This window comes from Roseobacter sp. (assembly GCF_045106495.1).
In the GTDB taxonomy this organism is placed as follows: domain Bacteria; phylum Pseudomonadota; class Alphaproteobacteria; order Rhodobacterales; family Rhodobacteraceae; genus Roseobacter.
The window spans coordinates 171437-228495 of sequence record NZ_JBGCEQ010000002.1 but is presented as its reverse complement, the minus strand read 5'-3'; the positions used below and the strand labels follow the sequence as shown (position 1 = coordinate 228495).

The following is a 57059-nucleotide window of genomic DNA, read 5'->3' as shown; positions in this document are numbered from 1 at the left end:
CCAACGCACCCACTCAAGCCACCGATCTCACCGGTGTGTCCTGGGTTGAATAAACAAAATAGCGGTGGAACCGATCTGGGCACGGGCCAGGGTGTTTTGTCATCAGGCCCGCGCTGCGTCTAAAAGGCCCGGCAGCTCTGGATGCTTGGGCATATCGGTTGAAAATGAACGCGACTTTGAACAATGATAAGCGAACGATTGACGGGTTTTGTGTCAGTTCATGGCAATTTCGCTTCAAATCGATACAGATCTGACCGGAAAAGGGATCGTTACAAATCAAATACTATTTGTGTAATCTCACTTCGAACACTCGGTAAATCCACAGTTGCAAGACCCTGGGAGCTTTGAGCGGGGCTGAGGGATACGTCCCGACGCCCCCCTCGAACAAACGTGCCAAACTGCTGAGCAAAACTCCTTGCAAATTTTCTACCCGTACGTGTACCCTATACAGACTAAAGTCTAAGACCAAACAGTTGCCGCACCTTTTCCCACCCCTGTTTTGCCCGAAAGGAGCTCGCCTTGACCGACCTTGCAGAACGCGCCGCAGAATTGGAAAAGCAGATCGAAAATGCGTCGCACAAGGAGAGATTGGCCTTGCTGCCCGCATTTGATCGCGTAATCGCGACACTTACCGCACACGGCGAGGTGGTTCCAAAACGCCTGCATCGGCTCAATACAGCACTCAAAGAAGAAGCCATCGAAGATCTGTTCGACAACATGCCGGTTTAAAAACAACGGACAGGCTTGGCACGAGAATACCAAAAACCACGCTATTCGGTTACAAAGCCTTCCAAATCCGCAGAATGCTGACACTCTTGCAGCGTTGGCAATTTTTGTACCCGTCAATTCCTGTTTCGGCGGTGCGTCAAAAATCTGACGCGGTCCTTGACTGTATCCCTGATCGGGCCTTCTCTCGGGGCGTCGCGCAACGTTGTAAACCAATGCTCAGGCGGGTTTTTGCCGCGCCGGTTCCCTTCAAATGTCAGGCTGCGGAGAACAGCTTCGGCATCAGAGGGCAACCGTTCCGGCACAGTGTGACCATTCAATGTGGCCCACACGCCCGTCCAAAGTCGCCCAACCGACCATGGGTTATACCCGCCGCCACCCAGAACAAGAAACCGCGGCGCCATACCCATCAAGGCCCGCACAACTGCCCAATGTGCGTTGTTGGAAAGTTTCAAATGCGCCAGCGGATCTTCTTCGACACCATCGGCACCGCAAAGCAAGACGATCGCATCAGGGCGGAATGCTGTCACTTGAGGCACAATCAGAGCCTCGCGAATGAAAGCCATTTCGCTATCGTTCAACCCGCGTGGCACAGGTAGGTTGAGTGCAGAACTCCCCGCCGTATCCTCCAATTTGCCAGTGCGGGGCCACAGCCCTTCTTCATGAACAGATATCATCAGGCACTCAGGATCGCCCTGAAACCCGACCGCCACGCCATCGCAGTGATGTGCGTCGATATCAACATAGGCGAGCCGCCGCACACCATTGCGGCGCAAACTTAGCATCGCCAAAACCGGGTCATTGAGATAGCAAAACCCGTTTGCGCGATCCGGCATACCATGATGCGTACCGCCGGGTGGGTTGTAAATCACGCCGCCGTCCCGCAGCAGTTCGCCCGCCAGTAAAGAACCGCCTGCCGCAGTGGCAGGGCGTCGAAAAATCTCCGGGTACACAGGGTTGGTGACAGACCCCAGGTTGTGACGTTCGGTATCGTGCAGGGTCGCTGTCTGATCCGCTTCCACCCGTTTCAAGGCGCTGATGTAGTCGGTGGTGTGCCAAGCGGTCAAAGCCTTGGCCTTGGCACGCGGCGCGGTGATGAACTGATCCCTTGGTAACCAGCCCAAGGCGCGAGACAGATCCATCACAGTACTAACCCGAGGCACCCGAAGCGGATGCCAGCGGCCATAACTGGAATGGCGGAAAATCTCTGCTCCGATAAAACGCGGTTGATCCATGCTGCCAGAGGTAAACCATTGTCGCGGCTCAACAACCCCTCTGGACCCGGCGCAAGTCACCGCCTAAAGTCGGAACATGTTGCACTATGTGCTCAAACGCTTGCTTTCGCTTGTTCTCAGCCTCGCGGTTGCGTCGCTGATCATTTTTGTGGTGATCGAAATTGCACCGGGCGATCCAGCCTCCTTTATGTTGGGGATCAATGCACAGCCAGAAACCCTTGCAGCCCTGCGCAGCGAGCTGGGACTGGATGTACCAAAAGTGCAACGATATTTTGCTTGGGTCGGTGGCATGATGTCGGGTGATTTCGGTACTTCCTACACATACCGTACCCCCGTGACGGAAATGGTTGCGACCCGCGTGGGCGTGTCGATCCCTTTGGCGCTCTATGCGCTGATCTTGTCGGTTGTCATCGCTTTTCCGGCCGGTCTCTTTGCCGCCGCCCGGCGGGGCCGCACCGGCGATCTGGGTGTCATGGGCGCCACGCAACTCGGTGTCGCCGTGCCCAATTTCTGGTTTGCTATGATGTTGGTTCTGATCTTCGCAATACATCTGCGCTGGTTCTCAGCAGGGGGATTCCCAGGTTGGGACGAAGGCGCATTCTTGGCCCTCAAATCACTGACCTTGCCCGCCATTGCCCTCGCTCTGCCCCAGGCGGCCATCCTCACCCGCGTCATGCGTTCCGCTTTGATTGATGTTCAAGATCAGGATTTCATGCGCACGGCCCGCGCCAAGGGCTTGAACGCGCGCCAAACACTTTGGCGACACGGGTTGCGCAACGCATTGATTCCGGTGCTCACCATCATCGGACTGCAGTTTTCTTTCCTCTTTGCGGGCACCATTATCATAGAACAGGTGTTTTACCTGCCCGGACTGGGGCGCCTCATCTTCCAATCCATTTCCGCGCGTGATCTGATTGTTGTGGAATCTGTGGTGATGCTGGTGGTTTTTGGTGTCATCTTGATCAACTTCTTTGTCGATCTCGCTTATGCAGCCGTGGATCCACGGCTTCGGACGCGCCAATGAACAAAACACTTTTGATTGGTGCCGTACTGTCTGGCAGTTTCATTTTGCTGGCGTTGCTGTCTCTTTTGTGGACCCCTTTTGATCACACGGCCCTGAACATTCCTGACAAATTGCAAACACCAGGCGGTGCGCACTTTCTCGGCACCGATCATCTGGGTCGCGACATTTTCAGCATGATCATGGTTGGCGCACGCACCTCCATCGGCGTTGCTCTTTTGGCTCTGGCAATAGGGCTGACCTTTGGTATTCCGCTGGGTCTGGTAGCGGCGATGAACAAGGGCGCATGGCTGGATGAAGCCATCATGCGGGGCAACGATATTGTCTTTGCTTTTCCGCTGCTGGTGATGGCCATTCTGATCACCGCCGTGTTCGGTCCTTCTGCCACCAACGCCATTGTCGCCTTCGGGATCTTCAACATCCCCGTTTTTGCACGTGTCACGCGGGCCGGGGCACTGCCGCTTTGGGAACATGAATTCATATTGGCCGCGCGGGTCGCGGGTAAAAGCCGCTCCCACATCTCCGTCGAACACATTCTGCCGAATGTGCTCAACCTCTTGATCGTGCAAGCCACAATTCAGTTTGCGTTGGGGATTCAGGTCGAAGCCGCGCTGTCCTTTGTCGGACTTGGTGTGCAGCCGCCGACGCCGTCACTGGGGCGCATGTTGGCAGATGCCCAAACAATGGTGGGGTTTGCTCCGCATCTTGCGATCGTTCCCGGCGTCGCAATCATTCTTATTGTGTTGGGTTTGAATTTGTTGGGAGACGGGTTGCGGGACGCTTTGGATCCGCGGTTGCAGCGGGTACGAACATGACCCTGTTGAACATCGATGCCCTCTCGATTGATATTCAAGGCGCGCGCATTCTCAAAAACGTCTCACTTGACGTGGCGCCCAGTGAGATATTGGCCATCACAGGCGAAAGCGGGTCTGGGAAATCGATGACGGCGCTGGCGATCATGCAATTGCTGCCCAAAGGAGCGCACACATCTGGGCAAATCCATCTTAATGAAACAGAATTGACGACGCTCTCTGAACGAGAAATGTGCGCGCAGCGTGGCAGAAACATCGGGATGGTGTTTCAAGAACCCATGACCGCACTGAACCCGGTTCAGAATATTGGGCGTCAGGTGGCCGAAACCATCAAGATCCACACAGATGCCTCTCACTCCGAAGCGGCGGCACGCGCTGCTGAGGTTCTGATGCGCGTCGGTTTACCTCAGGAACGGTTTCCGCTGAGCCGTTACCCGCACGAACTTTCCGGTGGTCAACGCCAGCGCGTGGTGATTGCAATGGCCATCGCATTGCGCCCCAAACTGCTGATCGCGGATGAGCCAACCACGGCCTTGGATGTGACCACCCAGGCACAAATTCTTGACTTGCTTAAAACACTGGTTGCCGAAGATGGCATGGGGATGATCATAATAACCCACGATCTGGCCGTGGTTGCGGATATGGCGGACCACATTGCTGTCATGCGTCAGGGTGAAATCGTAGAAAGCGCGCCGACACAGGACCTGCTGCGCAATATGCGGCACCCCTATACACAAATGCTATTTGAAACATCGGCGCATGTGGTCAATCTTCCCAAAGCGCCACCACCAGAACCCTTACTGGAGGTGTCAAACCTAAGACGCAGCTACCGGTTACCCAGACGCAACCTATTTGCGACACCCGGTCAATTTAACGCTGTGAAGAGCGTCAGTTTTAACCTGATGCGCGGTGAAAGGCTGGGTCTTGTGGGGGAAAGCGGATGCGGCAAATCCACATTGACGCGCGCTATTCTTGGGCTGGAAGAACCCCAATCGGGAAGCATCAAATTGGGCGGTGCTCCGGTAACGACCCAGGGCAAACCAAACCTGGACGTGCGCCGCCGCATGCAAGTCGTGTTTCAGGACCCGTTCGGCAGTTTCAACCCGCGCCACCGGGTGGCGCGGCTGATTTCTGAGCCGTTTCATTTGCTGCCGGACCCGCCATCGGGTCAAGCTCGTCACGACGCTATTGCCACGGCTTTGACAGCCGTTGGGTTGCAGCCCCAAGATGCACGCAGATACATTCACGAATTCTCCGGTGGACAACGTCAGCGGATCGCAATTGCTCGAGCACTGATCATTCGCCCTGATCTGATCCTTTTTGATGAAGCAGTTTCTGCACTGGATGTGTCCATACGCGCTCAAATTCTCGATCTGATTGCCGATCTCTGTCGCTCTTATGGCTTGACCTATCTGTTTGTGTCACATGACCTCAGCGTCGTGCGAACCGTGACGGATCGGGTCATGGTCATGCAGGCCGGCGAGATCGTGGAGCAAGGGATGACTCACCAAGTATTTACCAAGCCTCAACATCCTTACACCAAAAAGCTTATTGCGGCAGCGCCAACACTGCCGGATGTATCGCGCTGGCAAGGGAATAGTGCGGATGGCTAAGATCATACTTGAACCGATCAACAAACAAGAGCATGCCGAGGATGCTTTGGACCTTGCCGAACGTGCTGCGGATTACGTCACACTGGAAATCGGTCGGGCGCCGGATATGGATTTTGTGGTGGATTTCTTTGAGGCCGTGCCCCCGGGTTTGACTACAAAAAACCTCCTTACATTCTCCGTGATGCAAGAGAGGGCCATGCTTGGCATGCTCTGTATTGCCGAAGGGTACGAGTTACCCGATGATTGGTGGATTGGATTGGTGTTGCTCGACCCAGCATTTCGCGGGCGCGGTATCGGGCATTCTGTGCTAGAGTTGGTCAAGAAGAAAGCCCGTAGCGCCAAGATGACCATGTTGAAACTCGCGGTGCTCGAGGCCAACCCACGCGCGCTGCATTTCTGGACTCAAGAAGGCTTCGTACCGCATCGGTTTGCGCCGGCGACGCCTGAAAGTGACGGGCACAATCGCTGGGTTCTGAAACTGGAACTGTAGGGGGGACAAAAAGATGCGTCTGACAGGGAAGACAGCAATCATTACGGGAGGCGCGTCAGGTTTTGGCGCCGGTATTGTGCGCAAATTCACCGCCGAGGGTGCCAAAGTGATGATTGCAGACATTGACCCGTTTGGCGCGCGCGATCTTGCGGACCAAATGGGCGATCATGCCATTGCATGCGAGGTGGATGTCTCGGATGAAGCATCGGTTGCTTCTATGGCTCGCGCCGCGTTGGATACATGGGGCCACGTGGACGTTCTGGTCAACAACGCCGGTGTCACGCATTTACCAACCCCATTGGAAGACGTCAGCGAAGCAGATTTTGACCGTGTCGTCGCGGTCAACATGAAGTCCGTCTATCTTACTGCACGCGCTCTGGTGCCGCATATGAAAGACAACAAAAGTGGGTGTATTTTGAACATTGCCTCCACAGCAGGCATTTCACCGCGTCCGAGGCTCAGTTGGTACAACGCCTCCAAGGGTTGGATGATCACAGCCAGCAAGGCGATGGCCGTTGAACTGGCCGCGGATGGTGTGCGCGTCAACGCCTTATGCCCCGTTGCGGGGGAAACGCCTTTGCTAAAGTCGTTCATGGGCGAAGACACACCGGAAATGCGCGCTAAGTTTCTCGCTACCATTCCTATAGGGCGGTTTTCGACGCCGCAGGATATGGGCAATGCTGCTTGCTATTTATGCTCCGATGAGGCCTCAATGATCACCGGAACGGCTTTGGAGGTTGATGGAGGGCGCTGCATATGAAACCGGTCAATCTATCGGAAAAGCTGGACCAGTTCACCAGCCACTGGGATCCACATGTCATTGCGGATTACAACGACAACGACGTCATGGTGGTGCGGTTTCAGGGCGAATTCCCCTTTCATAAGCACGCAGATACCGACGATTTCTTTCTGGTTCTCGAAGGCGAAATGATCATGGATATCGAAGGCGGTTCGCATTACGTCAAAGAAGGTGAATTGTTTGTCGTGCCCAAGGGCGTTACCCACCGTCCGCGCGCAGATAAAGAGTGTAAGGTCCTGCTTATCGAACCCAAGGGCGAGCCCAACACCGGCGATACCGCGACCGCAGCGCCTAAGCCGCGTCTGTAACGGCACAGGTTCGGGTTTGAGAGTATTCTGCAAATGATGACACCTGGGCCGCTCAATCTGATCACGGATATTCATGGGATTGCCGTCGGCAATGCCCAGGACATGCGCCTTAACTCAGGCTGCACCGTGTTGACCGCAGACGCCCCTTTTGTCGCTTCGGTGCATGTGATGGGCGGGGCGCCGGGTACGCGGGAGACCGATCTTCTGGCGCCAGACAAAACCGTTGAGCATATTGATGCTTTGGTCCTTTCGGGTGGCTCGGCCTATGGCCTGGATGCCTGTTCGGGCGTCGTTGACGGTTTGCGCGCACAGCGGCGCGGGTACCGAGTGGGGCCTGCGATTGTGCCCATTGTGCCGGGTGCGATCCTCTTTGATTTGCTGAGCGGCGGTGACAAAGACTGGCAAGAAAACCCCTATGCGGCGCTTGGGCGCGCGGCCTTTGAAGACGCGGGTATCCGGTTTGACCTCGGCACCGCAGGCGCAGGGACCGGTGCGCTAACGGCAATGCTCAAGGGTGGCCTTGGCTCTGCCTCATTGCAACTTGAAGATGGCACCTTGGTGGGCGCCTTGGTGGCTGCCAATCCAATGGGGTCCGTCACTACGCCAGGTGACCGCCATTTCCATGCGGCCCCATTCGAAATCAATAGTGAATTTGGAGGACTGGGTGCAGATCCAGCCAGCGGCCAAGGGCGCGATCTGACCAGCCGCAAACGGGCTTTGGTCTCTGACAGGTCCAACACGACCATTGCAATTGTCGCAACTGATGCTGCGCTGAGCAAAGCCCAGTGCCACCGCATTGCTGTTGCGGCGCATGACGGTATTGCACGGGCATGTGTTCCTGCGCATTCACCAGGCGACGGCGATCTTGTCTTTGCGCTTTCCACTGCGACCAAGCCTGAAAGCAATCCGGGTCTGATCGGTCATGCGGCTGCTTTATGCCTGAGCCGCGCCATAGCGCGCGCGGTCTATGAAGCCAAGCCGCACCCAAGCGATCTGCTTCCGGCATGGCGCAGCCAGAACCTCTAACGGCCTGATTGAACCCTAACGTTCGGCGTGCAAATCAACCACTTTGCGATCCCGTTCCAAGGCCAGAAGCACAGTCTCGACCATGCCATCTGCATCGACGCCCGCATTGCGGTACATCTCGACGGGTGACGCCTGATCAATGAACCGATCCGGCAAGCAAAGCGACCTCACCCGGCACCCGTGATCCAGCAAACCGTGGCCCGCCATTTCCTGCAGCACCATCGCTCCAAACCCGCCCTTGGCGCCTTGCTCGACGGTGATCAACGCGGTGTGGTTCCGGGCAAGCTGTGCGATCAGATCCATGTCCAATGGTTTGGCAAACCGCGCATCCGCAATTGTGGCACTGATCCCTTCGGCAGCCAACATGGTCGCTGCAGCCTCGCATTCCTCCAACAGGGTGCCAAGTGACAGCAATGCCACGTCGCCATTGCCCTCCCGGATCATCCGGCCTTTGCCGATTTCCAAGACAGTGCCTCGTTCGGGCAGAGCCACCCCTGTACCGTTGCCACGCGGGTAGCGGAACGCAATCGGTCCGCTGTCATGCGCCGCAGCTGTTGCCACCATATGGACCAATTCCGCCTCGTCTGCAGCGGCCATGACCACCATACCCGGCAACGCCCCGAGATAACCGATGTCGAATGCACCAGCATGGGTCGCTCCGTCGGCACCGACCAATCCAGCCCGGTCAATGGCAAAGCGCACAGGCAAGCCTTGCAAGGCGACGTCATGCACAACCTGATCGTAACCACGCTGCAAAAAGGTCGAATAGATGGCACAGAATGGTTTCAAGCCGCTGGCCGCCATTCCAGCTGCAAAGGTCACACCATGCTGCTCTGCAATGCCGACATCAAACACACGTGCCGGAAACCGCTTGGCCATGCGGTCAACGCCAGTGCCCCCTGGCATGGCAGCGGTGATGGCCACAATGGTTGGGTCTTGTGCCGCTTCGGCCGTCAGCGCGTCCCCAAAAACACCGGTGTAGGAAGGCGCATTTGCCTTGGCCTTGGCCTGAACGCCTGTGCCCACATCGAACTTGCTGACACCGTGGTACTTATCGGTAGATCCTTCGGCAGGCGCATAGCCCTTGCCTTTTACGGTGCAACAATGGATCAAAACCGGGCCGGTGGCACGCGCCCGCGCACTGCGCAAAACACTCAACAATTGACCCATGTCGTGACCGTCAATCGGACCGATGTAGTCAAATCCCAATTCTTCAAAGAACGTCCCCTTGCTCTCCAAGCCGGTGACCATTTCGCGGGCACGCCTTGCGCCTTCTCGAACAGGCTTGGGCGCCAGTTGCTCCATGCCTTCGGCCACGGCGACCAAACCGCCAAAAGGTCCGATGCGTGACAGATCGGCAAGGTTGGACAAATAGGAAGACATCGCCCCCACGGGCGGGGCAATCGACATCTCGTTGTCATTGAGGATCACAAAAAGGCGGCGGCCCTCGGCACCGGCGTTGTTCAAAGCTTCATAGGCCATCCCCGCGGAAATGGAACCATCCCCGATCACGGCCACCGCGTCGCCGGTTGGTTGTCCCATGTCCCGACCAATGGTGAACCCAAGTGCCGCTGAGATTGATGTGCTGGAATGGGCTGCGCCAAAAGGGTCGTATTCTGACTCCGCGCGTTTGGTGAAACCGCTGAGCCCTCCACCCTGCCGCAACGAATGCATCCGGTCCCGCCGCCCGGTCAGGATCTTATGCGGATAACACTGATGCCCGACATCCCAGATCAGTTTGTCGCGCGGAGTGTCAAAGGCCGCGTGCAAAGCAACGGACAGCTCCACCACACCCAGCGACGATCCAAGGTGCCCACCGGTCTGGCTTACCGCTTCGATCACTTCGGCTCGCAACTCATCAGCCACCGCACGCAAGGTGTGATCAGTCATCTGTCGAAGGTCCGCTGGTCCCGCCACGCGGTCAAGATTTGGTGTTTTCAGATTGGTCATGGCGCACATCTCCGTTGTTTCAGGACGCATGGAAGGCTCTTGCCAAAGCCCCGTAACCGGCGTCCTTAGATGAGTGACGTCGCATCCGGCCGAAACCGGGTGCGACGTCAATTTCCTGTAGCCAACAGGAAGGGAACCGGGGTGCCTAAGACCCCGTAGCCCGGATCAAGGAAGCCAATGATCCGTGCACGGCGGGGTTTGGGGCGGTGCCATCACCGCCCCAAACCTCATTCGTAGACCGGTGCCTCAGTCGTCGCGAGCTCAGGCCAGTCGGCGATCACATTGGTGCCCTGCATGGGTTGCTGGTATCCTTTGTGACAGGTTTTGCAGGCTGCTTTGGGCGCGTCCGCATAGATCGGACCGAGCCGTTCGGCAGGGTAGGTATCTTTCAACGGTACGAGGTACTCGTTGTTCAACTCTTGCACCATCAAAATGCCAAGGCTGGCCGTGCTCCATTGCGGCGTCACCTGCGCGCCGTCATAGAAAGCACGCGAGTTATGGCAAAACACACAGTTCACACCGAGGCTGTTGGCGAAGTAATTCATCAGCGAATAGGTGCGTTCCGTATCCTGAATGGATGCATATCCATCGACACCCGCCACACCCGCTTCGCGGCTTTCCAACGAATGCACCGCTATGGTTTCTTCTTCCAGAAGGTATTTTTCCAACGCATCAGATGGCAAGGAAGTCGACTGGCTGATCGGTGTCGCGCGGTTCTGGTTCGCAGACCACCCCTGCACGCGTTCGTTCACCGGACTAATCTTGAACCACACCTCTGAGGGGACATGCTCGCCGCGATGGCAGGTATAGCAATTGACGCCGACCTGTTTGTTTGCATTGACGTGGCCGTCCCAGTTCTCATTGATGTTCTGGGTCATCTGCACCATGCGGCGCGCGACAACTTTGGTGTAAAGCGTGTCCTCGCCATAAGTCTCCAGATCACCATCACCATGGCAATAGGCACAGCCTTCTTCGGGCGACACCCACTGGGTCATGGCGTTCATGACGCGGTTAAAGTTGTCTTCGGTCAGATCGCCCAGTACCTGGACATTTTCATAGATGTCCTTGGCCAGGTCTTCTCCGCCTTCGGGAATGTAAGGCTCCTCCGTATAGTAATCCTCGATCGTAGGATCGGGCACGGCGCGCACCACATTGAATTCTGGTACCGACATGCCGGTCCCGCGCGGGCCGGTTTGCAAGCTGGCCGTTTGCGCCGGATTACCCCAGGTGACCACCAGCGCAGCAGCAAAGACCGCCCCGCCGATGACACCAACCAAGATGGCCGGACCGAATATATTGGTCGGGTTATCTGCGTTCCATTTATCAAACCACTTGGGAAACATCCGTTATTCTCCCTTCCCAATAAAGGTCTCATAGGAGCCATAATCGGCGTAGCCATAAGAGCCGTCATACATCGGTGCGAAATTGTGCTCTTGCGCCCAGATGAACCAATTATCGACAACCGTGCCGGTCAACAGGATCCCGATGCCGCCCGTGATTGGGGTCAGAACGGCGAACCACCAGGCCCAGCGGTGAATGCCCTCCATGGTGGCGTTGAACCCCATTGTCCAGCGCCAGAAAAGCGCCGCGCGTTCGGTGGCTGTGCCGCGGTCGTAGATTTGCTCTAGCTCACGGTCGCCGCCGTAACGGGTCACGGCCAGAATGGTACCGCCATGCATCGCAAAAAGCAGAACAGAGCCATAAAGGAACAGGATCGAAAGGCAGTGGAACGGGTTGTAGTATAGGTTGCCGTAGCGGATGGAGAACGCTGTGGTCCAATCCAGATGCGGGAAGATGCCGTATGGAACAGCTTCAGACCAGCTGCCCATCAGGATCGGGCGGAAGAGTCCCAGCACCAGAATGAGCCAAAGCAGTGCAGCAAAGGCCCAAGCGAGGTGTTTGCCCATTTTATGCTGCTGCGCCAATTGATAGGTGCGCAGCCACCAAGTGACACAGCCTACTAGGAAGAACATGCCTGCGATGATGAATGCTCCGCCATCGTTGAGAGGCGGCATGCTCAAGCCGTATTCCGGACCGGGTGGTTCCAGCGCCAGCCAGAACAATTGCCGAATAAATTCCGGCACCGACCAACCGACCTGTGCCAACATGGAAAAACCGACAATGTTGAACCAGATCATGAAACAGATACAGGAAACGATGCCATAGAGACCCATATTGATAGGGCCGATCTGACCATTGCCGATCAAGCCCATCAAGGTTGAGAAGAATGGCTTACCTGCCCGCTGCTGGGACATTTCACCACTATCGTCCATACCCCATTCGGGCGTGCCTTGAACTTGCACCTGGGTGAATATGTTTTGATACTCGGGTAACCGCATGATCACATTCCTCCCACTTGCATCGGGTCGCTGCCCCAGATGGGCATATCAAGCCACCAGTTCCACCATTCGGGCCAGCCTGCAGTCCAGACGGGACCTGAAATGATGATACAGACCGCCGAGAAGAACACGGCATTCAGCGCCAGCAAGTAACCTACTCGGTGGATTCCAAGCGTGCCGACCGAGTAGCCGATGTAGTCACGAAAGAACGTATCTTCGTGGTCGGGAGTCAGGGCTTCTTCACCCGCTTCGGGATTGGCCGCAGAAAGGATCAAACCCCCATGCAATGCCAGCGCGATGGTCGTGGTGAAAAAGAGCGTCACCGCCAGCATATGGGCCGGGTTGTAGTGGAAATGCAGATACGCATAGCCCGTGTTGCTCACCCAATCGAGGTGGCTGAAAATCCCGTAGGGAAATCCGTGACCCCAGGCGCCCATCAAAAGTGGGCGGAAAATGACCAGTGTGACATAAGCCAGGATGGCAAAGGCGAACCCGACGGGGACATGATAGCCCATGCCCAATTTGCGGCAAATCTCTACTTCGCGCAGCGCCCAACTGATAAAAGCTCCTGTAGCGCAGAATGTGATGATCTGCCAAAGCCCACCCTCGAGAAGCGGTGCCAACCCAAGTCCGTAACTCAGATCGGGCGGCGCTATGTTGATCAACCAGGGATTAAACGTCCCCTGCTGGCTCGCACCCCAGAAAATCAGAATTGTCCCCAAGAGGGCAAAGAATGCGGTCGTCACGCCGAAGAAGCCTACATAGAAAGGCCCCACCCAGAAGTCGAACAAATCGCCCCCAACAAGCGTCCCTCCGCGGACGCGATACTTTCTTTCGAAGCTGAGCAAAGCCATCTTCATTCTCCGCGTGTGTGCGGCACGCCCTATCCCAAGCGCGAGGCCGACATGTTATCATTGTGTTTGTGTTTGCCGCGGGCGGGCGGCGCACATCATGCCCGCCCACAGCTGATCTTGGTGCCTCAACACCGGGTCGCGAAAAGGTCCTTGCCAGACCCTTCCTTTACTGGGCAGATTGCGCCGCCAGTTCGAACCAGTTGAAGTGTTCTGTGCTCAACAGGACGAGGTGAATCATCGCTGCCAGCAAAAAGAGGAACACGCCTTGTGCAACAAACACACGACGAGGATCGAAGATAAGCCAGATCTTGTAGAACTTTGCCATTCTCTAATTCCTCTTCAGAACCACGGGCGCCAGATGAATGTCGCCAAATGAGCAACTACGGCCACTGCTGAAAACAGCCAAAGCCCGCTCATATAGACAGCATGCAATTCTTGCGCCTGCTCGTCGGTTAGACCTGTAAAAGACAGGTTATTATCAGCCATAAATATTCCTCCGGAACGTTATGCTGACGCCGCGCACCCCGCGGCCGGGTCCTTTGGGGACGGATCCCCTCGGGGTCTCTGAATACCCGTTACCGGGTTTCCAGTGCTTGGACCTGGCAGGCGCACACAAGCCAAGAATTCGGGCGCGCACCGGCGATCTTGCCACCGACGGTACGCGAGGTCGTTGGTCAATAGGCCGAGAAGATCATCGGCGTAATGATATGGGTTTGCGTCCAGGCACGCGAAATCGGACCTTTGTCCGGCAGGCTGCGGCTACGGATTGCCGACAGTGCCCAGGTCAGCGTTGCCAAGGGCAAGGTCGCCAGAAAGATGATCGCGAAATAGACCAGAAACTCGGTCTTCTCGGCCTTCCGGCTCGGCGCACCGTGTAACGTCTCGACTGTGTTTTCAATCATGTCGCTTGTCATGTCACTCATGTTTGATCCTCTCGATCAGATTGGGCTATCGCCGGGTCAAGCGCGCGTATGGTCTCCAGAACCACCCGCTCATCGCCTGCGGCGAGTGCCGCTTTCTCCGCTGCGTCACGCAGTGTTTTCGCAGCGGAAATTCGTGTCAGGATTGGATGTGTTTCAACGATTTTATCGAGCATCGCCTGTGCATCCGCATCCCATGGAAAGTCACGCCGCAGGGGCGTGAGTGTTGCATCTGTCGCGTCCATATCCGACGCCAAAGGCAGGATATGAAACAGCGCATCAAACAGTCCGTTACAGACTTCTTGGACCAGATAGGTCGCGCCCGCGTAACCCATGAAAGGGGTGCCGGTGGCACGTCGGATCGCGGCGCCCGGAAAACTCGCTGGAATGAACGCGGGGCTGGGTCCGTGCCCGCCTTTGAGCTCGGCGAGGTACATCTTTTCGTTGATAGACCCCATCACTACCAAAGGGCGTTTTTGCCCCATCATTGCGCGCACTTCTTCGTTGTTGGTTTTCTTTCCTGCCACCCGCGCCACGGCAAAAGCACAGGGCAAGCCTAGGTCTTCTTCCAGAAACAGACGGATGCCCCGGGCGTAGGTCTCGTTCGCTACAATCGCAAAACTCGCTGTTGCAAAGAAATCCTGGGTCACGGAACGCCAAAGATCCCAGACCGGTTTGATTGTCGAATGTTTCTCTTGGCGGATAAAGGGTTCGGGATCGAGGCCCACCAAGTTCCCCAGTGCGCGCAGGAATTTGGTCGTGCTCTCGATCCCTATCGGGGCTTGTAGATACGGCTTGGCAAGAAGCTCGCTCAACCCGCGCCCGAACTCGCGGTACATGCAGATGTTTACATCCGCATTTACCAAATCTCTCATTTCAGCCACATGCGCGCCCAAAGGCAGCACCATGTTGACCTCGCAGCCGATCCCTTCGACCAACCTGCGGATTTCGGCCAGATCAGATGGCATATTGAAGGTGCCATACATCGGACCGAGGATGTTAACGCGAGGGCGCGCACCTTCCTCGCGTTTCTTTTCGGGCGGCATCCGACCTTTGGTCATACCAAACTCGGTAAAGATCCAGGTCATCGCCCGATCCGCCGCTTCCCACTGATCTTCATCAATGGTGCGCGGCAGGAATCTCTGAATGTTCGTGCCTTGTGGGGTCACCCCTCCACCAATCATCTCTGCAATCGATCCGGTAACCACGACCGCCGGCAAAGCCGGGTCCAGCGTTTCCCAGGCACGCTTCATCGACTCTTCGGTGCCCGACCCCATTTCACCTTCGCCCAAACCGGTCACCACAATGGGCAGCTCATGGGGCGGCAAAGCGTCAGTATAGTGCAATACGCTTGTCACCGGCAGGTTCTCGCAGCCCACCGGGCCGTCGATCACGACTTGTAATCCTTTGACGGCGCAAAATGCGTAGACAGCGCCCCAATAGCCGCCCGCACGATCATGATCGGTGACTAGCATAGCGCGCCTCCGATCCGGGATTCGACGGTATCGATTGGCGATTTGTTCCGCACAGTTTTGAGCGCGGCACGAACGCAGTTGGCTGCGCCAACCGCTGCCTCGCGCTGTGCGCATTTATGGACATAAATGCGCACTAAACCATCTGCGCAGCTTTCGCTGCCCTCGCCTGTTTGTCCAATTTCTTTTGGTGTTGCGCGCGGAAGTCCGGGCGCAGGTTTGGTCCACCTTCCCAAACGCCAGCCGTGTCGCCTGTGCCCACGTCCTCGAAGAACGCCTTCATGCGGTCCATACGGTTTTTGTTGCCCATCGCCGCATTGATCACCTCGGCCAGCGATCCTGCCCCTGCCGGACCCATCAAGGGCCGAGCGGAAATCAGGTTGGTAAAATAGAGGGCAGGAATACCTTTTTCCTTAGCCTTCTGCACAACGGGCGTCGTGCCTATGGCCAAATCCGGCTGGATCGCATCTACAGCAGAGCAATCATCTTCAAGGCTTGCCCGGAATTTGACTGTGACACCTTTAGCAGCCAACCACTCGGCATCCGCCGCGGACCAAGGGGATTTGGCGCAAGCCGTGCCGACATAGGGCACATCAGCGCCGCTTTCGATCAACAAACGGGCCACCAGCAATTCGGATCCTTCATACCCCGAGAGCGTGATCGTGCCTTTGATCGGTGCGCCAGCCAGTGCGCTCTTGACTGCGGGCAGGAATGCATTTTGCGCCGCACCAATCTGGGCTGCAGGCACATTATAGGCGTCCCCAATAGCGGCCATCCAGGCTGCTGTTCCGTCGTGACCGACAGGCGCTGACCCGACAACGGTCCGACCAGCGGCTTGAAACTGGCGTACGGCATCGGTGTAAAACGGGTGGATCGCCGCAACAACACCGCAATCCAGTGCGGCGTATAGCTCTCGCCATTCCCGGCATGGCACTACGGGACCAGCAGCCAAGCCCATCGGGCCAAGCATCGCTCCGATCATCATCGGATCCGCGGGGAACATTTCACCCAGCAGCGCGACGGTCGGACGGTCATGCTTGCCACCCACGGGTTTCGCGACAGGGCCCGCCTTGATCTCGCGATGCGCGTATTCCAGCATCGCTCCGGCCAGCACATCCTTGGCCTCAGCATGGGTCGGCACGCCGAAACCTGGCACGTCGATGCCTACAATGCGCACGCCGTTAATCTCGTCGGGTAGCAACCGTAGAGGTACACCGCTTGCCGTTGGCACACACAGGTTGGTCACAATGATCGCGTCATACCGATCAGGATCTGCAAGATCATGCACACCCTCGCGGATGTCTTCAAAGAGCTTTCCGGTCACCAGTGTTTCGGAGTTGAACGGCACATAACCCACTGACCGGCGCGCGCCGTAGAAATGTGACACAAAGGTCAGCCCGTAAACGCAGCAAGCCGAGCCAGACAGTACTGTCGCCACTCGTTTCATTCTCAGACCGACGCGCAGAGAACCAAACGCGGGGCACATCGATTGCGGCTTGTCGTGTGGGCCCATCGGATAGTCGGCTTTGAATTTATCAAGTAGTTCGGACTGCCCGGCGGTCCGAGCCGCCTGCGCCATGTCTTTTCCAGAATGACATCCCATGCCATCTTGCGGTTCTTCGAATCCGTCGCCGGTCACTCGTGACACATCGCCATGCGGATGACCCTTGATCACTTCAACTTCGGCAGCGCCGTCATATGTGACTTCTTTTTTCACTGTGACCAACCTCGCGCAGCATCAGGCAGTTCATTGAAACCCACATTCCACAGATGGCTGTTTGCGACTGCGGAAAGGCTGTTCTCATAGATCTCAATCGACCGGTCGTCTCTGACGTCATCGCGCAGCACAGCGCACCAAGTGTCTTGGATAAGATCAGACCTTGTCATCCGAGCCACCCTTGATGTCGGCATCCAGATGGCGCGGCAGAAAACCAATGTCCTGCAACACCCGCATGATCTGATCTTCTCTTGGTTGATTCACTTTGTTCTGCGGGTCGGTCTCTGCGAAATGGTCTGGCTGCTCATGCTTCATCGTACACGACCTCCAGCGATGGTTTCGGCTCCGCGTTCTTACCGCGCATATCCGTGTCCGTGGCAGGCACCAGCACGTAGTCACCGCCTGTCTCGGATGCGTCGAATAGGCCCAAAAGCCCGTCCTGGTCCAAAGGAGCGGGACGCACTGGCGGAGCAACAGCCACATTGTCGCCAAGTTCGGCAAAGAGTTGGCCCCATTGCGATTGCGCTGTCCCGACGATCTGGTAGTTCGCCGATTTCTTGCGCAGGTCGTCGTCTTGTGGAATGGACGCAAGGATCGGAATATCGACCGCCTCTGCAAATGCCGCCGCCTCTCCGGAGCCGTCGTCTTTGTTGATGACCAATCCGGCTACACCGACGTTCCCACCTAATTTGCGGAAATATTCCACCGCCGAACAAACGTTGTTAGCCACATAAAGCGACTGCAAATCGTTGGACGCCACCAAAATAACCTTTTGCGCCATGTCCCTGGCAATTGGCAGGCCAAAGCCGCCGCAAACCACATCGCCCAAGAAATCGAGCAAAACATAGTCGAAATCCCAATCATGGAATCCGAGCTTTTCGAGAAGTTCAAACCCGTGGATGATGCCACGACCGCCGCACCCGCGTCCGACCTCGGGGCCGCCAAGCTCCATGGCAAAGACGCCGCCGCGCTTAAAGCAGACGTCGCCGATCTTCACCTCTTCGCCCGCGAGCTTCTTGCGGGTCGAGGTTTCGATAATCGTGGGGCACGCCTTGCCACCGAAGAGCAGCGAAGTGGTGTCAGATTTGGGATCGCATCCGATGAGCAATACGCGCTTTCCCTGCTCGGCCATCATATGGCTGAGGTTCGCCAGCGTGAATGATTTGCCAATACCGCCCTTGCCGTAGATCGCGATGATCTGCGTTTTCGATGTGGGCTCACCTTGTGGAACCTCGAGCGTCGGCTCGGAGGCTTCATCGCGCAAACGCTGGTCGAATTCTTTCAGATTTGGTACGTCGCCGGCAATTGGGCGCTTGTCATCCACATTATCTTTCACGCCGTCATCTCCCAGTTCAAAATCATTTTCAGGCAAGTTGAATCATCAAATGCCCGCCGGTATGCGGTGGACGCTTCAGACGCCGGCACCGTGTGTGTAATCAGACCATCCAAGCTCAAAGTGCCACTTTCCACCAAAGCGCGCGTCGCCGCGAGATCGTCATGAGTCCATTCTGCGGCCACGCGGATCCGCGCCTCTTTCATAAAGGCCGGTGGAAAGGCAAAGCTAATTGGGTCTTTGTAGAACCCCGCCAGTACGATCTCCCCGCCCTTGCCGAGAGACTTCATTAGTCTGTTGAGAATGTCCGCGCTTCCCGATGCATCGTAGACCGACATATAGTCGGACCGGGTGTCATCTTCTGGGGCCATCACCTGATACCCTTGCGCGCCATCTCTGCGCGACGGGTCAATTTCCCAAACCATGGGAGCAGGTGCGCCAGCGGCAATAGTCAACCGCGCCAGCAACCGGCCCAGAACGCCGTGGCCAATGATCAGCTCCGGCATGGATTTGTTCAACCCTGCCATCGTGTGCCGCGCAGTAGCCGCCAGCGCCAGAAGTGCGCCTTGCGCTCCATGTCCCGCGTCGATTCGTGTGACGCGATCAGGTGCAGTGACAAGACGTGACGCGGCCCCGCCGAAAAGCCCGAACGCGCCCTCAAAACAATTGGCACCGGGCACAAAGACGTGATCACCTGGCCTGTAGCCGGTTTCAGGGGCGGCTTCGACAACCTCGCCGACCGCCTCATAGCCTGGCACAAGCGGGTATCCCATTCCTGGGAATGGCGGCATTTCACCGGTCCAAAAGAGTTTTTCTGTCCCGGTGGAAATACCCGAGTGCATAATATCAACCACCAGATCGCCCTGCTCGGGCGTCTTCAGCACAAGCTGATCCACGTCCAAATCACGGGGGCCATTCAGAAGAACTGCACTGGTTTCCAAGTTATCCTCCTTGTCTGCATTCGCCGCCCTGTTCTTTGTCAGAGACTCATAACGCAGATTCCTGTCTGTCAGTCTAAACTGACATCAATTTGTGTCAACTATAATTGACACTATCCGATTTGGTTAGTTGGGTTTCTCAGCCGTCAGTACCCGCGTGACGAAGTTCCGTGCTGGTCGCGGACTGTGGATTTTTTCAAATCCGGCGGCAGCGCACAAAGCACTGATTTCTTCCGGAGACCGCGCGCGCCCGGTTTTCATAGCCATTGTGTAAAAGGCGAAATAGACATCCCCTGATACATCCGGGGAAGACCCGCCGCTCATGGGCTCTGAAATGATCAATCGGCCCCCGGCTGGCAAGGCTATCCAAACAGCGCGCAGCAGATCTGCAACAGTTTCGTCCGCGTGGTCATATAGCACCCGGATCAGCGAAATCGCATCCGCACCGCGTGGTAGAGCATCTTCACGAAATGATCCGGGATGAATGCGGGTGCGGGTGCTCAACCCCGCGGCATCAAAACGTGCGCGTGCGGCAGGCGCGACCTGCGGCAAATCAAAAAGCGTCATTTGGACCGCAGGGGCATCAGCGCCGACCGCTTCCAGAAAAGCGCCTGTACCACCGCCAATGTCTAGAAGATGTTTGACACCTTTCAAAGAAATCGCGCGTAGCGTGTCTTCTGCGACCAATTTCTGGCTCTGCGCCATCAGGTCGGAGTAGGTTTCCGCAACAGTCGGATCTATATTCCCGTGAGCGCCAAATACATAAGGCCAGAATTCGGACAATTCTGTCTTTTCAGGCCCACGCAGCAATGCCACCGGATCTGCAAGATCCGCATAAAACGCCCTGTGATGGCGGATCATTGCATCCAATCCGGGCACCCCCATCACGGCAGCGCCCTTACGTGCTAAGGAAAAATACCCGTTGCGACTCCGTTTCAACAAGTTGAGCGCTGCAGCGGCCTGCAACAAAATCTGCATCCGTTCCGGCTGAACATTGGTCGCGCGCCCCAGAGTTTCGGCTGTCTGCGGTCCGGATCTCAAGCGCCTGAAAATATCCAATTCCACTAACGCCATAAGCACTTGGCTCTGCACAAACCCCTGAACGACATCAAAGAGCGCCGCGCCATCTTTGCGAGCCTGGCGACGAGTTAGTGGAAATCTACTGGCCCAGCTTTGAAAACCCGGGCGGGCGACCAAACGGTTCAGCCATCCTCCGCGCCATGCGGAAAGATCGCCGGATGCGTCAGACATTGCTGCGCGTGGTGCTGATGTTGGGTGTGACGGGCGTTAGGCGTTCGGCGTATTTGCGCACCATCTCCGCCAGCTGCGCCTCGCCAGGACACGAGGGGATTGAAGCGATCGCGCCACCCAGAATATCCTTGAGACGGGAGATCGCGCCCTGAACGCCAAGCAACGCCACGGCATTTGGGCGCCCGTGCAAATCGTCCTGCCCGACGGGTTTGCCCAGTGTTTTTACGTCATAGAGCGCATCGCGCAGATCATCCGCGACCTGAAAAGCCTCTCCAATACGCGCGCCAAGTTCAAACCAAGGTTCCGCTTCCTGACCTGCCGAGACGGCCCCCATCTGTGTGGCAGCAATAAAGAGCGCACCGGTTTTAGCCTGATGATATGCTGACAGATCAATCTCCGCCTCGCTTTCCCAGCCCTGCCCCGCGCAAATGCCACCCGGCATCCCGGTACGTTGCGCCAGGATCATGATCATCTGCGCCACCCGTTCCGGGGCCAGCGCGGATTGTCGGGCCAATGTTTCAAAGGCGAGAACGATCAGGCTATCACCTGTCAACACTGCCAGCGGTTCCGAATAGGCGCGATGCACGGAAGGTTTTCCACGCCGGATTTCAGCATCGTCAAAGCACGGCAAATCATCGTGTACCAGGCTCGCGCAATGGATCATCTCCAAGGCCGATGCTGCCGCATCAGAAAGCTTGGGTTGATCATCACCGCAGGCCATGGCCACGGACATTGAAATGGTTGGGCGGATGCGCGCACCGCCAGGTGCGGTTGCATAACCCAACGCCGAGGCCAGTCGCGGCGGCACTGCACCGCGTCCCTGCCCGACGGCCACAGCCGATGAAATTGCAGTCTCAATTCGGGTATTCATGCCCATGCAAGGTTCCTTTCACCGGCGAAGTGTCACAAAATTCCGACACAATAGTGTAAATCATACTGGACACATTGCTGTTGTGAGTCAACAATCCCATATGGTTATTCAGACCCCTGCCCTTTCGCCTCAGCGACCTACTGCCATCGTCATCGGCGCTGGCATTGCCGGCTTGGCTGCGGCATTGCGGCTTTCGGTCGGCGGCATGTCAGTCACGTTGCTGGAGAGGCACGCCCACACAGGCGGTAAGATCAGAACGGTGGCGAGCCCCGCTGGACCGGTTGACGCCGGCCCGACCGTTCTGACACTTCGCCACGTCTTTGACGACCTATTTAAGCAAGCGGGTGCACGTTTGGAGGACCATGTCACTCTGATCCCGCAGGACATTCTGGCCCGTCACTTCTGGTCAGATGGCACTCAATTGGATCTGCATGCAAATGCCGAAACCAGCGCAGCCAAAATTGCAGAATTTGCGGGCAACAAGGCAGCAGACGAGTTTCGCCGCTTCAACGCACGTACTGCATTGCTTTTTGAGGCTTTCGACGCGCCTATGATGCAAGCGGCTAGCCCGAAGTTTTCTGGGCTTGTCGCACGCGTTCTGCGCCAACCCAGCCTGATCCCGGCCATGGCCCCCTTGTCTAACCTGGCGCAGATGTTGAAGGGCCAGTTCAGCGATCCACGGCTCACGCAACTCTTTGGACGCTATGCCACTTATGTGGGCGGAGCACCGCATTTGAGCCCCGCGATTTTATCGCTGATCTGGCAAGCGGAAGCCGCAGGAGTTTGGGTGGTCCAAGGCGGCATGCACCAACTAACCCAAGCGCTAACAAAACTGGCCGTTTCAAACGGGGTCACGCTACGGTCCCAGACCCATGTGAACCGGATCATTCTGGACAAGGGTCAGGCCATCGGCGTCGAGTTTGACCGCTCTGAAAAGCTGAAAGCGGATGTAATTTTATACGCTGGCGATCCTCGTGCGCTGGCCACGGGAAGCATGGGTGAAGACCTGAAATCTGTTGCACCTCAAACCGCCACTTTCCCGAGGTCCTTCTCTGCGCGCGTGCATAGTTTTGCCGCCCGACCCGCAGGTCCTGAGCTGGCGCACCACAACGTACTGTTTGCAGACAACCCCGAATCGGAATTCCTCGATTTGACAAATGACCGTCTTCCGCGCGCGCCAAGCCTTTACATATGTGCAGAAGATCGTGGTCAAAACCAACCCACACCGGCCCTTGAAAAATTCGAAATCATTTCGAACGCACCGGCCACCTCCACACTCAGGCCCCCAACGGACTTAGATTTATGGCATCATCAGATCATGCAGAGGATAGCGGACTTCGGGATCACTATGTCGCCGATACCGACGTCCTCGACGATAACGACACCTCAACACTTCGCCGAGATGTTCCCCGAAACAATGGGCGCGCTCTACGGGCAAAGCCCACACGGGCTCACCGCATCCCTGCAACGCCCGACGGCACGCACTCCGATCAAGGGACTTTGGCTGGCCGGGGGCGGGACGCATCCGGGCGCGGGGGTGCCGATGGCGACGCTCTCCGCCCGGCACGCGGCCGAGGCGATCTTGAGCGCCCAAACTTCAACGTCACGGTCCAGCCAAACGGCTATGCATGGTGGTATGTCGACGGCTTGAGCGATTGCGGCACGCGCGCGGTCTCCGTGATTGGTTTCATTGGATCGGTGTTTTCGCCCTGGTACCGCTGGTCTGGTCGAAAGAACCCGCAAAACCACGTCTGCATCAATGTCGCAACCTATGGCCCCGGCGGGCGGTTCACCATGACAGATCGGGGCGTACAAGCGTTGCGTCAAACCAATGCGCGGCTCGAAGTTGGGCCCTCTATGATGCGGTGGCACGACAACCAACTGATCATCGACATCGACGAGGTTTCCAGCCCACCACTGATCAACCGCATCCGTGGCCAAATCCGCGTGACCCCCTCTGCGCTGACACAGACAGAGTTGCCGCTGACACCCGATGGCGCGCATATCTGGCGGCCATTCGCGCCATCCTCTCGTATCTCGGTCGACATAGACCGACCGGGTTGGCAGTGGGAAGGCGAAGGGTATTTCGATGCCAACTTTGGCACCCGCGCCCTGGAGGAAGATTTCAGCTATTGGACATGGGGGCGCTTCCCAAGCGCAACTGGCGCCACTTGCTTCTATGATGCGACGCGGTTGGACGGAACCAAGCTGGCGGCCGCCTTCAAATTCGACGAAGCCGGTGTGGGCACGTCAATCCCGCTTCCCCCCCGCGCAAGCTTTCGCCGGAGTCTTTGGGCAGTTAAACGGGAAACCCGTGCAGATGCAGGTTTTACGCCGCGCCAAACACTTAACATGCTGGATGCGCCCTTCTATTCGCGCGCGGCGGTCGAGACAAAGATTGACGGTGAAAGAGTCACAGGCGTTTTCGAGGCTTTGGACCTGCGCCGGTTTCGCTCGCCATTTTTAAAACCGATGCTGGCTTTGCGCGTACCCCGTCGAAAAAATTGGCGCTTTGACTAGTTTCAAGAAGGGGCCGGTGGTGGGTTGCGTGCGACCTCAGGGTTCAACCGCCAGACTTCTGCGTTCAGGGCCGCGGCAATTGTGACCCACACAAGATAAGGCAAGAAAAGCAATCCGGCGATCGCATCGATCCGCCACATCGAGATCATGCCGCATAAAACGGACAACCAGAGCACAGACACAACCGCCATACCTAACCGTATGTTTTTGAGACCGAAAAACACTGGAGTCCACAGCCCATTCATTGCGATCTGAAACGCCCAAAAAGCCATTGCGATGCCGTTGTCAGCCAACATTGCTACCCGGGCGCCTGCAATTGCCATACAGAAATAGAGCACCATCCAGGTCACCGGAAACACCCAGTCGGGTGGTGTAAACCAAGGCTTATTGAGGGCGCGATACCAAGGGCCGGGCGCGAAGAGACCTCCCGTCACCCCCGCCCCTAAGCAAGCCGCAAAGAAGATGCAAAAAAGCAACCAGAAACTGACCATCAGACCACGCCTGCTCCATGGCCTGCCAAGTGGCTGCGTTGGTCGCGCCGATGCCGTTCCAGTGTTGTCAGCACCGAAATCAATGCGTCGCTGCGTGACGATCCGACAGACCCGATGGAAGCCGCCTCCACCAGAAACTGCACCTCTTCAAGCGGTTTGGCGTAAAGGACGGCGGATCTCGGCATCAGCATGCTTGCTGTACTCAGCATCGTCGATTGTCCCAACCAGCCCATCTTTTGCAACTTTGTGGTGCGGGCGCGGGACGAAATTGAATCGTAACCCATTGTCGTCAATTGGCCGCCAATACCGGCATAGATGAAGCGCGCCGCATATATACCTGGACGACAACTGCGTGGCAGAGCTGCGACGCCGGCCTCGGATCGCATATAGAGCCGGTTGGCTTCCATCACCAATTTCTTGACCATGTGACGAATGGCCTTTGTTGGCTTGGGGTCCGCGAGAAACCTGTCACGGTCCACACCGGTTTCATCGAGCCAATCCAACGGCAGATAGATGCGGTTTTCCAAGGCATCTTCGCCAACATCACGTGCGATATTGGTGAGTTGCATGGCGACACCAAGATCACAGGCACGCGCCAAGGCGTCTGCATCCCGCACACCCATCAACACACACATCATGGCGCCCACGGCAGACGCCACTCGGGCCGAATAATCCTTAACGCCGGAGAGGGTTTGATACTGTCGACCTTCTGCATCCCATGCCAGCCCTTCGAGCAATGCATCTGGTAACGCGCGCGGCATGTCGAAGTCTTCAACAATGGCCGCAAAAGCACGGTCCGGGGCCGCATTCTGCGGTCGCCCGGCATATACAGCATCAAGCCGATCGCGCAACCGCAGCACGGCTTCGGCTTTTTCGGCCTTCAGATCAACCTCGTCATCGGCCAGCCGACAAAACGCGTAGAGCGCCAGAGCGGGATCCCGTACCCGCGCAGGCAGCAGTTTCGACGCGGCATGAAACGACAACGATCCATGCCGGATGGCCTCATGACAGTGTTCAAGATCTTTTGGTGCAATCATTTCACACTCTCCACATCGGGTACTAAAGTGCTCAGAACCTCCGCTGTTGAGATCACGCCAGGCACCCCGGCCCCCGGATGGGTGCCCGCGCCCACAAGATAGAGACCGCGGGCTTCTTCCGAGACATTATGCGGGCGAAACCAAGCGCTTTGTAAAATGCGGGGCTCGATGGAGAAACCGGAGCCAAAGGGGCTCAAATAACGATCGCGAAAAGTTTCTGGTGTAAAGACCACCTCGGTGGAAATTTTTTCCCGCAGGCCTGGCAACAACTGGTCTTCGAGCACGGCGAGCATCTTTTCCTTGTAGATCGGCTCTTCCTGCGCCCAGTCAATGCCATTGTCGTGGCCCAGATGTGGTACCGGGCTCAACACGTAAAAGCTATCGTCCCCTTCGGGCGCAACTGATGGGTCCGTGACGGAAGGCCGATGCACGTAAAGGCTCATGTCGTCACATAGTTTGCCTTTGATAAAGATGTCTTTCAGCAGCCCGGTATACCGCGGCCCATTCAGAATGGTATGGTGGTCCACATCCGACCACGCCTCCGCGGTGCCCTTGGTGCCGAAATACCAAACAAAGAGGCTCATTGAATAGCGCGTGCGTGCAAGCCGTTTTGAAGTCCAGCGCCGCCTGTCGTGATTGCGCAGCAATGTATCGTAAGTATGGCCGGAATCGGCATTAGATACGACAATATCCGCGCCCATTTCCAAACCCGACGCCAATCGCACGCCGGTGACCGCGCCCTTATGAACAACGATCTCATCGACTTCGGTGTCCATCAGCATTGCGCCGCTCTGGTCTTCGATCACATGCGCCATTGCCTGCGCCATACCCGCCAAACCGCCCATGGCATAATGCACGCCGAATTCCTTTTCGAGATAAGCGACCAAGATGTACATTGAGGTTACATGGCACGGATCACCGCCGATAAAGAGCGGATGAAAGCTCAGCGCCATGCGCAGCTTTTCATTTTTCACGCGCCGCGCCGCATGTGCATAAACAGACCTGTCCGCGCGCAGTTTCGCGAAAGTGGGCAGAACCTTGATCAGCTCCCACAACTTGTGCATGGATCGGCGGCCCAGGTCCTCGAACCCGAACCAATATCGTTTTGCGCTGTCTTCCAGAAACTTGTCGAAACCGGCCAGATCATCGGGAGAGAGTTTTGCTACTTCCGCCCGCAGTTTGTCGGTGTCTTGCTGGGCGACAAATTTGGTGCCGTCAGGCCATCGAATTTCATAAAAAGGATCGAGCGCTTTCAGCGTCACGTCTTTGTCAAAATCACGCCCGCAGGCGGCCCACAGCTCGCGATAGAGCTGCGGTACGGTCACAATTGTCGGCCCCAGATCAAAACGGTGGCCATCTTGCCAAATGGCAGACCCGCGCCCGCCTGGGACATCAAGTTTGTCAATCACAGTGACGCGGTAACCCTTGGCTCCCAGCCGCATGGCAGCTGCCAAACCACCAAGGCCAGCGCCAATAACGATCGCCCGGTCGCCGGATCCACCGCCGGCATTTACAGATTCGATTGCATCGATACGTGTCATCACAACCTTACATTAGATGTGTCTAGTTAACTTGACAATTGTGTTCTTCCCATTCGCGTCTTTGCGTGTCAAACTTGGTTGACACTCAGGACCAAAACGGCGCGCAATGACCAAAACACCCATTGTATCTTTGAGCTTTTTTCGCTTTGCCAGCCCCGCTGCTTGTGTTTGGGCCCTGGCGATGATGGGCGCGGCCCGGTTTGCCTTGCCCAAAGTCTCTGGCATCGGTTTTTGGAAGCTCTGCGGTTCTGGCACCGGCGAAGGATTCACACCGCTGCCCAACACCGCCGTCTATGCTATTCTTGCCAGTTGGGAAGACGAAGAAACGGCGCGCAAACAAACCGCGCAAACAGAAATCTACAACCGCTATCGCCGTCGCGCGTCTGAAGACTGGACCATATTTTTGGAAACAACTTCGTCGCGTGGCCAGTGGTCCGGGAAAACGCCGTTTGACGCCACCGGGAATACACAGACAGGTGCTTTGGCAGCCCTGACACGGGCCACCATCAAACCGGTTACCGCCATAAAGTTCTGGCGGCGGGTTCCGGACATCAGCCGCATGATCGGTTCAGACCAAAATGTCGTGTTCAAAATCGGAATCGGCGAAATGCCTTTGTTGCACCAGATAACTTTTTCTGTTTGGCCAAATGCCAGTTCCATGGCCGCTTTTGCGCGTACCAACGGACCACATGCAGCCGCAATCCAAGCTGTGCGAGAAGGCAATTGGTTCTCCGAAGAGCTCTACGCGCGCTTCGCGATTTTGGGCGATTCAGGATCATGGGACGGCAAAAGCCCTCTCGACACACTGGAATATGCTGCATGAAGATCCCCTTCCCGTTTTCCGCCATCGTTGGTCAAAAAGCGATGAAACAAGCAATGGTCCTGACAGCGGTGGACCCCGGCATAGGCGGAGTTTTTGTGTTTGGCGACCGGGGGACGGGCAAATCAACTGCAGTACGCGCCTTGGCGGCGTTGCTACCGCCGATAGTGGCGGTCGAAAGCTGCCCTGTTAACTCAGCCCAGAGCGCGGATTGTCCCGATTGGGCAGAATTGGGCTCGAAAAGGCGCGTCTCGCGCCCGACCCCCGTGATCGATCTGCCGCTGGGTGCAACCGAAGACCGTGTGGTTGGAGCGCTTGACATAGAACGGGCGCTGACCCGAGGGGAAAAGGCCTTTGAACCCGGACTACTGGCCCGTGCCAACAGGGGTTATCTGTACATCGACGAAGTAAATCTGCTCGAAGATCACATCGTTGACTTGTTGCTGGACGTCGCGCAGTCGGGCGAAAATGTCGTTGAACGCGAAGGTCTCTCCATCCGTCATGCCGCACGATTTGTCTTGGTTGGGTCGGGCAACCCCGAAGAGGGCGAATTGCGCCCGCAATTACTCGACCGTTTCGGGTTGTCCGTCGAGGTGCGCTCGCCCAATGATGTTTCAGAACGCGTGGAAGTGATCAAGCGCAGAGATGCATTTGAGACCAACCACGACAGCTTCATGGCGCATTATTCAGCCGAAGACGCAAAGATACGTGACACCATCCTGAAGGCCCGCAAGCGGCTGTCTCGGGTCAAAACCCCTGACGATATTTTACAGGATTGTGCGGCACTTTGCATTGCACTTGGCTCCGATGGTTTGCGTGGTGAATTGACCTTGCTCAGAGCAGCCCGTGCATGGGCCGCGTATCAAGGCGACAAGACACTCACCCGCGATCATTTGCGCGACATCGCGCCCTCCGCCCTTTCACACCGTCTTCGGCGCGATCCCCTGGACGAAGCGGGTTCGGGTACACGCGTGATGCGAACCGTGGAGGAAGTGTTAGGGTGAGCACAGACGACGAGAGTTGGGACCGTGCTGCGCTTGCCATTGCGCTTTTGCGATATGCCCCCAGCTACTTAGGTGGTGCGGTAATCCGAATGCGTGCCAGTCCACAAAGGGAAATGGTCCTGCAGGAGTTGGCTCCACTGAATTTGAAACGTCTGCACCCGTCCATATCCGACACACAGCTGTTTGGCGGGATTGACCTCGCCGCCACGTTGAAATCAAATCACCTTGTTGATAGCACAGGTTTTTTTGAAAACACCTGCGCCACTTTATTGGTCATGGCCGAACGGTGCACCGCGAGTCTTGCGGCCAAACTCGCGCAACAGATTGATCGGGATACTGGGCAGTGTCTGATTGCGCTTGATGAGGGTGCGAACGGCGACGAGGAGGTTCCTTCAGCTCTCGCCGAGCGCCTGCCCTTTCACATTTCGCCAACAGTCAGAATGCCGTCGCTTTGGGCATCTGTCCCAGAGGGAACGGGGCGTCACGCGCCAGCCGGTGTTGCATGTCAGCCAGAAGATCTGATCATGCTTGCGCATCTCGCAGCGCAGTGCGGAATTGACAGTCTACGCGCACCGTTGATGGCCTTGCGTGTGGCGCGCACTCATGCCGCATTCGAAGGCCGCGATGCTTTGGAAACGAGCGACCTGGAAGTTGCAGTCAGCCTGGTTTATCCCCACCGAGCGACGCGCATTCCTCAAGAGCCGGAGATTGAGGAAGAACCATCGCAGCAGGAATCTCAGACGGAAGACCAGGGTGACACGCAGGATTCTTTCGAATTGCCGGAAGGCGAGATGTTGGTAGAGGCCATTAAAGCGTGCCTTCCACCAGATCTGCTGGCGGGACTGGTGCCCGCGGGAACAATGCGGCAATCAGGCGGTGATGGTGCCGGCCAAAAGCGAAGCGGCAACAGGCGTGGACGCCCTTTGCCCTCACGACCAGGACGCCCCGATGGCCGCAGCCGGATAGATCTGGTGGCCACCCTTCGCGCAGCAGCGCCCTGGCAACCGATGCGCCGACGCCAACAACCCGACATGGACGGACTTCTTATCCGTCCCAGTGACATTCGCCTCAAACGTTATCAGGAACAGTCTGATCGTGTGTTGATCTTTGCTGTGGACGCGTCAGGCTCTGCGGCGGTTTCGCGCCTCAATGAAGCCAAAGGTGCTGTCGAACTTCTGCTCGCCGAAGCCTACGCTGCGCGCGATCATGTGGCCTTGGTTTCGTTTCGCGGCGACAATGCCGCAGTACTGTTGCCCCCCACTCGATCCCTGGTTCAAACAAAGCGTCGCCTGGCCAGCTTGCCAGGCGGCGGCGGCACGCCCCTGGCAACTGGCTTGAAAAACGCGGCGCTGCTGGCTGAACAAAGCCGCAGCAAAGGTCTGACACCAACGATTGTCGTCCTGACTGATGGGCGTGCAAACATCGCGCTTGACGGTAGTGCCAACCGCGTGCGGGCTGGAGATGATGCCGTGCAAATGGCACATTTGATCCGCGCGCAAGGTACGCAAGTGCTAATGATTGACATGTCTGCAAGGCCGCAGACCAACCTGCGAGAGCTGGCTGCCCAATGCGACGGCCAATACATTGCTCTGCCCCGAGCGGACGCAAAGACACTCACAGGCGCCGTTAGCGCCTCCCTGAGCCACTAAGGCCTTGCAATGGCCACCGCCCTCTGACTGGCCTAACGCGCATCTTTCTCGGCAAATTTTATCCACGCCGCACCGATGGCATGTGCAGGAAACCGGATCCGGGCCCACCCTACTTCTGCTGCATGGCGCCGGTGGCAGCACACATTCCTTTCGCGACATTATTCCTTTGCTCGCTGAAACACATCATGTCGTTGCGGTCGATCTGCCAGGACAAGGTTTTACAAAATTGGGTGCGCGACACCGATGCGGGCTTAACGAAATGGCACAAGACATCGAAAAACTCTGTGATCAAGAAAGCTGGCAGCCCTCCGCAATCCTCGGACACTCGGCAGGTGGAGCGCTTGCACTGCGGCTCACTCAAACGATGCGTTCGCCACAGGGACAGATCCCCAAGATCATCGGCATTAACCCCGCACTAGATAACTTCAAAGGACTTGCCGGTGTGCTGTTCCCGGTCATGGCAAAAATTCTTGCAGCTCTGCCATATACAGCACAGTTCTTTTCGGCCGCCTCTGCAAATCCCGCACGAATTGAGGCCCTGATAAAGAGCACAGGATCTAGTCTGGCACCTGGTGGTTTGGAACTATATCGGTTACTTGTAGCGGACCGAAATCATGTAGATGCAACTCTTTTGATGATGGCGCAGTGGAACTTGGATCAATTGTCGGAGTCCTTGCATACGATTGATGCTCAAACGATATTCATTGTTGGTGACCAGGATGGCGCCGTCCCCCCTGCAGTGTCACATACCGCCGCAGCACTCATGCGACATGCCACCATAATTGAAATTGCAGGCAAAGGTCATTTGGTCCACGAAGAAGCACCTGAAAGTGTCACCAGGCATGTACTTCAGTTCCTCAACTTTTAGATCCCAAGACGGAACAAAAAAGGGTGAAGTATGCCTAAAAGCCCGCGCGGTTCTACCTGATAATTGTGCACGCTGAGGTCTCAGATGCGAAAGGTTTGGTGGTTTTGGTCTTTTTGCGACTTTTGTACCATAGCACCTACTTTCAAACACGATAGATTTTTTGATTTTCTCGCATCGCTCAAAGTGTGCCGGTGATCCCAGAAGCCGGGTGTTTCCGCCGCACCCGTCCACTCTTTAGCACCGTGCGCATGCGATGTGATACGAGACAGCAAACGGCCAGATGGTTTTCGCGCGTCTTATCGGTAACAATGAACGTCGGTTGATCTGCCATTCTTCGCGTCGGTCTGCTTTCTCCAGAAATCAACAAAACTAATTACGAAATCTATCCGAAGAGACGGCTTCCCAAGCACATTACTATGTATCAGAAATCTATTCTGCGTATTAAGTGTGATCATAATCAACACATGTTTCACGACACAGGTGCCCCATGACAAAACCCGTAAACATTGAAACAGTCGGAACCATAGCTATTATTGAGGTATCGAACCCACCGGTAAACGCGTTGTCGCAATCTGTGCGGGCCGGGTTGGCCGATTGCGTGGCGCAGGCCAATGCGGATAATGGCATTCAGGCCATAGTGATTTGGTGTTCTGGTCGGACTTTTATCGCTGGAGCCGACATTCGCGAATTCGGCAAACCGCATGCGGACCCATCTTTGCCTTCTGTCATTGAAACCATAGAGGCCTCGAAAAAGCTGATAATTGCCTCTTTGCATGGTACGGCTCTGGGCGGTGGGTTGGAGGTAGCGTTGGGCGCGCATTACCGCATCGCTCAGCCAAACACACGTTTTGGCCTGCCCGAAGTGACCTTAGGTTTGCTGCCGGGGGCCGGTGGCACGCAGCGTTTGCCCCGTCTGATTCCGGTCAAAGAGGCTTTAGGTATGATCACATCCGGTCGTCAGATTAACGTCACTGAGGCACAGGCGACCGGGCTCATTGACACCGTGGCAGAGAACGTCGACCCGCGCGCAGCCGGGCTTGCTTATGCCAGGCAGCTGCTGTCCGAGGGCAAGTCTACCCGCCCGACGGGAGCTTTGCCTTGTCACACTGCCGAAGCAGGTCTGTTCGATGCGACCCGCGCAAGTTTGACAAAAAAGATGCGGGGCCAAAACGCGCCACTTATATGCGTTGATGCGGTTGAATGTGCCACCAAGTTGCCCATTGCCGAAGGACTGGCGAGGGAACGCGCGTATTTCCAAGAGTTAATGACCAGCGATCAACGTTCCTCGTTGATACATGCGTTCTTTTCCGAGCGTCAGGTCGGCAAGGTGCCCGAAATCAAGCACGTCTCACCACGAAGCGTCACGTCAATCGGCGTTGTGGGTGGTGGCACGATGGGGGCCGGAATTGCCGTAAGTGCTTTGCTGGCAGGACTTAAAGTAGCGCTGATCGAACGGGACGAGGTCTCTGCAGATCGGGCGTCAGCGTCTGTATCCACGATGTTGGAAGGATCCGTGAAACGCGGAAAGCTCGGTAAGGACACATTTGACGATATCGTGACAAACCGCTTTTCAACTTCGTCAAACTATCAGGTTTTGGCGGAAGCGGATATCGTTGTGGAGGCCGTTTTCGAAAGTCTTGAGGTCAAAAAAGATGTCTTTGGCAAGCTAGATTCAATTTGCAAACCGGGGGCGATTTTAGCCTCCAACACGTCCTATCTGGATGTGAACGCGATCGCTGCCATGACCAAACGACCGGAAGATGTCCTCGGTCTGCATTTTTTCTCGCCCGCACATGTTATGAAGCTATTGGAGGTGGTTGTCGCGGAGAGGACATGCGCCGAGGCGGTAGCAACCGGCTTCGCATTTGCCAAGACGCTGCGTAAGGTGGCTGTGCGATCAGGCGTCTGCGACGGGTTCATCGGCAACCGCATTTTGTCTCACTACCGCAAGGCGGTCGATGGTGTCGTGATTGCCGGTGCGAACCCCTATGACGTGGACCGCGCACTGGTTGATTTTGGTATGGCAATGGGGCCGTTTTCGGTGTCGGATCTGGCCGGTTTGGACATAGGTTGGGCCACTCGCAAACGATTGGCACCAACCCGCGACCCACGCGAGAGCTATGCTGAATTCGCGGATCTTCTGTGTGAGCAGGGCCGCTTTGGCCGTAAAACCGGACGCGGCTTTTACATCTATGAAGAGGGCGAGCAAACTTCAGACCCGGAGGTGTTAGGGGTCATCGCCACTGAACGCGCCGAAAAAGGGGTAATTGCAAAAGATATCAGTGATCAAGAGATCGTTGATCGGTTTATGGCGGCCATGATCAACGAAGCGGCGCGCGTTCTCGAAGAAGGCATCGCAATGCGTCCGCTGGACATCGATGTGGTGCTATTGAACGGTTACGGGTTCCCACGCTGGCGCGGCGGCCCGATGCACTATGCGGATACCATCGGCCTCGAGAAGGTTCTCAACGACATCAGGCGATTGTCACTTGAGGACGCCTTCATGTGGCAGCCGGCACCGCTACTAGAGCGGTTGGTTTCTGAGGGTAAGTTGTTTGCCGATCTGAACGGGTAATGCATACAGCTAAGAAAGAATTGGTTTCAAAGGTGCTGATCTGGGCGATCAACTTGCTCAAGTCGTTGTTTTTTGACCACGCAGAATGTGTTCACTTAAGAGCTATTGGTAACAGGCGTCGATCCGAACTGTCACGCAGCGCTTCATGACGTCACAACCACGTCGCTTCATTTGTCCACTCTACGCTAACACAAACGGTTGCTTCACTTCGCAAGAACGGCGGCTTCGGGACCCAGAGCTTCAGCCAGATGTTTTTTGGACCTCGTTGACAAGTCTGAGGCATTTCAGGAATTCCTGCACTTTCTGTGTTCGATGCAAATCAACATGGGTCACAATCCACAGATCGGTCGACCAAACATCTTGAGGGGCAATAACTTCGACTAACTCCGGCCTGGTGCGGGCGTCGTGTTCGGTAAGAAATCCAAGCCCAAGCCCTGACTCAATTGCGGCAATGATGACACTCGGGTCCATAGTCTCCAGCGCAATATGATCTTGCGCCACGTTGTCAGTCATCCACTGTGTAAAGGGTAATCGCGACCCGCCGGTGACTGCTCCTATGAACTTACGCCCTGAAATATCATCGGGGTTAGGTCTGCCAAAGTGGTCTACATAGCTTTGTGCGGCATAAAGACCGAAGCGCAGTTTGCAAAACGGCAGCACGACATAATCCTGTTCTTGCGGGCGTGCGCCTGCACGAACTGCGATATGAGCCTCGCCGTATTCAAGCCTCGCCAGAGCCTCATCAGCGCTGAACGCAAGTTTGATATCAGGATGGGTAATCCCAAATCTGGCAATTGCGGGCATGATCAACGGAGCAAGCCCCGAAAGGGAGGTTATCAGAAGTGAACCCGTGAGTTGCCCGGCTTTTCCCTGACTGCGCCCTGCAAGATCAGAAATCAGTTCGTCCGCCCGGCTTGCCACATCCAGAAGATCCTGTCCGGCATCGGTTAACGTGTAGCCACGGGCATGGCGTTGAAAGAACTTCGTTCCAAAAGCTTTTTCGATAATGTCCACGTGACGGTTCACCGTAGCACGATGCACTCCAAGATCGTTTGCCGTTGCGCTTACCGTACCGAGCTTTGCCAACCGGTAAGCGGTACGAAATTCCAACCAATGTTCCATGACCCTGGCTTACCAATATTCTAGCGTCGCATCAACGCGCATCGAGCGCGCGTTTCTGTATCTGGTGCGCCTCTGTGCAAGCAAGTATTTCACTGACGTACAGCGCAATCATAGGTATTCGACCATGCAAAAACATCACCCGAACTTGCTCACATTGCGTGGGCTGATGGCCGTGATGGTTGTCATTGCACTCACAGTCGGCGGGTCTGTGCTGGCCAAGATGCAGCCTGATCGTTCGGGAGAAGTTGCAGGGCGTGGAGGGCATGTGATTTTAGGTTGGTCAATCGACGTCACATTGTTTTTGAGTCTCTTGACCCGGAGTCGCAGCACCGAACAGTCAAGACCGGAAATGATATGATAGATCGGAGCGGACGCATGACACGTTGGGGCTTGTTTTTCCTTGTAACCAGCGTGGTTTTGACGGGTCTCGCGACATCCTTTGGCACGGGCCTTTTCCCTGTAGCTTATAGCGGGGCGGCCCAGATCCTGCCTACGGAGTTAACCAACTTCCCATCGCGCGTGGCGCTGGGGTGCATGGTATTGCTTTTGGCGCCCCTAATCGCGCTGCATACGAAGGCGGCGGTTTATCACCAGTTTGTCCCAAAAGGGGCGCTCATGCGCCGAATGTGGTTCGGCAAGCGTTCTTGACCGATCGAACAAGGAAACACCCAATGAGACTTGTCACTTTTGCGGCCAGCAACAGTCGCTCTTCGATAAACCGCGCGTTGATCGAGTATGCAATCGAGCGATTGCGGGCGGGCATCCTGCCTGGCGCTGAGGTTGAAACGCTTGATCTAAATGACTACGAGATGCCGATTTATTCCGTAGATCGCGAGCGTCAGAACGGCATTCCCACCCCAGCGCAGAACTTCTTCGATCACATAGGGGCGGCGGATGCGATCCTGGTTTCCTTTGCCGAGCACAATGGGTCGGTCACGGCAGCATGGAAGAACATCTTCGACTGGATGAGCCGGATCGACATGAAGGTCTTTCAGGGCAAACCAATGGTGATCCTGGCAGCGTCCCCCGGCGGGCGCGCCGGTGCTGGTGTTCTGACCAATCAAGAGATGCTGCTTCCTCATTTCGGCGGGCAGATCGTGGCAAAGCTAGGGATCGGAAAATGGGCAGAGGCCTGGGACGCAGAGGCGCAGGCGCTGACCCGCCCAGAAGATATCACCGCCCTTACTCGGGCGCTAACCGCGCTTCGACCAAATCCTTCAGATCAGGAGTAACACAATGCAAACTGCGGTAATCTTTCAAATAATCTCAATACTTTGGGTCATTTGGGGTTTGGTTCATGTCTTTGCAGGTATCATGACCATTTCAAGCGATACCCCTGCGGCAGTCGCTGGCATCGCTGACGCAGTCGATCCTGCTTTGGTGGTGGGTCCCTATCACGAAGCCGCTGGTGCCTTGATCAATCAGCACGGGTTCAATTTGCTTTGGATCGGGTTGACCACGGCAGTGTGCGCCATGTTCATCTGGCGCCTTAACTTTACGGCAATGTTTATTGCGGGCCTGACGGGTGGTTTGGCCGATGTCGGTTATTTCCTGTTTATGGATCTCGGTGGGTTCGTCCATTTTGTGCCTGGCACGGTCATGACGTTGATCTCGGCCTGGGCCATTCTGCTAAGCCTTTGGATCTGGGCCAAGTCGGACAAGCAAGCGCACAGAAATTCATCTTAAAGCCTTGCCATCGTAATCGCTGCTTCTTCGCTTAAGCTGGAGGACCATCGTCGTATTGGGCACTTTCATCACTGTTAGTGCGGGGCTGGTCGCATTCTCCAAAGAGAAAATACCCTGTTAAGCGGACGTCTATGGCAAACTTTGCATTGTTATCAAAGCACGAAATCTGTGCGCAAACTGTTGGATTTTTGCCGACCGGGCCTCTTTGAATGATTTTGGTTCAGCCCTGACGATACCACTGCGACAGCATCGGGGAGATGCAAGGTCTCGCCGCGCGCTGCAAAGGACACAACGTACAGATCGATGGCGTCGCGCCGAGACTGACCCGGAAAGTGCTCAGACTGAGATAACGTGCCCGACAATGATGAACAGGAGGCGGATCATCACATAAAACCGACAAAGTCGACTTATAGCGTCTTTTCCCACGGGTGTCCGAGCTCCGGACGAGGCAGCGATAATGCTATTCTATCGCCTGTTATTCGAACAATGCGAATGCAGGATGACTTTTGATACGATCTGCAAAGAAACGCGCGCCCGCTTGTGTAATATGGACGCGATCAGCCGAAATTATGTTGCCATCGGCATCGAAGATGCGAACATGCATGCCATCTTTTGAAGAATAACGAATAAGGTCGATGTAGTGATTGGCAGGAATATCCAGAGCATTCTGATTATTCTGTTGGATGATGTTATCGAAAACCTTTGCGGTATATTGGGCGCGCCCTTCTCTGGGCAAGCGGGTGAATGCGTTCAAATTATATCCAAAATGCTTTGGGCCGACGAAAACGATATTGTCGGCCTCGGCCTGACCTGTAGTCAGGAGGTTTTGACAGGCGGCCGAGAGGTCCACGATAGGAAAGAAGACAATGTCGGCTTGCTGCACCAGCGCAACATCTGACGCGGGCAAATTCGCGTAGTCACACAGAGCAAAGCCCGACCTATAGATCAGTTGCGCTTCCTTCTTCACCTTCACTTCAAGGAAGATGTTGGCAAAATCGCGCGCTTGGCTGTTGCCGACAATGAGTACCTTGGTGCCTGCTGCGGGATCAAATCTCTCTGCATTGAAACCGCTTATTCGGTGATTGTAAGTGATATGCATACCGGCTGCGGTCTCATGGTTACCCTCAAACAGGCGGGCTGGAAACCCTTGGCCAAGATGAAATGAAGCGCCCGTTGCGCACAGTATCGCAGTTGTCGCCACGGATGATATCACAAGATTTGGTGTTGAAACCGCGGACTTGCGGCGGAAGGTTTGTTCAACAAATCGCCAGGTCAGATAGGCTAAAAGGAAGGTAATCGGCACAAGGCCGATAAACAGACTGGTGCTTGGTTCTTCAAAGCTCAGAATGCGTGCGAACGAAAAGATGGGTTGGTGCCACAGGTAGAGGCTATAACTGATCAAACCGATGCCAACGAGTATCTTGATACTCAGCAGCTTTGCCACCCATGTTTGCTCTTTTGCGTACAAAAGTATCAGCAACGTACCCAGAACGGGGACGAGTGTGAAATAGGACGGGTGCTGCGTATCTCTATCGAACAACAACATGGAGGCGAGGATTAAAACCAACCCGATACCTGACAGGGCTTCATTTGCTACCACCTTGCGTTTGTGGTTCCAAAAAGCGCCCAAAGCTCCGATGCCAAGCTCCCATGCGCGTGTATGGAGAAGGTAAAATGTGCTCGTTGGGTGGCTTTGAACCAAAACGATGCTGCTAGCAAAGCTTGCAATGACGACAAGCCAAACGGCAACAATCGTCCTGTTTTTAAGAAGCGGGTGTAGGAACAGCAATAGAAGGGGAAACATCACATAGAACTGTTCTTCTACCGCCAAGCTCCACGTGTGTATCAGTGGCTTGAACTCGGACGCGAGATCCCAATATCCGCTGGTCATGGTAAGCAGCACATTATTGAGCGACAGCATCGTCGCCAAGACGCTCTGACCAAAATTTTCCAGCGGATCCGGCAACATGAAGAGCCACGCCATAGGCACACAGGTCAGAACGATCACGCAGAGCGCAGGTAAAATGCGCCGCGCCCTACGCTCGTAGAAATTAAGAAGAGAAAACTCGCCTCTCTCCAAATCCGGCAGGATGATACCTGTTATCAGGTAACCGCTGATGACAAAAAAAACATCGACGCCGAGGAAGCCACCGCTGAAAATGCTAGCGCCAGCATGAAATAGAATGACCGGAATGACCGCTAAACTGCGCAACCCATCGATCTCTCGGCGATACTTCATCCGCAGCCTTTACAGATAGCCTTTTTTTAATATTCCAGGCTCCGCAATATTTAGATCCGAAATAAAGATAGTATTAAAACGTGCGGCTTTGTTGCATTTATCTCTATTGGCCGAAAGCAACTTTGCGCCGGGACACCGGTTCGCGTGAACGCGCTCAAGAATTGTTTCCGCAACAACTGGGCTTTCAGGTCAGGCTGTAAAACCTCGAAATTTGCAGTGCAACAGCGGACCCAGGCGAAACCACCGTGCCACAGCAGGAGAGGTTTCCGAACAAGTGCATCAATTTGGGCGGCAATCGAACTGAAAACTCAATCGCCTAAAACCACTGTGCGGACGGAATCTGGTAGAAAAAGTATCCGGACGCTTGCGTGATGCACGCCTATAAGGAAGCGCGCAATTTGAGATTCGCGGTGATACATCGCTACAACTGGTACAAATAATAGTCCAGTTTAAAAATTCTTCTAATATTATTTATGCGCGCAAAATTATTGTATGGATGTGAATATTAATTGTTTGATTTATATTACTAAAAACTCTCCCAACTATATTCAAATTCAATACAGATGATAGCAAAAAACACTTAATAACGACAAATTTTCATCTCGAAACGCTTCAAGTGGTAAACAAAATAGTTGACGAAACGTAGTGGTAAATAATATTGACCACTGTATTCATGCGGGAGGAGCTGGTGTTTTGAGTTGGTCAAAATCTCTCCACCCAAATTAAAACTGGCATTTGATGCCGCAGGAGGAGAACCACAATGAAATCCATCTTAACAAGTCTTGCCGTTGCGGCGACATTGGCCTCGGGTACAGCCACATTGGCTGCCGACAGGATCTTGCTGAAGACGCCGATTGCGTTCTCGACAGCGCTGCCAGGTCTGGGATCCCCAATCCCGCGCGTGGCAGAGCAGCTAAGCCTGATGTCAGGCAATACGATCAAGATGAAGGTCTATGAGCCCGGCAAACTTGTGCCGCCGTTTGAAATCCTGGATGCCGTATCATCGGGAAAGATCAACTCTGGATATACGACAGCAGGCTATTGGGCCGGTAAAATACCAGCAGCGCCCTTGTTTTCGGCGGTGCCATTCGGACCGGAAGCTGGCGAATACATGGCCTGGCTCTACTACGGAAACGGAATGACGCTGTATCAAGAGATGTACGATCAGGCTGGTTTCAATGTCAAAGTGCTGCCATGCGCGATCATTGCCCCTGAAACATCCGGCTGGTTCTCAAAAGAGATCAATGCGCCGGAAGACTTGCAAGGCCTCAAAATGCGGTTCTTTGGCCTAGGGGGCAAGGTCATGCAGAAACTTGGTGTTGCAACATCGCTTTTGCCAGGTGGTGAAATCTTCCCAGCTCTCGAAAAAGGCGCGATTGACGCGACTGAATTCTCCATGCCCGCCATCGACGCACGTTTGGGCTTTCACAAACTGGTCAAATACAACTATTTCCCCGGCTGGCACCAACAGGCAACCGTATTTGAACTGATGATCAACAAAGACGTTTGGAACGAAGCATCTGATCAGCACAAGGCAATCATCGAAAACGCCTGCCGCAGTTCCATGACCGACAGTCTGGCCGAAGGCGAAGCCATCCAGCATGCCGCGTTGCAAGACAACGTTGAAAATAACGGCGTGATCATCAAGCAATGGTCGCCAGAAATGCTCGAAGTATTCAGGAGTACATGGGAAGAAGTGGCAAGCGAAGAAGCTGCGGCCGACCCCTTCTTTGCCAGGGTCTATACAGACATGACCGAGTTCCGTGACGGCTATAAGCTCTGGAAAGAGAACGCCTTCTTGCCGCGCAAGTAAGGCTTCTTTCTATTGGTTGGCGGTATCGGTCGCCAACCAACCTCAAATTCTTTCACCACACTTGCTGACATCAGACAGGCTTGAGCGCGCGTGCGCGTCAGGCAACGGGAGGGGACCATGGTACATCAAGACAACAACGCAGTCGATCCAATTGAAGTCTATGAAGACATCTTGGAGCAACCTGAGACAGACACGCAACCGATAGCGGTCGGCCTGGACAAAACCATCAAGTCTGTCGGCCATGTCGTCATGTGGGCCAACATTTTGCTGATAACAGCCATCGTCGCTCAAGTCTTGTTTCGCTACATGGCCAATCAGAACTTCCCAAAACTTGATGAAATTCAATGGCATTTCTATGGACTCGTGACCATGGTGGGCATCTCATACGCGCTGGTGACCGACAGCCATGTCCGGGTCGATTTGCTGCATATGCAACTGACACGTCGCGCCCAACGCATCATCGAAGTGATTGGTATCCTCACACTCCTGGTGCCTTTCATCTATCTGATGATCGACCAGGGCTATGACTACTTCTACGACAGCCTGCGGGTCAACGAACGGTCTGACAGCCCGACCGGTCTGCCAGCCCGCTGGGCCCTGAAAGCGGTCATTCCGGGTTCTTTCATTCTGCTGGGTCTTGCGGCACTGGCCCGACTGATCCACGACGGCCATGCGCTAAATACTAATTTCGAAAATGAACGTGTCGGCAAGGGGCTTCGCCTGATTGTGCTGGCAATGCTTGGCTTTGTCGTTGTTGCCACAGCACTCACCTTCATCGTTGAAACCACCGAAGAAAAGCTGGTCATCGCAATGTTCATGACCTTTATCGCGCTTTTGTTCACTGGCTTTCCCGTTGCCTGGACACTTGCGGGCGTGGGGGTAGCCTATTGCGGTCTGGCCTATCTTTTTGACAACGACCTGATGCTTTGGACGGGTCTCGAGGCCACTTTCACCGGGCTTGACTACCTCACACTGGGCGCCGTGGTGAACCGGGTCTATGCCGCCATGTCTAATGCCGTGCTCGTCGCATTACCGATGTTCATCTTCATGGGGCTGATGCTCGACGAATCCGGCGTGGCTGAGAAACTCATGACCGCGATGCAACGATTGTTCGGCAAAACTCGCGGAGGACTGGCCATTACAGTGACGATGATCGGCATTATTCTGGCCGCCTCCACCGGTATCATCGGCGCCTCTGTTGTCCTGCTTGGGGTGCTCTCCCTGCCCTCCATGATGGAGCAGAAATACTCTCCAACATTGGCTGCCGGTGTGGTGTCAGCTTCGGGGACGCTTGGCATCCTGATCCCTCCCTCAATCATGCTGGTGATCATGGCGGATCAGATGGCCCTGTCTGTCGGCGATCTGTTTATGGCCGCGGTCTTCCCTGGTGTGATCATCGGCGGTCTGTACCTGACTTACATCTTCATTATTGCTCTGATCAGACCTGACGTTGCCCCGGTGCCAGAAGGCGCAAAAGCCCCGGACTGGGACGCGGTCAAGGCTGTTTTGATTGCAGTAATACCAACCTTGGGTCTCATCCTTGCGGTTCTCGGCTCGATCTTCGCAGGCATCACCACACCAACCGAAGCCTCCGGCATCGGCGCATTGGGAGCCACTCTGCTGGCCTTGGGCTACCGCAAGCTGACCCTCCAGAAACTGGTGAATGTTTTGGTCTCTACCTTCAACACGACCGCATACATCTTTGCGATCTTCCTTGGGGCCACCGTATTCTCATATGTCCTGCGAGAACTGGGCGGCGATGAGCTGATCGAAAATATGATCGCGTCCACCGGCTTTGGACCAACTGGCACAATCGTGTTCATCCTCTTCATCGTCTTCCTGCTGGGTTTCGTTTTGGATTGGATCGAGATCACGCTGATCGTATTGCCGCTGATGCGTCCCATCGTGAACGGCCTTGGGATGGATATCCCAGGCTTTGGCGTGATCGATGAACCCTCGCTGGTGTGGTTCGTAATCCTGGTTGCGGTGACCTTGCAAACCTCTTTCCTGACCCCGCCTGTCGGCTTTGCGCTTTTCTACCTCAAAGGCGTCGCGCCCAAGGAAATCAGCTTGATGCACATCTATCGCGGCGTCGTGCCTTTTGTACTGCTGCAGCTGACCGGGCTCGCCCTTGTCTTCCTTTGGCCCGCTCTCGCCACCTGGTTGCCATCCGTTGCCTACTAATACCTGATCCACCCGCCTGACGCACAAAGGAGAATGAATGTGACTGACCATGACCTTCTCGTACAGCTGCGCAAGATTGTTGGGTCCCGGCATCTACTGGTGGGTGACAAAAAGACCGAACGTTTTCGCAAAGGTTTCCGGTCCGGGCAAGGAGAGGCGCTTTGTGTCGTGCAACCAGGCACTCTGGTCGAGCAGTGGCGGGTGCTCCAGGCCTGCGTTGCGGCGGATAAGATCGTCATCATGCAGGCGGCCAACACTGGCCTGACCGAAGGCAGCACACCGAAAGGCAGTTATGACCGTGGCGTTGTGCTGATCAACACGCGTCGAATTGACGGGCTGCTTCTGCTCAAGGGCGCGCAGCAAGTTCTGGCCTTGCCCGGCGCAACCCTTTTTGCGCTGGAAAAGCTGCTAGCACGCCATAACCGCCAACCGCATTCGGTGATTGGCTCGTCTTGCATTGGCGCTTCGGTGATCGGCGGCGTGTGTAACAATTCCGGCGGGTCGCTGATCGAACGCGGACCGTCCTATACCGAATTGTCGCTCTTTGCTCAGATCGACGAGACGGGCACTCTGAGGCTGGTCAATCGCTTGGGCATTTCACTGGGCGATAATCCAGAAGAGATCCTGACCCGGGTGCAAAATGGCGATATTGGCGATGCGGATCTGGAACAAACCAACAAGCGCGCCTCTGACACCGACTATGCGCGGATCGTGCGTGAAATAGACGCGGATACCCCCGCCCGATTTAACGCAGATACAAGATGCCTTCATGAAAGTGCCGGGTGCGCGGGGAAATTGGCGGTATTTGCAGTGCGTCTGGATACTTACCCAATGAATGACCGCGAACAGGTTTTCTATGTTGGGACCAACGACCCCGGCGACCTGACAATGCTGCGCCGCCAAATACTGGAGCAGTTTAAGACCCTTCCCGTCAGCGCCGAATACATGCACCGCGAGGTGTTCGACATCACGACCAAATACGGCAAGGACACCATGGTCATGATCGACAAGCTGGGCACCGATAAACTGCCCATGTTCTTTGCCTTGAAGGGGGCCGTCGACGCGCGTCTAAACAAGATCCCAGGCCTGCGCGGCTTTAGCGACAAATGCATGCAGGGGCTCAGCACGCTTTGGCCCAAAATTCTGCCAAGGCGCATGACAGAGTTCAGAGATCGATTTGAACACCATCTCATCCTCAATACCCACGACGCCGGGATCGCGGAAACCGAAGCCTATTTGGAGACCGCATTTGCCGGTCTTGAAGCAGATTTTTTTGCCTGTACAGCGCGGGAAGGTAAGATCGCCGGGCTACACCGATTTGCCGCTGCAGGGGCCGCGATACGTTATCAGAACGTCCATGCAGGCGAGGTCGAGGATATTTTGGCGCTCGATATCGCGCTCAAGCGCAACGAGCGCAATTGGCTGGAAGACCTGCCCCCCGAGATCAGCGATCACCTCGTGCACCGCCTCTACTACGGCCATTTCATGTGCCACGTGCTGCATCAGGACTACGTCGTGCGCAAGGGTACGGACGTCAAAGCCTTGAAGGCGAAAATGCTCGATTTGCTTAAGGCACGTGGAGCCGAATACCCCGCAGAGCACAACGTCGGGCATTTGTACGCAGCCAAACCCGACTTGGCCAACTTCTACAAATCCATTGATCCAACCAATTCCATGAACCCGGGCATCGGAAAAATGTCCAAGAAAAAATATTACGCCTGACAGTCAGGCGAGAAAGGCCGAGACTATGACACATGTGGTAATCGCTTCTGCAGCCCGCACTCCGGTGGGGAGTTTTTTGGGCTCTTTCGCCAATACACTTGCCCATGAACTGGGCGCTGCCGTATTGGAGGCCGTCGTCGCACGCGCCGGGATCGAAAAGAACGAGGTCTCAGAGACGATTCTGGGTCAGGTTCTGACCGCCGGCCAGGGCCAGAACCCGGCGAGACAGGCGCACATCAATGCAGGTTTGCCACAGGAAGCGGCCGCCTGGGGCCTGAACCAGGTTTGCGGTTCCGGCCTGCGTGCCGTCGCACTTGGAGCACAGCATGTGCTGTTGGGGGACGCGGAAATTGTCGCCGCAGGTGGTCAGGAAAACATGTCGATGTCGCCGCACGCCCAAACATTGAGAGCAGGTCATAAAATGGGTGATTTGAAGATGATCGACACCATGATCAAAGACGGCCTGTGGGATGCTTTCAACGGCTATCATATGGGTCAGACCGCGGAAAACGTCGCCAACGCCTGGCAGATCACCCGCGAAGAGCAGGACAAGTTTGCCGTCGCATCCCAAAACAAAGCCGAGGCGGCGCAAAAGACCGGCAAGTTCACGGATGAGATTACGCCCTACACTGTAAAGACCCGCAAAGGCGATATATTTGTCGATCAGGATGAATACATCAGGCACGGCGCTACCATCGAGACACTACAGAAACTGCGGCCTGCTTTTGCCAAAGAAGGGTCGGTCACGGCAGCCAACGCCTCTGGCCTGAACGATGGGGCCGCGGCAACCTTGCTGATGTCAGCAGCCAATGCCGAAAAACGCGGGATCCAACCCCTCGCACGGATCGCCTCCTATGCCACGGCCGGGCTCGATCCTGCCATCATGGGCGTGGGTCCGGTTTATGCCTCGCGTAAAGCGCTGGAAAAAGCAGGTTGGAAAGCTGAAGATCTGGATCTTGTGGAGGCAAACGAGGCATTTGCCGCCCAAGCTTGTGCTGTAAACAAGGACATGGGCTGGGATCCGACCATCGTGAACGTCAACGGTGGAGCCATTGCCATCGGTCACCCCATCGGCGCATCCGGGTGCCGTGTCCTGAACACGCTTCTTTTCGAAATGCAGCGGCGCGACGCAAAGAAAGGTCTCGCAACCCTGTGCATCGGCGGCGGTATGGGCGTCGCACTTTGCGTTGAGCGCGACTGACCAAATGCTCGCCTCTGTCAGACGGCGGCCCATCCTGCCGTCCAAGATCACATTATGACATCCGTCTCGGACCAAGCCATGAATGTGCAATAACCCATTGAAATGACCACCGCGATTTCGACTATTGGTCGTTGATGCAACGCGCTTAGAAACTGTTTCTGAGCGCGGCAAGCCCTTGTTTCATTGACGCGCAGCCAATTGAACACTACCGAATGGCCACTGAATCTCATGCTTAGCTCAAACGCAGTGATCCGGCGGACCAGTTAAGTGAAATCAGTTTGAAAATCTGCCTGCAAGGCTGTTTCAATCAACTCACAATCCGTACTTGGCTTCACGTAGCGCGTCTTTAAAAACGGGGGTAGCACAAAGGCATCTCCGGCCACGAGAGAAACAGGTTTTTCGCCTGACACTTCCAATGTCATGGTGCCTTCTTTGACGAAAGTGAACAGGATATCGGTGTCATGGCTCGTCCAGATATCCCCGCTCTCAGTCGGGCGCGCTACATGTACACCGGCCACACCAGCTGTCGCCTTCCCGATCCCGGTATCGCGGCTTTCCCAACCTGGAATGCGCCATGGAGACCAGATGGCATCTTGCACACGATGATGGACAAATCGCGTGCCTTGCCAGTCGCGTGCCGAGTCAATACGGCCATTTGGCAAGCTCATCTTGTGATCAATCGTTGTGATATGTTCAGCAGGTACACCGATCTCAAGCACTTCGACATTGTCGGAGGCTTCCAATACCCGGTGGCGGATTTCGGGAGGCTGGATCACACAACACCCCGCCTCCAAAACAAACGGATCGCCCTGATCTTCGTAGACCAGCCGCACCCAACCACGATAGCAAAAGATCAACTGAAACCCGACGGTATGGTAGTGCACCATATCCGGCACTGGCCCACCATCGGGGATGCGTATGTGACTGGCAATGATCGAACCACCCAAACGATCCGGGATCAGGTCCCGGTAATGCATGCCTGCCCGCCCAATGATCCAGCTATCGCTGTCACGTAGATGCCGCACCATAAAGGAGTGTTGGGTCTCGGGCATATCCAATGGCGGGTTGGCGTCAACGATCTCAACTGTGTGGCCGCTGGGGGATGTCAACATCAGCAGGCCGCCCGCAAAATAATCCGGGTCCGTGCAACGCAGGCGTATCTTCCCGTGATGAGGCACCATGTTCCGATCAAGCCTGATCCGCATCCCATGTCCAGAAACAAGCGCTACTGCAGGATCATCCGCAGGAAAAATCTCCTCCAACCGAAAGCCCAGCTGTTTGATAAAAAAAGGCATTTCAGTCTTCAGATCTTCTACAGACAAATACACTTCCGCAGCGGTGATGCGATCCGGTTGGGTTTCCAACGTCCCGGTCATATTCCGTCTCCCCTAACCTGCATTACATGTCCTTGCTGCACTGGAAACCGCTTTTCAGATACCTTTCATGGCACCGATTTTCAAATGACATTGCGCAATCGGACGCACCTGTTCCCCCCGACTAACTGACATTTCAGCGAGACATACCGCGATCACGTCACAAGATGCGTCCGTTTGAAAACATCCGCGTCCCACAAACGATTGTTTAGAATGTTTTCCAGCACATCCACAGCGCCAACAACGTCCTCCTTGTCGATGTAAAGGGGGGTGAACCCAAAGCGCATTACGTTAGGGGCGCGAAAATCTCCTATCACCCCCTGGGCGATCAAGGCCTGCATTGCTGCATATCCATGCTCAAACGAAAAAGACACCTGACTGCCACGCACCGACCCGTCACGTGGGCTAATCAGGGTAAGTTCCGGGCAGCGCGCTTCCACCTGCGTGATGAACAGGTCGCAGAGCGCAACGGAGGCCTCGCGGATCTGCGCCATGGTCGTGGTGTCCCATACCTTCAACGCTTCTTCCAGGGCGGCAAGCTGTAGTACGGGCGGCGTGCCCACGCGCATGCGTTCAATGTTTGGCGCGGGCGTGTAAGTTTGATCAAAGGCAAAAGGTGCCTTGTGCCCCAACCAACCGGCAAGGGCGGGCTGAGCTGATGCCGCCAAGTCCGGTCGGACGTAGATAAAGGCTGGCGCGCCTGGTCCTCCATTGAGATATTTATAGGTGCAGCCAACCGCGAATTCACAATTTGACGCGGCGATCTGTACATCCACGGCACCGGCACTATGCGCCAAATCCCAAATCATGACTGCGCCCGCCTGATGCGCACGTTCGGTGATATCGTCCATGTCGTGTTTCCGGCCAGTTCGATAGTCCACCTCCGTCAGCATAACCACGGCAACCGTATCATTTATGGTATCGATCACAGCTTCCGGCGCGACGGTTTTTAGACTATGTCCGTGCGCCTTTAGAGCGATCAAACCCTCCGCCATGTAGAGGTCAGACGGGAAATTTCCGGTGTCCGAAAGAATAACCCGGCGTTCCGGTCGCAACGCCAAACCGGCTGCAAGCGCCTGAAAGACCTTGATCGACAGGGTGTCTCCCATGACCACTGAACCGTCCGGCGCCCCAATCAGCCGAGCGACCTTGTTGCCGACGCGTGCGGGCTGTTCCATCCAGTTGCATGTGTTCCACCCTTTGATCAGCTCTCCGCCCCATTGCGCCACAACCGCTTCCTGTACTGCCTCAGACACGCCTTTTGGCAAGGGGCCCAGTGAGTTACCATCCAGATAGATCACGCCGTCAGGAATGTCGAAAAGGTCTTTTCTTGGCAGCGTCATCTATAGCCCTCCGCGCAGGTTCCACAGCTCTGGAAAAAGCTCGACTTCCAACATGCGGCGCAGGTATTTCACGCCACTGGTCCCGCCCGTCCCGCGTTTGAACCCAATGATCCGCTCGACCGTGGTGACGTGATTGAACCGCCACCTTCGGAAATAGTCTTCAAGGTCCACCAGTTTTTCCGCAAGTTCATACAGCGTCCAGTGTGTCTCTGGCGCACGGTAGACGGCTGACCAGGCAGCCACAATTGCATCGTCGGATTGATGCGGCTCTTTCATGCGAAAAGCATCTTCCGGCAGAGAAACATCCAGCTCCTTTTCAAGAGCCCGCAAAGCCACATGATAAAGCGAGGGCCGCTCCAATTCCGCAACCAGTTTGGCGTGTAGCTCCGGCCGATGCTCATGGACCTTGAGCATGGCAGTATTGCGATTGCCAACGAAGAACTCGATCAGGCGATATTGGTGCGATTGAAATCCAGATGAAGCGCCCAATTGTGTACGAAATGCAGTGTAGTCACTGGGCGTCATGGTTCTAAGCACGTCCCAGGCGCTGTTCAATTGTTCAAAGATTCGCGCGACACGTGTGATCATCTTGAATGCCTCGCTGAAACGCTCGGTTTGAATGTGCCCACGGGCGGCATCCAATTCGTGCAACGCCAACCGCATCCAAAGCTCTGACGTCTGATGCTGTATGATAAAGAGCATCTCGTCATGCGCATCTGAAAGTGGTCCTTGCGCACCCAGCAAATCATCGAGACCGAGGTAATCACCGTAGCTCATATCGACCTTAAACGACATTTGTGCACCGTCCTGTCCTGGATCATATGCGCCGGTCATCTTTGGTCTCCGATATCAGTGGGTCTTACGCTTTATGCAGCGCGGAAAGAACGCCGACCAGAGTGAAACTTGCAAAATGGCTGTTGTGGAGCCATCGAATTGGCACGACACTTTTCTCCACCATATCGCCCGGGATTGTCTGTGCCTTCAAGAAAGAGTGCTTCCAGACCGAAGCGGTAAAACCCCAAGCCCAACACCCGAAGAATACTTTCCCAATACAGATACTGCCCCTAGCGGAAAAATGGCGGCCCCGGTAGGACTTGAACCCACAACCTCGGACTTAGAAGGTCCTTGCTCTATCCAGTTGAGCTACGGAGCCGCAAAACTCTCTGCAAAATCCCTCTAAATGCTCACCACCTTAAAATCAAAGCATATTTAGTGCGAGTGCGCAGGAACTGGCGTCAGTTTGAAGCGCGCGCAACAACGCCACGCCACCGCTGCGGTCTCGGTACGAAACATTCACTGGTGTGTTTTCAGATCGCACGGCTCATAAACATGCTCAGAGGGTCCGCCGAATAGTCGCCAAAAGGCGCGCAAGTTACAAAGCCAGCGCTCTGATACAAACGTCGTGCAGGCTCGTGTTCAGGTCCCGAGCCTGTTTCCAGTTTCAAACTGCGGAGGCCAAATTGCCTGGCCTGTTTAATCAATTCCTGCAACATGACCGATCCCAGACCTTGCCCGCGCACCGCTTGATCCGTGTGCATCGATTTGAGTTCGCCCCACGCGCCATAAACTCGAATGGCTCCAATGGCCAGTAGCCGCCCCTCGCCGCGCAACGCAAGTAGATGAATGTCATCTCCGGCAAGCTGGTCTGCTGGCAAAACATGGCAACTTTCTGGAGGAGATTGCGCGCGCATCAGGTCAAAATGCTTGCCAAGCAGAGCCGCAACATCGCTGTCCGTCGCTTTTGCCGGCGCGATTTCATGCATTCTTAGTGAGTCCAAGCACCTCGGCGCCCAGTTGCAAAGTTCTCACCGTAGCCCCCTGGACGGATGTTCGCGCGCCGCTTTTTGGGCTCTTGAACATCCGCATCAATGCCGTTTTCTCGCGCATATTCCATGGCCGCTTCTTTGGATTCAAACCGAAGGCGCACCTGACTTTGCATGTCATCCGACGACGTCCACCCCATAAGAGGGTCGACCGCGCGTGCAGAGGCTGGCGCAAAGTCCAGCACCCACAAATGCGTTTTCGCCGTGCCAGATTGCATGGCTGTCTTGGCAGGCTTGTAAATACGCGCGCGCATAAGAATGCTCCTTGACCGGGCCTTACCATTTTATCGAGGATTTAACCGGTCGGAGCAAGACGCGTTTTGCGTCAATGCCCGGCGAAAACGCAACAGTTATCGAAATTTTTCGTCAAATGCGACTTGGTTAAGAATTCGCTAACCGAAATTTCCCAAAATCCGACTCGCAAATGGTCAACAGGGTAAATGTATGCCGTTATGAAACATGGATTTTCTGAAGCTGCTCTGCGCGGGCTCGAAGAACTGGAGCGCCGTATCCCAAGCGGCGTTGTAACCAAACCGCTGGACAAAGGCGAAATTGCAGGCCACGGCGGCGGTCCGTCGCCACACTATATGGGCCACCGAGCGCGGCTGCGCACCCGGTTTTTGAACGGCGGTCATGCCGCCATGCCCGAATACGAACTGCTGGAGTTGTTGCTCTTCAACGCCATTGAGCGGGTCGACGTCAAACCATTGGCAAAAAAGCTGCTGTCAACATTCGGCGATCTCAACGGTGTGATTGCAGCCTCTGAACATCGCTTGCTTCAGGTGCGAGGGACAACCAAGAAAGTTTACACCCAACTAAAACTTGTTGAAGCCTTTGCGCATCGCATGGCGCAGGCCAAAGTTCTGGAACACTGTGCCTTGTCGTGTTGGGACGACTTGATCGATTACTGTCGGACCGCGATGGCGCACCGCGACACGGAGCAATTCCGCATCCTGTTTCTTGATAATAAAAACGTCGTAATCGCGGACGAAGAACAGGCCCGTGGCACAGTCAATCACGTTCCGGTCTATCCGCGCGAAGTGGTCAAACGCGCGCTGGAACTGAATGCCTCGGCCCTGATCCTTGTGCACAATCACCCCTCCGGCGATCCCTCACCCAGTCAGGCGGACATTACCATGACCGACAACATCTTGCTGGCCTGCCAGTCCATTGACGTGCGCGTACATGATCACGTGATTATTGGGAAAACCTCTGAAAGTTCGTTCAAAAGTCTCGGGCTGATCTGATACTTGATGGTGACAGTTTTTGTCACTAGGGGAAAAGCCGCCCTTGAACCTGCTCAGAAACATGACACTTTGGAGATAACCTCCAAGGATAGATCATGCCTTACGCCCAGACCGATACTTCTGATGCTCCTGTCATCATGGCGAACCCTGCGCCGGACGTGCGCAGCCGCCCGAAACTCGAAGGCGGCAAGGAATTCGTATTGTCCACGGAATTTGAACCCGCAGGTGACCAGCCCTCAGCGATCGCGGAGCTCTCTGAGGGGTTGATCTCCGGTGAAAGGGATCAGGTATTGCTCGGCGCCACCGGCACGGGCAAAACCTTCACCATGGCCAAGGTCATCGAGGGAACTCAACGCCCTGCGATCATTCTTGCGCCCAATAAGACGTTGGCAGCACAGCTGTACGGCGAATTCAAAGGGTTCTTTCCGGAGAATGCCGTGGAATATTTCGTAAGCTACTACGACTACTACCAGCCCGAAGCCTACGTCGCGCGTTCGGACACCTACATCGAAAAAGAAAGCCAGATCAACGAACAGATTGACCGGATGCGCCACTCCGCGACGCGCGCGCTTCTGGAAAGGGATGACGTGATCATCGTGGCCTCTGTCTCTTGTATTTATGGTATAGGGTCGGTGGAGACCTACGGGGCCATGACACAAGATCTGAAAACCGGTCAGATGTATGACCAACGCCAGGTCATGGCCGATCTGGTTGCGCAGCAGTACCGTCGCAATGATCAGGCTTTTCAACGCGGGTCTTTCCGGGTGCGGGGCGACAGCCTTGAAATCTTCCCGGCCCACCTGGAAGACCGTGCTTGGAAGTTGTCTTTTTTCGGCGAAGAACTCGAATCTATCACCGAGTTTGACCCTTTGACCGGTGAGAAAACCGATAATTTTGATCAAATCCGCGTTTATGCCAACAGCCACTATGTAACGCCCAAACCAACGATGCAGCAGGCCGTTATTGGCATCAAAAAAGAGCTGAAAATCCGACTCGACCAGCTTGTGAACGACGGCAAGCTTTTAGAGGCGCAGCGGCTCGAGCAACGCACCAACTTCGATCTGGAGATGTTGGAGGCCACAGGGGTTTGCAATGGTATCGAGAATTATTCGCGCTATCTGACTGGTCGCGCACCGGGCGAACCACCGCCCACGCTGTTTGAGTTCATTCCTGATCACGCCATTGTCTTTGCGGATGAGAGCCATGTTTCCGTGCCACAGATCGGCGGTATGTACAAAGGCGACTACAGACGCAAGTTCACTTTAGCTGAGCACGGATTTCGGCTTCCTTCTTGCATGGACAACCGGCCCCTCAAATTTGAGGAATGGGACGCGATGCGCCCTCAATCGGTCTTTGTCTCTGCCACGCCTGCCAATTGGGAAATCGAACAAACCGGTGGCGTTTTTACAGAACAGGTGATCCGGCCGACCGGTCTTTTGGACCCGCAAGTCGAAATTCGCCCGGTTGAAATGCAGGTGGATGATCTTCTGGATGAAGTACGAAAGGTCGCTGCGGAGGGCATGCGGACGCTTTGCACGACTTTGACCAAACGCATGGCCGAAGACTTGACGGAATATATGCATGAACAGGGCATCCGCGTGCGCTATATGCACTCCGATATTGACACGATCGAACGTATCGAAATTTTGCGGGACTTGCGTCTTGGCGCCTTTGATGTGCTGATCGGGATCAACCTTCTGCGAGAGGGGCTCGACATCCCGGAATGCGGCCTGGTGGCCATTCTCGACGCGGACAAAGAAGGATTCCTGCGGTCTGAAACCTCGCTCATTCAGACCATTGGCCGCGCCGCACGCAACGCGGACGGCCGGGTGATCATGTACGCGGATCGCATCACAGGATCGATGGAACGCGCGCTGGCCGAGACCGATCGGCGCCGCGCGAAGCAGATAGCTTATAATCAGGAGCACGACATCACACCCGCAACCGTGAAAAAAAATGTCGAGGACATTCTGGCGGGACTCTACAAAGGCGACACAGATCAATCGCGTGTAACCGCCAAAATCGAAAACCCGTTGGCGGGCGGCAATTTGCAAACCGTTCTGGATGGCCTGCGCACAGATATGCGCAAAGCCGCCGAAAACCTGGAATTCGAAGAAGCGGCCCGTCTACGCGACGAAGTCAAGCGTCTCGAAGCGGTCGATCTTGCCATCGCAGACGATCCAATGGCACGGCAATATGCGGTCGAAAAAGCCGTGGGTGATGCGCAAAAGGCGTCCGGCCGTAGCACTATGGGACGCGGCGGTATGCGGGGCGGCGTAAAGCGGCGAAAAGGTCGATAAAACCTCGAAACGTGTTTGGTTTAGAGCTTATTGCGGCTTTCAATTGAGCCAGTGATGGGTTGTTAAAACGGTTTCACACAAGGGTTTTGACATGTTCGGTGAAACTCTTGCCTTGCGCAGAGTCATCTGTCGTATAGGTTGTGTTCACCCCCAATTCGGGCCTTTTCCAACAGGAGTTCCGCAAATATGCTAAAAATCAAACACGCCGCTGCTGCAGCACTTGCTACAGCGGCTTTCACCTTCGGCGCCAGCGCTGATACGTTCTTAAAATACGGCGAAGTCGAAGGTTGGAGTGTCTTCATCGATGAACAAAAACAATCCTGCTTGATCGAGGCGGTCGACGACTTTGAAAACGTGGTCCAAATGGGTCTCACAGAGGACCGCGGCGTTGGGTACTTGGGCGTTTTTACCAAAGGTGAAACCAACATCAAAAAGGACAGCGAAGAAGCCGTCGCCATCCTCATCGGTGAGAACATCTATCTTGGCGAAGTGACTGGTATGCGCGGAAACATCACCAAAGGGTACTCTGGTGGCTACGTGCTCAGCGACAATCCGCAATTCGTCAAGGATTTGGAGCAACAGTATGAGATGGTGGTCTTTCCGGAGACGGAATATGCATTCTCAGTTGATTTGACCGGTACAAAGAAAGCCATCGAAATGGCGCGAGAATGTAACGTCAAACAATTGAATTAAAAGCGAAACGACCATCAGGAAATCTCAAGAAACCTCGCTGGTTGCGGGGTTTTTTTGTTTTTGCGTCAAACATGACCCGGCATGATCAATAAAAGTCCGAGCGGGCATTGCGTCGCCTTGATTTTGAAAACTAACCGACAATACCGTTGAAAAGCACTTGCTCCGGATGCAACTGTAGATTTTTTCGCGGCATTTATGGTATGAACGCTGCACCAATCGCATTTTATTATTGAATTTTTATTTGAGGTTTTTCCATGGGCCATCTCGCGTTCGGCTATTTCTTCACATTCTTCACAGCAATGACGGTGATCATCGGCGATTTTGCCATCAAGTCAGCCGTCGATCACGGGCTGCCAATTACGTCCAAACACGTTATTCTGGGCATTGCGCTATATGGTTTTTCCGCCATCTTGTGGTTTTATGCCATGCAGCATGTCACCCTCGCGCAAGCAGGCGTCGCTTATTCCATGTTGACGCTGATTGCCCTGGCAGTTTTGGGCGCGGTCTATTTTGGGGAACCACTGCACACACGCGAATATCTTGGCCTGGGCTGCGCCTTACTGTCGATGATTCTGATGAGCCGCATCGCGTAAAAGTCAATTGTCACTTCGAGAAATCCGCCGCGTTTCTTCTTTTTTGCAGCCTCAGCGATCATCATATGCAAGCCGGGATAGCGGGGTGCAGGCTGACTACTGCGATCTATGATCTAGTGCAACGCGAAGCGGAATGGCAGCAAATGCGGCATGTAACCAAAAATTAACTTTCATTAACCATGATGCCAGGCAGGAGTTTGGTGTCATGCGTCTTTTTGCTCTGGCCTTTGTGATATTCTGGGCGAGCGTGCAAGTGACGCTGGCGGGCCCTTGGCTCCGCGAAAAGGGGAAAGGTTTCTACGCAGGCTCAGCGAATGCCACCAAGGCAAAAGATACATCAGGCAGCCTCTACGCGGAATATGGGCTACGTGACACCGTCACCATTGGCGCGGACCTCTTCTATGGCATTGACCGCACTCTCCAACAATCGGGATCAGGCATCTTATTCGCACGTTTTCCGTTGAGCGCACCCGATGCGACCCATAAATGGGCCTGGCACGCCGGGATCGGAGCAAGGTCGCAAAACACAGTGATTGCTCCGGCAATAGAGGCCGGGCTTTCCTGGGGCCGTGGTATCAAGCTCGGCGAACGCTATGGATGGACAGTCGTCGACAGCAGCATCAACATCCCCGGATCAACTTTGGAAACCCGCATTAAACTAGACGGTACGGTGGGCTTGGGTTTTACCGATCATTTCAAGGGAATGATGCAAGTTTTTAACACGTATCAGGAGGATGAACTGTTTACCAAAGCTGCGCCATCTTTACTTTTCTTACCCGGAAAGGGGAACTATACATTCCAGATCGGGGCTGAAATCCCAGTCCGAGGCGGAGGCGACACCGAATTCAAAATCGGTGTTTGGCGAGAATTCTAACCATGGGCAAACGCCATGATGCGCTGAATTGGGCTATAAGGCCGACACACTTTCACCATCAAATCACGCGCTTAAATCATCGCTGCCCAGAATTTGAACACCGTTTATGCGCCAACCGGTTTCGATTTCCAACATTCTGTAGTCCAGAACATGGACGCGACCTGACTGATCGGTGATCATGACCCGCTGCCAATAAGCTCCATCCTGCTGGCGCAACTCCAGATACCGAACCTCCCCTGGCCGCCAAACCATTGGGTAACCCTGGGTGACCATGCGTTCAAAATTCTTTGGGTTTTGAAACAATCGCTGCAGGTTCGGGCTGGCAAATTCAAACGCTGCGTCGAAATCATCAACCTGAAAGGCCTGCAATTGCTTTTCTATCGTGGCCTGAATGTCGGTTTCCTGCGCATACAAAGAAGTTTGCAGTCCAAACCAAATCAGAGCTCCCAACATTAAACTGCGCATAGTACCCTCCGCGACACGTCTGCAAGAAGTAAGGCACTCAGGCTGTCTGGCAAGCAACTAGCTGTTTTTTACCAATGCTCCGGCCAAGGCTCGCTCGATCAAAGCCACAGTTTCATCTACGCCATAAAGAGCGATGAACCCGCCAAATCGTGGCCCCTGACTGGCGCCTAACAAGACTTCATAGAGCGCCTTGAACCACGC

57 protein-coding genes and 1 tRNA gene (2 of these 58 running past the window's edge) are annotated in these 57059 nt (G+C 55.3%); 29 read left to right on the top strand and 29 right to left on the bottom strand.

Annotated elements, in window-relative coordinates; genetic code table 11:
* Together AB8B75_RS01770 and AB8B75_RS01765 are read left to right on the top strand one after the other, a co-directional pair.
* Window positions 1-53, top strand: the 3' end of a protein-coding gene (locus AB8B75_RS01770) for an ABC transporter substrate-binding protein (protein ID WP_405359363.1). Its footprint begins 1432 nt before the window's first position; the window shows 53 of its 1485 coding nt (coding positions 1433-1485); the start codon falls outside the window, past its left edge; its stop codon occupies window positions 51-53.
* A 466-nt stretch (window positions 54-519) separates the two neighbouring features.
* The gene (locus AB8B75_RS01765; RefSeq protein ID WP_405359361.1) at window positions 520-729 is read left to right on the top strand and encodes a hypothetical protein; all 210 of its coding nucleotides are present in this window, start codon (window positions 520-522) and stop codon (window positions 727-729) included.
* A 113-nt stretch (window positions 730-842) separates the two neighbouring features.
* Here AB8B75_RS01765 and AB8B75_RS01760 read toward each other — a convergent pair whose 3' ends face one another.
* Window positions 843-1961, bottom strand: coding sequence for an acetoin utilization protein AcuC (locus tag AB8B75_RS01760; RefSeq protein WP_405359359.1), 1119 nt, complete (start codon window positions 1959-1961; stop codon window positions 843-845).
* A gap of 76 nt (window positions 1962-2037) precedes the next feature.
* On the opposite strand from AB8B75_RS01760, the gene AB8B75_RS01755 reads away from it, so the two are divergent.
* From AB8B75_RS01755 to AB8B75_RS01725, 7 genes are read left to right on the top strand one after another with little or no spacing between them, the layout of a single operon-like run.
* Window positions 2038-2985: an ABC transporter permease gene (locus AB8B75_RS01755; protein WP_405359357.1), complete on the top strand. Its 948-nt coding sequence runs from the start codon at window positions 2038-2040 to the stop codon at window positions 2983-2985.
* Window positions 2982-3797: an ABC transporter permease gene (locus tag AB8B75_RS01750; RefSeq protein ID WP_405359355.1), complete on the top strand. Its 816-nt coding sequence runs from the start codon at window positions 2982-2984 to the stop codon at window positions 3795-3797. Before AB8B75_RS01755 ends, AB8B75_RS01750 begins: the two co-directional genes overlap by 4 nt.
* Window positions 3794-5407, top strand: a complete 1614-nt coding sequence (locus AB8B75_RS01745) for an ABC transporter ATP-binding protein (RefSeq protein ID WP_405359354.1) — start codon at window positions 3794-3796, stop codon at window positions 5405-5407. The genes AB8B75_RS01750 and AB8B75_RS01745 overlap by 4 nt, the downstream gene beginning before the upstream one ends.
* Complete coding sequence (locus tag AB8B75_RS01740; RefSeq protein WP_405359353.1) at window positions 5400-5897, top strand: GNAT family N-acetyltransferase; 498 nt, start codon at window positions 5400-5402, stop codon at window positions 5895-5897. Before AB8B75_RS01745 ends, AB8B75_RS01740 begins: the two co-directional genes overlap by 8 nt.
* A gap of 13 nt (window positions 5898-5910) precedes the next feature.
* Window positions 5911-6657 carry an SDR family oxidoreductase gene (locus AB8B75_RS01735; protein WP_405359351.1) on the top strand — a complete coding sequence of 249 codons (747 nt, stop codon included), beginning with the start codon at window positions 5911-5913 and terminating at the stop codon, window positions 6655-6657.
* Window positions 6654-7004 (top strand): cupin domain-containing protein, encoded by a 351-nt coding sequence (locus AB8B75_RS01730; RefSeq protein ID WP_405359350.1) that lies wholly within the window; start codon window positions 6654-6656, stop codon window positions 7002-7004. Before AB8B75_RS01735 ends, AB8B75_RS01730 begins: the two co-directional genes overlap by 4 nt.
* Before the next feature lie 36 nt (window positions 7005-7040).
* Window positions 7041-8030: a P1 family peptidase gene (locus AB8B75_RS01725; RefSeq protein ID WP_405359423.1), complete on the top strand. Its 990-nt coding sequence runs from the start codon at window positions 7041-7043 to the stop codon at window positions 8028-8030.
* Between the two features lie 15 nt (window positions 8031-8045).
* Here AB8B75_RS01725 and dxs read toward each other — a convergent pair whose 3' ends face one another.
* The 15 genes from dxs to AB8B75_RS01650 all read right to left on the bottom strand — a co-directional run bounded on the left by dxs (window position 8046) and on the right by AB8B75_RS01650 (window position 21681).
* The gene (gene dxs / locus AB8B75_RS01720) at window positions 8046-9980 is read right to left on the bottom strand and encodes a 1-deoxy-D-xylulose-5-phosphate synthase (protein WP_405359349.1); all 1935 of its coding nucleotides are present in this window, start codon (window positions 9978-9980) and stop codon (window positions 8046-8048) included.
* A 227-nt stretch (window positions 9981-10207) separates the two neighbouring features.
* Window positions 10208-11323 (bottom strand): photosynthetic reaction center cytochrome PufC, encoded by a 1116-nt coding sequence (pufC, locus tag AB8B75_RS01715; RefSeq protein ID WP_405359347.1) that lies wholly within the window; start codon window positions 11321-11323, stop codon window positions 10208-10210.
* Window positions 11324-11326: 3 nt separating this feature from the next.
* Window positions 11327-12319: a photosynthetic reaction center subunit M gene (gene pufM, locus AB8B75_RS01710; RefSeq protein WP_405359345.1), complete on the bottom strand. Its 993-nt coding sequence runs from the start codon at window positions 12317-12319 to the stop codon at window positions 11327-11329.
* A gap of 2 nt (window positions 12320-12321) precedes the next feature.
* The gene (gene pufL, locus AB8B75_RS01705) at window positions 12322-13173 is read right to left on the bottom strand and encodes a photosynthetic reaction center subunit L (protein ID WP_405359343.1); all 852 of its coding nucleotides are present in this window, start codon (window positions 13171-13173) and stop codon (window positions 12322-12324) included.
* A gap of 166 nt (window positions 13174-13339) precedes the next feature.
* Complete coding sequence (pufA, locus tag AB8B75_RS01700) at window positions 13340-13498, bottom strand: light-harvesting antenna LH1, alpha subunit (protein WP_187429532.1); 159 nt, start codon at window positions 13496-13498, stop codon at window positions 13340-13342.
* A 14-nt stretch (window positions 13499-13512) separates the two neighbouring features.
* Window positions 13513-13659, bottom strand: a complete 147-nt coding sequence (gene pufB / locus AB8B75_RS01695) for a light-harvesting antenna LH1, beta subunit (protein WP_298844626.1) — start codon at window positions 13657-13659, stop codon at window positions 13513-13515.
* Window positions 13660-13847: 188 nt separating this feature from the next.
* Window positions 13848-14096 carry a cytochrome PufQ gene (gene pufQ, locus AB8B75_RS01690; protein WP_405359340.1) on the bottom strand — a complete coding sequence of 83 codons (249 nt, stop codon included), beginning with the start codon at window positions 14094-14096 and terminating at the stop codon, window positions 13848-13850.
* Window positions 14093-15568, bottom strand: coding sequence for a chlorophyllide a reductase subunit Z (gene bchZ, locus AB8B75_RS01685; RefSeq protein ID WP_405359339.1), 1476 nt, complete (start codon window positions 15566-15568; stop codon window positions 14093-14095). The genes pufQ and bchZ overlap by 4 nt, the downstream gene beginning before the upstream one ends.
* 133 nt (window positions 15569-15701) lie before the next feature.
* Window positions 15702-17282, bottom strand: coding sequence for a chlorophyllide a reductase subunit Y (gene bchY / locus AB8B75_RS01680; RefSeq protein ID WP_405359337.1), 1581 nt, complete (start codon window positions 17280-17282; stop codon window positions 15702-15704).
* The gene (locus AB8B75_RS01675; protein WP_405359335.1) at window positions 17279-17452 is read right to left on the bottom strand and encodes a hypothetical protein; all 174 of its coding nucleotides are present in this window, start codon (window positions 17450-17452) and stop codon (window positions 17279-17281) included. Before AB8B75_RS01675 ends, bchY begins: the two co-directional genes overlap by 4 nt.
* On the bottom strand, window positions 17439-17597 hold the full coding sequence (locus AB8B75_RS01670; protein WP_405359334.1) for a hypothetical protein: 159 nt from the start codon (window positions 17595-17597) through the stop codon (window positions 17439-17441). Before AB8B75_RS01670 ends, AB8B75_RS01675 begins: the two co-directional genes overlap by 14 nt.
* Window positions 17587-18588, bottom strand: coding sequence for a chlorophyllide a reductase iron protein subunit X (locus AB8B75_RS01665; protein WP_405359421.1), 1002 nt, complete (start codon window positions 18586-18588; stop codon window positions 17587-17589). The genes AB8B75_RS01670 and AB8B75_RS01665 overlap by 11 nt, the downstream gene beginning before the upstream one ends.
* A gap of 26 nt (window positions 18589-18614) precedes the next feature.
* On the bottom strand, window positions 18615-19556 hold the full coding sequence (gene bchC, locus AB8B75_RS01660; protein ID WP_405359333.1) for a chlorophyll synthesis pathway protein BchC: 942 nt from the start codon (window positions 19554-19556) through the stop codon (window positions 18615-18617).
* Window positions 19557-19679: 123 nt separating this feature from the next.
* Entirely contained in the window at window positions 19680-20804 is a 1125-nt protein-coding gene (locus tag AB8B75_RS01655) for a methyltransferase (protein WP_405359331.1), read from the bottom strand.
* Window positions 20797-21681 carry a polyprenyl synthetase family protein gene (locus AB8B75_RS01650; protein ID WP_405359330.1) on the bottom strand — a complete coding sequence of 295 codons (885 nt, stop codon included), beginning with the start codon at window positions 21679-21681 and terminating at the stop codon, window positions 20797-20799. The genes AB8B75_RS01655 and AB8B75_RS01650 overlap by 8 nt, the downstream gene beginning before the upstream one ends.
* A gap of 94 nt (window positions 21682-21775) precedes the next feature.
* Here AB8B75_RS01650 and crtD point away from each other — a divergent pair, with 94 nt between their 5' ends.
* Both crtD and crtC read left to right on the top strand, forming a co-directional pair.
* Entirely contained in the window at window positions 21776-23326 is a 1551-nt protein-coding gene (crtD, locus tag AB8B75_RS01645; RefSeq protein ID WP_405359328.1) for a 1-hydroxycarotenoid 3,4-desaturase CrtD, read from the top strand.
* Window positions 23327-23352: 26 nt separating this feature from the next.
* Window positions 23353-24195 carry a carotenoid 1,2-hydratase gene (gene crtC / locus AB8B75_RS01640; RefSeq protein ID WP_405359326.1) on the top strand — a complete coding sequence of 281 codons (843 nt, stop codon included), beginning with the start codon at window positions 23353-23355 and terminating at the stop codon, window positions 24193-24195.
* A gap of 2 nt (window positions 24196-24197) precedes the next feature.
* Here the strand turns inward: crtC and AB8B75_RS01635 are convergent, their stop codons facing one another.
* The 3 genes from AB8B75_RS01635 to AB8B75_RS01625 are packed head-to-tail and all read right to left on the bottom strand — an operon-like array spanning window position 24198 to window position 27264.
* Complete coding sequence (locus AB8B75_RS01635; protein WP_405359325.1) at window positions 24198-24686, bottom strand: TspO/MBR family protein; 489 nt, start codon at window positions 24684-24686, stop codon at window positions 24198-24200.
* Entirely contained in the window at window positions 24686-25723 is a 1038-nt protein-coding gene (gene crtB, locus AB8B75_RS01630) for a 15-cis-phytoene synthase (protein WP_405359323.1), read from the bottom strand. The genes AB8B75_RS01635 and crtB overlap by 1 nt, the downstream gene beginning before the upstream one ends.
* Window positions 25720-27264, bottom strand: a complete 1545-nt coding sequence (locus AB8B75_RS01625; protein WP_405359321.1) for a phytoene desaturase — start codon at window positions 27262-27264, stop codon at window positions 25720-25722. Before AB8B75_RS01625 ends, crtB begins: the two co-directional genes overlap by 4 nt.
* Window positions 27265-27370: 106 nt before the next feature.
* Here AB8B75_RS01625 and crtA point away from each other — a divergent pair, with 106 nt between their 5' ends.
* From crtA to AB8B75_RS01600, 5 genes are all read left to right on the top strand, one after another.
* Window positions 27371-28087 (top strand): spheroidene monooxygenase, encoded by a 717-nt coding sequence (gene crtA, locus AB8B75_RS01620; protein ID WP_405359319.1) that lies wholly within the window; start codon window positions 27371-27373, stop codon window positions 28085-28087.
* Window positions 28084-29088, top strand: coding sequence for a magnesium chelatase ATPase subunit I (gene bchI, locus AB8B75_RS01615; RefSeq protein WP_405359317.1), 1005 nt, complete (start codon window positions 28084-28086; stop codon window positions 29086-29088). The genes crtA and bchI overlap by 4 nt, the downstream gene beginning before the upstream one ends.
* Window positions 29085-30737 (top strand): magnesium chelatase subunit D, encoded by a 1653-nt coding sequence (locus AB8B75_RS01610; protein WP_405359315.1) that lies wholly within the window; start codon window positions 29085-29087, stop codon window positions 30735-30737. The genes bchI and AB8B75_RS01610 overlap by 4 nt, the downstream gene beginning before the upstream one ends.
* A 4-nt stretch (window positions 30738-30741) precedes the next feature.
* Window positions 30742-31605, top strand: a complete 864-nt coding sequence (bchO, locus tag AB8B75_RS01605; protein WP_405359313.1) for an alpha/beta fold hydrolase BchO — start codon at window positions 30742-30744, stop codon at window positions 31603-31605.
* Between the two features lie 487 nt (window positions 31606-32092).
* Entirely contained in the window at window positions 32093-34180 is a 2088-nt protein-coding gene (locus AB8B75_RS01600) for a 3-hydroxyacyl-CoA dehydrogenase NAD-binding domain-containing protein (RefSeq protein WP_405359311.1), read from the top strand.
* Between the two features lie 240 nt (window positions 34181-34420).
* Here the strand turns inward: AB8B75_RS01600 and AB8B75_RS01595 are convergent, their stop codons facing one another.
* Window positions 34421-35302: a LysR family transcriptional regulator gene (locus AB8B75_RS01595; RefSeq protein WP_405359310.1), complete on the bottom strand. Its 882-nt coding sequence runs from the start codon at window positions 35300-35302 to the stop codon at window positions 34421-34423.
* Window positions 35303-35426: 124 nt separating this feature from the next.
* On the opposite strand from AB8B75_RS01595, the gene AB8B75_RS01590 reads away from it, so the two are divergent.
* From AB8B75_RS01590 to AB8B75_RS01575, 4 genes are read left to right on the top strand one after another with little or no spacing between them, the layout of a single operon-like run.
* On the top strand, window positions 35427-35660 hold the full coding sequence (locus AB8B75_RS01590; protein WP_405359309.1) for a hypothetical protein: 234 nt from the start codon (window positions 35427-35429) through the stop codon (window positions 35658-35660).
* A gap of 17 nt (window positions 35661-35677) precedes the next feature.
* On the top strand, window positions 35678-35950 hold the full coding sequence (locus tag AB8B75_RS01585; protein ID WP_405359307.1) for a hypothetical protein: 273 nt from the start codon (window positions 35678-35680) through the stop codon (window positions 35948-35950).
* Between the two features lie 23 nt (window positions 35951-35973).
* Window positions 35974-36534, top strand: coding sequence for an NADPH-dependent FMN reductase (locus tag AB8B75_RS01580; protein ID WP_405359306.1), 561 nt, complete (start codon window positions 35974-35976; stop codon window positions 36532-36534).
* 4 nt (window positions 36535-36538) lie between these two features.
* Window positions 36539-36988 carry a hypothetical protein gene (locus AB8B75_RS01575; RefSeq protein ID WP_405359304.1) on the top strand — a complete coding sequence of 150 codons (450 nt, stop codon included), beginning with the start codon at window positions 36539-36541 and terminating at the stop codon, window positions 36986-36988.
* 475 nt (window positions 36989-37463) lie between these two features.
* Here AB8B75_RS01575 and AB8B75_RS01570 read toward each other — a convergent pair whose 3' ends face one another.
* Window positions 37464-39200 carry an acyltransferase family protein gene (locus AB8B75_RS01570; RefSeq protein WP_405359303.1) on the bottom strand — a complete coding sequence of 579 codons (1737 nt, stop codon included), beginning with the start codon at window positions 39198-39200 and terminating at the stop codon, window positions 37464-37466.
* A gap of 787 nt (window positions 39201-39987) precedes the next feature.
* On the opposite strand from AB8B75_RS01570, the gene AB8B75_RS01565 reads away from it, so the two are divergent.
* The 4 genes from AB8B75_RS01565 to AB8B75_RS01550 all read left to right on the top strand — a co-directional run bounded on the left by AB8B75_RS01565 (window position 39988) and on the right by AB8B75_RS01550 (window position 46147).
* Window positions 39988-41040, top strand: a complete 1053-nt coding sequence (locus tag AB8B75_RS01565) for a TRAP transporter substrate-binding protein (RefSeq protein ID WP_405359301.1) — start codon at window positions 39988-39990, stop codon at window positions 41038-41040.
* A gap of 117 nt (window positions 41041-41157) precedes the next feature.
* Window positions 41158-43224, top strand: coding sequence for a TRAP transporter large permease subunit (locus AB8B75_RS01560; RefSeq protein ID WP_405359300.1), 2067 nt, complete (start codon window positions 41158-41160; stop codon window positions 43222-43224).
* A 33-nt stretch (window positions 43225-43257) separates the two neighbouring features.
* Entirely contained in the window at window positions 43258-44946 is a 1689-nt protein-coding gene (gene dld / locus AB8B75_RS01555) for a D-lactate dehydrogenase (protein ID WP_405359299.1), read from the top strand.
* Window positions 44947-44971: 25 nt separating this feature from the next.
* A complete protein-coding gene (locus AB8B75_RS01550) occupies window positions 44972-46147 on the top strand; it encodes an acetyl-CoA C-acetyltransferase (RefSeq protein ID WP_405359298.1) in 1176 nt (391 codons plus the stop codon).
* Window positions 46148-46410: 263 nt separating this feature from the next.
* On the opposite strand, the gene AB8B75_RS01545 is transcribed toward AB8B75_RS01550, so the two are convergent.
* From AB8B75_RS01545 to AB8B75_RS01520, 6 genes are all read right to left on the bottom strand, one after another.
* Entirely contained in the window at window positions 46411-47523 is a 1113-nt protein-coding gene (locus AB8B75_RS01545) for a cupin domain-containing protein (protein ID WP_405359297.1), read from the bottom strand.
* A 152-nt stretch (window positions 47524-47675) separates the two neighbouring features.
* A complete protein-coding gene (gene kynU / locus AB8B75_RS01540) occupies window positions 47676-48863 on the bottom strand; it encodes a kynureninase (RefSeq protein WP_405359296.1) in 1188 nt (395 codons plus the stop codon).
* Entirely contained in the window at window positions 48864-49697 is an 834-nt protein-coding gene (locus AB8B75_RS01535; RefSeq protein ID WP_405359295.1) for a tryptophan 2,3-dioxygenase, read from the bottom strand.
* A 242-nt stretch (window positions 49698-49939) separates the two neighbouring features.
* Window positions 49940-50016, bottom strand: a tRNA-Arg gene (locus AB8B75_RS01530).
* A 154-nt stretch (window positions 50017-50170) separates the two neighbouring features.
* Window positions 50171-50626, bottom strand: a complete 456-nt coding sequence (locus AB8B75_RS01525; protein ID WP_405359294.1) for a GNAT family N-acetyltransferase — start codon at window positions 50624-50626, stop codon at window positions 50171-50173.
* A gap of 2 nt (window positions 50627-50628) precedes the next feature.
* The gene (locus AB8B75_RS01520) at window positions 50629-50940 is read right to left on the bottom strand and encodes an ETC complex I subunit (RefSeq protein ID WP_405359293.1); all 312 of its coding nucleotides are present in this window, start codon (window positions 50938-50940) and stop codon (window positions 50629-50631) included.
* Window positions 50941-51138: 198 nt separating this feature from the next.
* Here AB8B75_RS01520 and radC point away from each other — a divergent pair, with 198 nt between their 5' ends.
* The 5 genes from radC (at window position 51139) to AB8B75_RS01495 (ending at window position 56393) form a co-directional block, all read left to right on the top strand.
* Window positions 51139-51933: a DNA repair protein RadC gene (gene radC / locus AB8B75_RS01515; RefSeq protein ID WP_405359292.1), complete on the top strand. Its 795-nt coding sequence runs from the start codon at window positions 51139-51141 to the stop codon at window positions 51931-51933.
* A 95-nt stretch (window positions 51934-52028) separates the two neighbouring features.
* A complete protein-coding gene (gene uvrB, locus AB8B75_RS01510; RefSeq protein ID WP_405359291.1) occupies window positions 52029-54233 on the top strand; it encodes an excinuclease ABC subunit UvrB in 2205 nt (734 codons plus the stop codon).
* Window positions 54234-54419: 186 nt separating this feature from the next.
* Window positions 54420-54926: a hypothetical protein gene (locus AB8B75_RS01505; RefSeq protein WP_405359290.1), complete on the top strand. Its 507-nt coding sequence runs from the start codon at window positions 54420-54422 to the stop codon at window positions 54924-54926.
* 254 nt (window positions 54927-55180) lie between these two features.
* On the top strand, window positions 55181-55519 hold the full coding sequence (locus AB8B75_RS01500) for an EamA family transporter (protein ID WP_405359288.1): 339 nt from the start codon (window positions 55181-55183) through the stop codon (window positions 55517-55519).
* A 205-nt stretch (window positions 55520-55724) separates the two neighbouring features.
* On the top strand, window positions 55725-56393 hold the full coding sequence (locus tag AB8B75_RS01495; RefSeq protein WP_405359287.1) for a hypothetical protein: 669 nt from the start codon (window positions 55725-55727) through the stop codon (window positions 56391-56393).
* Between the two features lie 63 nt (window positions 56394-56456).
* Here the strand turns inward: AB8B75_RS01495 and AB8B75_RS01490 are convergent, their stop codons facing one another.
* Both AB8B75_RS01490 and AB8B75_RS01485 read right to left on the bottom strand, forming a co-directional pair.
* Complete coding sequence (locus AB8B75_RS01490) at window positions 56457-56858, bottom strand: DUF4864 domain-containing protein (protein ID WP_405359285.1); 402 nt, start codon at window positions 56856-56858, stop codon at window positions 56457-56459.
* 57 nt (window positions 56859-56915) lie between these two features.
* Window positions 56916-57059 carry the 3' end of a lysine--tRNA ligase gene (locus AB8B75_RS01485; RefSeq protein ID WP_405359284.1) on the bottom strand. 1440 nt of this gene lie beyond the right edge of the window, so 144 of the gene's 1584 nt are visible here — the last part of the coding sequence; the start codon falls outside the window, past its right edge — the gene reads right to left on this strand; the stop codon is at window positions 56916-56918.

Bases quoted from the DNA above. Each gene is read 5' to 3' on its own strand.
- AB8B75_RS01760 (WP_405359359.1), bottom strand. From the start codon at position 1,961: ATGGATCAACCGCGTTTTATCGGAGCAGAGATTTTCCGCCATTCCAGT.
- AB8B75_RS01755 (WP_405359357.1), top strand. From the start codon at position 2,038: ATGTTGCACTATGTGCTCAAACGCTTGCTTTCGCTTGTTCTCAGCCTC.
- AB8B75_RS01750 (WP_405359355.1), top strand. From the start codon at position 2,982: ATGAACAAAACACTTTTGATTGGTGCCGTACTGTCTGGCAGTTTCATT.
- AB8B75_RS01745 (WP_405359354.1), top strand. From the start codon at position 3,794: ATGACCCTGTTGAACATCGATGCCCTCTCGATTGATATTCAAGGCGCG.
- AB8B75_RS01740 (WP_405359353.1), top strand. From the start codon at position 5,400: ATGGCTAAGATCATACTTGAACCGATCAACAAACAAGAGCATGCCGAG.
- AB8B75_RS01735 (WP_405359351.1), top strand. From the start codon at position 5,911: ATGCGTCTGACAGGGAAGACAGCAATCATTACGGGAGGCGCGTCAGGT.
- AB8B75_RS01730 (WP_405359350.1), top strand. From the start codon at position 6,654: ATGAAACCGGTCAATCTATCGGAAAAGCTGGACCAGTTCACCAGCCAC.
- AB8B75_RS01725 (WP_405359423.1), top strand. From the start codon at position 7,041: ATGACACCTGGGCCGCTCAATCTGATCACGGATATTCATGGGATTGCC.
- dxs (WP_405359349.1), bottom strand. From the start codon at position 9,980: ATGACCAATCTGAAAACACCAAATCTTGACCGCGTGGCGGGACCAGCG.
- pufC (WP_405359347.1), bottom strand. From the start codon at position 11,323: ATGTTTCCCAAGTGGTTTGATAAATGGAACGCAGATAACCCGACCAAT.
- pufM (WP_405359345.1), bottom strand. From the start codon at position 12,319: ATGCGGTTACCCGAGTATCAAAACATATTCACCCAGGTGCAAGTTCAA.
- pufL (WP_405359343.1), bottom strand. From the start codon at position 13,173: ATGGCTTTGCTCAGCTTCGAAAGAAAGTATCGCGTCCGCGGAGGGACG.
- pufA (WP_187429532.1), bottom strand. From the start codon at position 13,498: ATGGCAAAGTTCTACAAGATCTGGCTTATCTTCGATCCTCGTCGTGTG.
- pufB (WP_298844626.1), bottom strand. From the start codon at position 13,659: ATGGCTGATAATAACCTGTCTTTTACAGGTCTAACCGACGAGCAGGCG.
- pufQ (WP_405359340.1), bottom strand. From the start codon at position 14,096: ATGAGTGACATGACAAGCGACATGATTGAAAACACAGTCGAGACGTTA.
- bchZ (WP_405359339.1), bottom strand. From the start codon at position 15,568: ATGCTAGTCACCGATCATGATCGTGCGGGCGGCTATTGGGGCGCTGTC.
- AB8B75_RS01675 (WP_405359335.1), bottom strand. From the start codon at position 17,452: ATGACAAGGTCTGATCTTATCCAAGACACTTGGTGCGCTGTGCTGCGC.
- AB8B75_RS01670 (WP_405359334.1), bottom strand. From the start codon at position 17,597: ATGAAGCATGAGCAGCCAGACCATTTCGCAGAGACCGACCCGCAGAAC.
- AB8B75_RS01655 (WP_405359331.1), bottom strand. From the start codon at position 20,804: ATGTCTGACGCATCCGGCGATCTTTCCGCATGGCGCGGAGGATGGCTG.
- AB8B75_RS01650 (WP_405359330.1), bottom strand. From the start codon at position 21,681: ATGGGCATGAATACCCGAATTGAGACTGCAATTTCATCGGCTGTGGCC.
- crtD (WP_405359328.1), top strand. From the start codon at position 21,776: ATGGTTATTCAGACCCCTGCCCTTTCGCCTCAGCGACCTACTGCCATC.
- AB8B75_RS01635 (WP_405359325.1), bottom strand. From the start codon at position 24,686: ATGGTCAGTTTCTGGTTGCTTTTTTGCATCTTCTTTGCGGCTTGCTTA.
- crtB (WP_405359323.1), bottom strand. From the start codon at position 25,723: ATGATTGCACCAAAAGATCTTGAACACTGTCATGAGGCCATCCGGCAT.
- AB8B75_RS01625 (WP_405359321.1), bottom strand. From the start codon at position 27,264: ATGACACGTATCGATGCAATCGAATCTGTAAATGCCGGCGGTGGATCC.
- crtA (WP_405359319.1), top strand. From the start codon at position 27,371: ATGACCAAAACACCCATTGTATCTTTGAGCTTTTTTCGCTTTGCCAGC.
- bchI (WP_405359317.1), top strand. From the start codon at position 28,084: ATGAAGATCCCCTTCCCGTTTTCCGCCATCGTTGGTCAAAAAGCGATG.
- AB8B75_RS01600 (WP_405359311.1), top strand. From the start codon at position 32,093: ATGACAAAACCCGTAAACATTGAAACAGTCGGAACCATAGCTATTATT.
- AB8B75_RS01595 (WP_405359310.1), bottom strand. From the start codon at position 35,302: ATGGAACATTGGTTGGAATTTCGTACCGCTTACCGGTTGGCAAAGCTC.
- AB8B75_RS01590 (WP_405359309.1), top strand. From the start codon at position 35,427: ATGCAAAAACATCACCCGAACTTGCTCACATTGCGTGGGCTGATGGCC.
- AB8B75_RS01585 (WP_405359307.1), top strand. From the start codon at position 35,678: ATGACACGTTGGGGCTTGTTTTTCCTTGTAACCAGCGTGGTTTTGACG.
- AB8B75_RS01580 (WP_405359306.1), top strand. From the start codon at position 35,974: ATGAGACTTGTCACTTTTGCGGCCAGCAACAGTCGCTCTTCGATAAAC.
- AB8B75_RS01575 (WP_405359304.1), top strand. From the start codon at position 36,539: ATGCAAACTGCGGTAATCTTTCAAATAATCTCAATACTTTGGGTCATT.
- AB8B75_RS01565 (WP_405359301.1), top strand. From the start codon at position 39,988: ATGAAATCCATCTTAACAAGTCTTGCCGTTGCGGCGACATTGGCCTCG.
- AB8B75_RS01560 (WP_405359300.1), top strand. From the start codon at position 41,158: ATGGTACATCAAGACAACAACGCAGTCGATCCAATTGAAGTCTATGAA.
- dld (WP_405359299.1), top strand. From the start codon at position 43,258: ATGAATGTGACTGACCATGACCTTCTCGTACAGCTGCGCAAGATTGTT.
- AB8B75_RS01550 (WP_405359298.1), top strand. From the start codon at position 44,972: ATGACACATGTGGTAATCGCTTCTGCAGCCCGCACTCCGGTGGGGAGT.
- AB8B75_RS01545 (WP_405359297.1), bottom strand. From the start codon at position 47,523: ATGACCGGGACGTTGGAAACCCAACCGGATCGCATCACCGCTGCGGAA.
- kynU (WP_405359296.1), bottom strand. From the start codon at position 48,863: ATGACGCTGCCAAGAAAAGACCTTTTCGACATTCCTGACGGCGTGATC.
- AB8B75_RS01535 (WP_405359295.1), bottom strand. From the start codon at position 49,697: ATGACCGGCGCATATGATCCAGGACAGGACGGTGCACAAATGTCGTTT.
- AB8B75_RS01525 (WP_405359294.1), bottom strand. From the start codon at position 50,626: ATGCATGAAATCGCGCCGGCAAAAGCGACGGACAGCGATGTTGCGGCT.
- AB8B75_RS01520 (WP_405359293.1), bottom strand. From the start codon at position 50,940: ATGCGCGCGCGTATTTACAAGCCTGCCAAGACAGCCATGCAATCTGGC.
- radC (WP_405359292.1), top strand. From the start codon at position 51,139: ATGAAACATGGATTTTCTGAAGCTGCTCTGCGCGGGCTCGAAGAACTG.
- uvrB (WP_405359291.1), top strand. From the start codon at position 52,029: ATGCCTTACGCCCAGACCGATACTTCTGATGCTCCTGTCATCATGGCG.
- AB8B75_RS01505 (WP_405359290.1), top strand. From the start codon at position 54,420: ATGCTAAAAATCAAACACGCCGCTGCTGCAGCACTTGCTACAGCGGCT.
- AB8B75_RS01500 (WP_405359288.1), top strand. From the start codon at position 55,181: ATGGGCCATCTCGCGTTCGGCTATTTCTTCACATTCTTCACAGCAATG.
- AB8B75_RS01495 (WP_405359287.1), top strand. From the start codon at position 55,725: ATGCGTCTTTTTGCTCTGGCCTTTGTGATATTCTGGGCGAGCGTGCAA.
- AB8B75_RS01490 (WP_405359285.1), bottom strand. From the start codon at position 56,858: ATGCGCAGTTTAATGTTGGGAGCTCTGATTTGGTTTGGACTGCAAACT.